50 protein-coding genes, 1 tRNA gene and 4 pseudogenes (1 of these 55 only partly in view) are annotated in these 56,202 nt (G+C 71.9%); 28 read left to right on the top strand and 27 right to left on the bottom strand.

The features are described 5' to 3' along the window. Positions 1-376 precede the first annotated feature (376 nt). The 8 genes and pseudogenes from gvpO to ABZS71_RS26305 all read left to right on the top strand — a co-directional run bounded on the left by gvpO (position 377) and on the right by ABZS71_RS26305 (position 3,962). Positions 377-688: a gas vesicle protein GvpO gene (gvpO, locus tag ABZS71_RS26270; RefSeq protein ID WP_356214063.1), complete on the top strand. Its 312-nt coding sequence runs from the start codon at positions 377-379 to the stop codon at positions 686-688. A gap of 15 nt (positions 689-703) precedes the next feature. Further along, positions 704-1,141 carry a gas vesicle protein GvpJ gene (gene gvpJ, locus ABZS71_RS26275; RefSeq protein WP_355853070.1) on the top strand — a complete coding sequence of 146 codons (438 nt, stop codon included), beginning with the start codon at positions 704-706 and terminating at the stop codon, positions 1,139-1,141. Positions 1,142-1,144: 3 nt separating this feature from the next. Further along, positions 1,145-1,882, top strand: coding sequence for a GvpL/GvpF family gas vesicle protein (locus ABZS71_RS26280; RefSeq protein ID WP_356214065.1), 738 nt, complete (start codon positions 1,145-1,147; stop codon positions 1,880-1,882). Continuing rightward, positions 1,870-2,082: pseudogene (locus ABZS71_RS26285) on the top strand (gas vesicle protein GvpG); the annotation flags it as partial. The gene ABZS71_RS26280 and the pseudogene ABZS71_RS26285, both read left to right, overlap by 13 nt. Before the next feature lie 194 nt (positions 2,083-2,276). Further along, positions 2,277-2,684, top strand: a complete 408-nt coding sequence (locus tag ABZS71_RS26290) for a gas vesicle protein (RefSeq protein WP_355853076.1) — start codon at positions 2,277-2,279, stop codon at positions 2,682-2,684. Further along, positions 2,681-3,466: a GvpL/GvpF family gas vesicle protein gene (locus ABZS71_RS26295; protein ID WP_356214067.1), complete on the top strand. Its 786-nt coding sequence runs from the start codon at positions 2,681-2,683 to the stop codon at positions 3,464-3,466. The genes ABZS71_RS26290 and ABZS71_RS26295 overlap by 4 nt, the downstream gene beginning before the upstream one ends. Then, positions 3,463-3,687: a gas vesicle protein gene (locus tag ABZS71_RS26300; RefSeq protein WP_355853082.1), complete on the top strand. Its 225-nt coding sequence runs from the start codon at positions 3,463-3,465 to the stop codon at positions 3,685-3,687. Before ABZS71_RS26295 ends, ABZS71_RS26300 begins: the two co-directional genes overlap by 4 nt. Continuing rightward, the gene (locus ABZS71_RS26305; protein WP_355853085.1) at positions 3,684-3,962 is read left to right on the top strand and encodes a gas vesicle protein K; all 279 of its coding nucleotides are present in this window, start codon (positions 3,684-3,686) and stop codon (positions 3,960-3,962) included. Before ABZS71_RS26300 ends, ABZS71_RS26305 begins: the two co-directional genes overlap by 4 nt. A gap of 21 nt (positions 3,963-3,983) precedes the next feature. Here ABZS71_RS26305 and ABZS71_RS26310 read toward each other — a convergent pair whose 3' ends face one another. The 3 genes from ABZS71_RS26310 to ABZS71_RS26320 all read right to left on the bottom strand — a co-directional run bounded on the left by ABZS71_RS26310 (position 3,984) and on the right by ABZS71_RS26320 (position 8,117). Continuing rightward, the gene (locus ABZS71_RS26310; protein ID WP_356214069.1) at positions 3,984-4,388 is read right to left on the bottom strand and encodes a VOC family protein; all 405 of its coding nucleotides are present in this window, start codon (positions 4,386-4,388) and stop codon (positions 3,984-3,986) included. A gap of 373 nt (positions 4,389-4,761) precedes the next feature. After that, positions 4,762-7,332 (bottom strand): FtsX-like permease family protein, encoded by a 2,571-nt coding sequence (locus tag ABZS71_RS26315; RefSeq protein ID WP_356214071.1) that lies wholly within the window; start codon positions 7,330-7,332, stop codon positions 4,762-4,764. Then, positions 7,329-8,117, bottom strand: a complete 789-nt coding sequence (locus ABZS71_RS26320) for an ABC transporter ATP-binding protein (protein ID WP_356214073.1) — start codon at positions 8,115-8,117, stop codon at positions 7,329-7,331. The genes ABZS71_RS26315 and ABZS71_RS26320 overlap by 4 nt, the downstream gene beginning before the upstream one ends. Positions 8,118-8,638: 521 nt before the next feature. Between ABZS71_RS26320 and ABZS71_RS26325 the strand changes: the two genes are divergently transcribed. Then, positions 8,639-10,117 carry an MFS transporter gene (locus ABZS71_RS26325; RefSeq protein ID WP_356214148.1) on the top strand — a complete coding sequence of 493 codons (1,479 nt, stop codon included), beginning with the start codon at positions 8,639-8,641 and terminating at the stop codon, positions 10,115-10,117. A gap of 15 nt (positions 10,118-10,132) precedes the next feature. Here ABZS71_RS26325 and ABZS71_RS26330 read toward each other — a convergent pair whose 3' ends face one another. The 3 genes from ABZS71_RS26330 to ABZS71_RS26340 form a co-directional block, all read right to left on the bottom strand. Further along, positions 10,133-11,050, bottom strand: coding sequence for a cellulose-binding protein (locus ABZS71_RS26330; protein ID WP_356214075.1), 918 nt, complete (start codon positions 11,048-11,050; stop codon positions 10,133-10,135). 279 nt (positions 11,051-11,329) lie between these two features. Then, positions 11,330-14,413 (bottom strand): SUKH-4 family immunity protein, encoded by a 3,084-nt coding sequence (locus tag ABZS71_RS26335; RefSeq protein WP_356214077.1) that lies wholly within the window; start codon positions 14,411-14,413, stop codon positions 11,330-11,332. Between the two features lie 5 nt (positions 14,414-14,418). Then, positions 14,419-15,396: an SMI1/KNR4 family protein gene (locus ABZS71_RS26340; protein WP_356214079.1), complete on the bottom strand. Its 978-nt coding sequence runs from the start codon at positions 15,394-15,396 to the stop codon at positions 14,419-14,421. Positions 15,397-15,593: 197 nt separating this feature from the next. On the opposite strand from ABZS71_RS26340, the gene ABZS71_RS26345 reads away from it, so the two are divergent. Next, on the top strand, positions 15,594-16,115 hold the full coding sequence (locus tag ABZS71_RS26345) for a YwqJ-related putative deaminase (protein ID WP_355853106.1): 522 nt from the start codon (positions 15,594-15,596) through the stop codon (positions 16,113-16,115). 44 nt (positions 16,116-16,159) lie between these two features. Next, the gene (locus ABZS71_RS26350) at positions 16,160-16,639 is read left to right on the top strand and encodes an SUKH-3 domain-containing protein (protein WP_355853148.1); all 480 of its coding nucleotides are present in this window, start codon (positions 16,160-16,162) and stop codon (positions 16,637-16,639) included. 53 nt (positions 16,640-16,692) lie between these two features. Here the strand turns inward: ABZS71_RS26350 and ABZS71_RS26355 are convergent, their stop codons facing one another. Next, positions 16,693-18,186, bottom strand: a complete 1,494-nt coding sequence (locus tag ABZS71_RS26355) for a histidine kinase (RefSeq protein WP_356214081.1) — start codon at positions 18,184-18,186, stop codon at positions 16,693-16,695. Between the two features lie 215 nt (positions 18,187-18,401). On the opposite strand from ABZS71_RS26355, the pseudogene ABZS71_RS26360 reads away from it, so the two are divergent. The 7 genes and pseudogenes from ABZS71_RS26360 to ABZS71_RS26390 all read left to right on the top strand — a co-directional run. Continuing rightward, positions 18,402-18,627: pseudogene (locus ABZS71_RS26360) on the top strand (hypothetical protein); the annotation flags it as partial. Positions 18,628-18,656: 29 nt separating this feature from the next. Beyond that, positions 18,657-18,728: transfer RNA gene (locus ABZS71_RS26365), tRNA-Gln, on the top strand. Positions 18,729-18,835: 107 nt separating this feature from the next. Next, complete coding sequence (gene glmU / locus ABZS71_RS26370) at positions 18,836-20,293, top strand: bifunctional UDP-N-acetylglucosamine diphosphorylase/glucosamine-1-phosphate N-acetyltransferase GlmU (protein ID WP_356214083.1); 1,458 nt, start codon at positions 18,836-18,838, stop codon at positions 20,291-20,293. Between the two features lie 71 nt (positions 20,294-20,364). Next, positions 20,365-21,342 carry a ribose-phosphate diphosphokinase gene (locus tag ABZS71_RS26375; RefSeq protein WP_355853115.1) on the top strand — a complete coding sequence of 326 codons (978 nt, stop codon included), beginning with the start codon at positions 20,365-20,367 and terminating at the stop codon, positions 21,340-21,342. Positions 21,343-21,539: 197 nt separating this feature from the next. Beyond that, complete coding sequence (locus tag ABZS71_RS26380; protein ID WP_356214085.1) at positions 21,540-22,139, top strand: 50S ribosomal protein L25/general stress protein Ctc; 600 nt, start codon at positions 21,540-21,542, stop codon at positions 22,137-22,139. A gap of 99 nt (positions 22,140-22,238) precedes the next feature. Beyond that, positions 22,239-22,829, top strand: coding sequence for an aminoacyl-tRNA hydrolase (pth, locus tag ABZS71_RS26385; RefSeq protein WP_355853121.1), 591 nt, complete (start codon positions 22,239-22,241; stop codon positions 22,827-22,829). A 69-nt stretch (positions 22,830-22,898) separates the two neighbouring features. Continuing rightward, entirely contained in the window at positions 22,899-23,417 is a 519-nt protein-coding gene (locus tag ABZS71_RS26390) for a hypothetical protein (RefSeq protein WP_356214087.1), read from the top strand. Positions 23,418-24,335: 918 nt separating this feature from the next. Here ABZS71_RS26390 and ppc read toward each other — a convergent pair. After that, positions 24,336-27,056 (bottom strand): phosphoenolpyruvate carboxylase, encoded by a 2,721-nt coding sequence (ppc, locus tag ABZS71_RS26395; RefSeq protein ID WP_356214089.1) that lies wholly within the window; start codon positions 27,054-27,056, stop codon positions 24,336-24,338. Positions 27,057-27,302: 246 nt separating this feature from the next. On the opposite strand from ppc, the gene ABZS71_RS26400 reads away from it, so the two are divergent. Both ABZS71_RS26400 and ABZS71_RS26405 read left to right on the top strand, forming a co-directional pair. Then, the gene (locus tag ABZS71_RS26400; RefSeq protein ID WP_356214091.1) at positions 27,303-28,283 is read left to right on the top strand and encodes a fatty acid desaturase; all 981 of its coding nucleotides are present in this window, start codon (positions 27,303-27,305) and stop codon (positions 28,281-28,283) included. Further along, positions 28,280-28,990, top strand: coding sequence for a TetR/AcrR family transcriptional regulator (locus ABZS71_RS26405; RefSeq protein ID WP_355858648.1), 711 nt, complete (start codon positions 28,280-28,282; stop codon positions 28,988-28,990). Before ABZS71_RS26400 ends, ABZS71_RS26405 begins: the two co-directional genes overlap by 4 nt. 325 nt (positions 28,991-29,315) lie before the next feature. On the opposite strand, the gene ABZS71_RS26410 is transcribed toward ABZS71_RS26405, so the two are convergent. Both ABZS71_RS26410 and ABZS71_RS26415 read right to left on the bottom strand, forming a co-directional pair. Then, positions 29,316-29,462: a hypothetical protein gene (locus ABZS71_RS26410; RefSeq protein ID WP_356214093.1), complete on the bottom strand. Its 147-nt coding sequence runs from the start codon at positions 29,460-29,462 to the stop codon at positions 29,316-29,318. After that, a complete protein-coding gene (locus ABZS71_RS26415; RefSeq protein WP_356214095.1) occupies positions 29,459-30,283 on the bottom strand; it encodes a trans-aconitate 2-methyltransferase in 825 nt (274 codons plus the stop codon). The genes ABZS71_RS26410 and ABZS71_RS26415 overlap by 4 nt, the downstream gene beginning before the upstream one ends. A 104-nt stretch (positions 30,284-30,387) precedes the next feature. Here ABZS71_RS26415 and ABZS71_RS26420 point away from each other — a divergent pair, with 104 nt between their 5' ends. After that, a complete protein-coding gene (locus tag ABZS71_RS26420) occupies positions 30,388-30,885 on the top strand; it encodes a MarR family transcriptional regulator (RefSeq protein WP_356214097.1) in 498 nt (165 codons plus the stop codon). Here ABZS71_RS26420 and ABZS71_RS26425 read toward each other — a convergent pair. From ABZS71_RS26425 to galT, 4 genes are all read right to left on the bottom strand, one after another. After that, entirely contained in the window at positions 30,844-31,695 is an 852-nt protein-coding gene (locus ABZS71_RS26425) for a response regulator transcription factor (RefSeq protein WP_355858660.1), read from the bottom strand. The genes ABZS71_RS26420 and ABZS71_RS26425 overlap by 42 nt on opposite strands. A 330-nt stretch (positions 31,696-32,025) precedes the next feature. After that, on the bottom strand, positions 32,026-33,231 hold the full coding sequence (galK, locus tag ABZS71_RS26430) for a galactokinase (RefSeq protein WP_356214099.1): 1,206 nt from the start codon (positions 33,229-33,231) through the stop codon (positions 32,026-32,028). Then, positions 33,228-34,205, bottom strand: a complete 978-nt coding sequence (gene galE, locus ABZS71_RS26435; RefSeq protein WP_356214101.1) for a UDP-glucose 4-epimerase GalE — start codon at positions 34,203-34,205, stop codon at positions 33,228-33,230. The genes galK and galE overlap by 4 nt, the downstream gene beginning before the upstream one ends. After that, a complete protein-coding gene (galT, locus tag ABZS71_RS26440) occupies positions 34,202-35,245 on the bottom strand; it encodes a galactose-1-phosphate uridylyltransferase (protein WP_356214103.1) in 1,044 nt (347 codons plus the stop codon). The genes galE and galT overlap by 4 nt, the downstream gene beginning before the upstream one ends. A gap of 176 nt (positions 35,246-35,421) precedes the next feature. On the opposite strand from galT, the gene ABZS71_RS26445 reads away from it, so the two are divergent. Together ABZS71_RS26445 and ABZS71_RS26450 are read left to right on the top strand one after the other, a co-directional pair. Further along, the gene (locus ABZS71_RS26445) at positions 35,422-37,089 is read left to right on the top strand and encodes a sodium:solute symporter family protein (RefSeq protein WP_356214105.1); all 1,668 of its coding nucleotides are present in this window, start codon (positions 35,422-35,424) and stop codon (positions 37,087-37,089) included. Positions 37,090-37,117: 28 nt separating this feature from the next. After that, the gene (locus tag ABZS71_RS26450) at positions 37,118-37,432 is read left to right on the top strand and encodes a hypothetical protein (protein WP_355858674.1); all 315 of its coding nucleotides are present in this window, start codon (positions 37,118-37,120) and stop codon (positions 37,430-37,432) included. A 1-nt stretch (position 37,433) separates the two neighbouring features. On the opposite strand, the gene ABZS71_RS26455 is transcribed toward ABZS71_RS26450, so the two are convergent. The 9 genes from ABZS71_RS26455 to rsmI all read right to left on the bottom strand — a co-directional run bounded on the left by ABZS71_RS26455 (position 37,434) and on the right by rsmI (position 48,272). Then, positions 37,434-38,123: a LuxR C-terminal-related transcriptional regulator gene (locus tag ABZS71_RS26455; RefSeq protein ID WP_355858677.1), complete on the bottom strand. Its 690-nt coding sequence runs from the start codon at positions 38,121-38,123 to the stop codon at positions 37,434-37,436. Positions 38,124-38,288: 165 nt separating this feature from the next. Then, a complete protein-coding gene (locus ABZS71_RS26460; protein ID WP_356214107.1) occupies positions 38,289-40,079 on the bottom strand; it encodes a hypothetical protein in 1,791 nt (596 codons plus the stop codon). A 314-nt stretch (positions 40,080-40,393) separates the two neighbouring features. Next, positions 40,394-42,214 carry an ABC-F family ATP-binding cassette domain-containing protein gene (locus tag ABZS71_RS26465; RefSeq protein WP_355858683.1) on the bottom strand — a complete coding sequence of 607 codons (1,821 nt, stop codon included), beginning with the start codon at positions 42,212-42,214 and terminating at the stop codon, positions 40,394-40,396. Between the two features lie 60 nt (positions 42,215-42,274). Beyond that, positions 42,275-43,201 carry a 4-(cytidine 5'-diphospho)-2-C-methyl-D-erythritol kinase gene (locus tag ABZS71_RS26470; RefSeq protein WP_356214108.1) on the bottom strand — a complete coding sequence of 309 codons (927 nt, stop codon included), beginning with the start codon at positions 43,199-43,201 and terminating at the stop codon, positions 42,275-42,277. A gap of 98 nt (positions 43,202-43,299) precedes the next feature. Continuing rightward, entirely contained in the window at positions 43,300-44,196 is an 897-nt protein-coding gene (rsmA, locus tag ABZS71_RS26475) for a 16S rRNA (adenine(1518)-N(6)/adenine(1519)-N(6))-dimethyltransferase RsmA (protein ID WP_355858689.1), read from the bottom strand. Between the two features lie 309 nt (positions 44,197-44,505). Then, complete coding sequence (locus ABZS71_RS26480) at positions 44,506-45,684, bottom strand: ubiquitin-like domain-containing protein (protein ID WP_355858692.1); 1,179 nt, start codon at positions 45,682-45,684, stop codon at positions 44,506-44,508. 122 nt (positions 45,685-45,806) lie between these two features. After that, positions 45,807-46,727, bottom strand: a complete 921-nt coding sequence (locus ABZS71_RS26485) for a TatD family hydrolase (RefSeq protein ID WP_356214110.1) — start codon at positions 46,725-46,727, stop codon at positions 45,807-45,809. Between the two features lie 50 nt (positions 46,728-46,777). Next, positions 46,778-47,221 (bottom strand): hypothetical protein, encoded by a 444-nt coding sequence (locus ABZS71_RS26490; protein WP_356214112.1) that lies wholly within the window; start codon positions 47,219-47,221, stop codon positions 46,778-46,780. Positions 47,222-47,396: 175 nt separating this feature from the next. After that, a complete protein-coding gene (gene rsmI / locus ABZS71_RS26495) occupies positions 47,397-48,272 on the bottom strand; it encodes a 16S rRNA (cytidine(1402)-2'-O)-methyltransferase (protein WP_356214114.1) in 876 nt (291 codons plus the stop codon). 105 nt (positions 48,273-48,377) lie between these two features. Between rsmI and ABZS71_RS26500 the strand changes: the two genes are divergently transcribed. Together ABZS71_RS26500 and ABZS71_RS26505 are read left to right on the top strand one after the other, a co-directional pair. Next, positions 48,378-50,156, top strand: coding sequence for a phospholipid carrier-dependent glycosyltransferase (locus ABZS71_RS26500; RefSeq protein ID WP_356214116.1), 1,779 nt, complete (start codon positions 48,378-48,380; stop codon positions 50,154-50,156). A 120-nt stretch (positions 50,157-50,276) separates the two neighbouring features. After that, positions 50,277-51,911 (top strand): penicillin-binding transpeptidase domain-containing protein, encoded by a 1,635-nt coding sequence (locus ABZS71_RS26505; RefSeq protein ID WP_356214118.1) that lies wholly within the window; start codon positions 50,277-50,279, stop codon positions 51,909-51,911. 63 nt (positions 51,912-51,974) lie between these two features. Here ABZS71_RS26505 and ABZS71_RS26510 read toward each other — a convergent pair whose 3' ends face one another. Continuing rightward, a complete protein-coding gene (locus ABZS71_RS26510) occupies positions 51,975-52,370 on the bottom strand; it encodes a cupin domain-containing protein (RefSeq protein WP_355858233.1) in 396 nt (131 codons plus the stop codon). 65 nt (positions 52,371-52,435) lie between these two features. Further along, positions 52,436-53,371 carry a TIGR03564 family F420-dependent LLM class oxidoreductase gene (locus ABZS71_RS26515; protein WP_356214120.1) on the bottom strand — a complete coding sequence of 312 codons (936 nt, stop codon included), beginning with the start codon at positions 53,369-53,371 and terminating at the stop codon, positions 52,436-52,438. Positions 53,372-53,509: 138 nt separating this feature from the next. Here ABZS71_RS26515 and ABZS71_RS26520 point away from each other — a divergent pair, with 138 nt between their 5' ends. Together ABZS71_RS26520 and ABZS71_RS26525 are read left to right on the top strand one after the other, a co-directional pair. Further along, positions 53,510-53,998: a YbaK/EbsC family protein gene (locus tag ABZS71_RS26520; protein ID WP_356214122.1), complete on the top strand. Its 489-nt coding sequence runs from the start codon at positions 53,510-53,512 to the stop codon at positions 53,996-53,998. Beyond that, positions 53,995-54,731 (top strand): annotated as a pseudogene (locus ABZS71_RS26525) (EamA family transporter); the annotation flags it as partial. The gene ABZS71_RS26520 and the pseudogene ABZS71_RS26525, both read left to right, overlap by 4 nt. An 80-nt stretch (positions 54,732-54,811) precedes the next feature. Here the strand turns inward: ABZS71_RS26525 and ABZS71_RS26530 are convergent. After that, on the bottom strand, positions 54,812-55,084 hold the full coding sequence (locus tag ABZS71_RS26530; RefSeq protein ID WP_356214124.1) for a hypothetical protein: 273 nt from the start codon (positions 55,082-55,084) through the stop codon (positions 54,812-54,814). Positions 55,085-55,429: 345 nt separating this feature from the next. Here ABZS71_RS26530 and ABZS71_RS26535 point away from each other — a divergent pair. Next, a pseudogene (locus ABZS71_RS26535) lies at positions 55,430-55,732 on the top strand (hypothetical protein); the annotation flags it as partial. 200 nt (positions 55,733-55,932) lie between these two features. Here the strand turns inward: ABZS71_RS26535 and ABZS71_RS26540 are convergent. After that, positions 55,933-56,202 carry the 3' portion of a nuclear transport factor 2 family protein gene (locus tag ABZS71_RS26540; RefSeq protein ID WP_356214126.1) on the bottom strand. The gene runs 204 nt beyond the window's last position, so the window shows 270 of its 474 coding nt (coding positions 205-474); its start codon lies beyond the right edge, outside the window — the gene reads right to left on this strand; the stop codon is at positions 55,933-55,935.

The following is a 56,202-nucleotide window of genomic DNA, read 5'->3' on the forward strand; positions in this document are numbered from 1 at the left end:
GAGCGTGGGCCCGCCCCCCGGACCACACGGGCCCCCACAGGGCGGGCGCCCGCGGGGGGGGGGCCCCGGCGGGGGCCCGCCCACGGGCCCGCCGGCCGCCGGGCGCGGGCCTCGCCCCGCACCTGCGGCGCACGGGCGCACCGGCCGGGCAGCGGGCGAGACACCCCGTCGCCGCCCGCGCGGGCGGCGACGGGGATCCTGCCGTTGCCGCCGGCGCGGATGACGTACCGCGCTTCAGGGCCCTCCGCGCGAGGCCGCCCGAAGAGCCGGGAAGCGAAGAAAGGCGGAGCGAAGGACCTCGCACGGGGTACTGCGGCCCCGCATCTGGCCCAGCTCGGCGCGCGGGCGGGCACTGTCTGTGAACACACTGATGCACATGGCAGAGCGAGAACGCCGCACACCCACCAAACAGGCGCCCCGGCGGCCGCGGGAGTCCCGTCCGGAGGAGGCGGCCAAGCGCGCTTGCGAGCGGCTTGCCGCCCTGATCACTCATCGCCCCGAGGGGGTCTCCGCCGTATGCCGGGTCGAGGACGGCTGGCTGGTCAACGTGGACGTTCTGGAGGTCCAACGCATCCCCGATACGACCAGCCTGCTGGCCACCTATGAAGTGCGGATGGACCAGCAGGGCGAGCTCCAGGAATACCGGAGAGTCCGCCGTTACCGACGCGGCGCGGCCGACGACTGCTGAGAGGACGCTCCGATCATGCCCACCCCCACCACCTACACCGACGAGCTCGTCTGCATTCCGCGGGCGGGCACTCTCTACGACGTCCTGGAGCTGATCCTCGACCGCGGCATGGTGATCGATGTCTTCATCCGGGTCTCGCTGGTCGGCATCGAGATCCTGAAGATCGACGCCCGCATCGTGGTCGCGAGCGTGGACACCTACCTCCGCTTCGCGGAAGCGTGCAACCGCCTCGATCTGGAGTACGACCGCACCAAGACCCTGCCCGAGCTGTTCGGCGGCGGGGGCGGAGGCGGCGTGGTCAAGAAGGCGGTGGCCAAGAAGGCGGGGACCGTGAGGGAGAAGGCCAAGAAGGCCATCGGGGCCGACGACGAGGAAGAGGAGGGCGAGGAGACCCGCCCGCGCCGGCACACCACCGCCCGACCCCGTTCGCGCCGCCTTTCCGAGGAGGACTGATCGATGGCCGCAGCGCCGCAGAGCGTGTACGTGTACGGCGTCGTCCGCGCCGGCCATGTGCTGCCACCCGGCCGCACCGGAGTGGGTGAGCGCCCCGGCCCGGTCCGCCTGCTCCCCGCCGAGGAACTGGCCGCCGTCATCAGCGACGCTCCGGCCGGGCTGCGCGCCAAGCGCCGCGACCTCCTCGCCCACCAGGAGCTCGCGCTGGTCCTCGCGGCGGACGGGCCGGTGCTGCCCATGCGCTTCGGGATGGTCGCGCCCGACGAGGAGGCGGTGCGGCGGCAGCTGATCTCCTCACGGACGGACTGTCTCGACGCGCTGGAGCGCGTGCACGGCCGGGTCGAGATGAACCTCAAGGCCGCCCCGGCCCAGGGCGATCTGGCATCGCTGGTACGCGAGGACGCGGAGGTGAGCCGGGCGCGGGCCGCGGCCCGCAGGGCCCCGGGCTATGACGCCAGCGTCCGGCTCGGCGAGGCCGTGGCCCGGGGGCTGGCCCGCAGAGCCTCCGTCGCGGCGGCCGCGGTGCTGGCCGAACTCTCCGCCGTCGCCGACGCCCGGGTCGCCGGGCCCGAGGTGCCGGGGTGCGTGCTCAACGCCTCCTTCCTCCTCGCCCGGCGCGCGACGGAGCGCTTCAGCTCCGCCGTGGAGCGCCTCGCCGCCGAGCACGGCGGCCAGGTCGAGCTGCGGCTCACCGGGCCGCTGCCCTGCTACAGCTTTGTGGAGGGCGCATGGGCGTCCTGAGCCAGGTCGTGCTGTTCCCGCTGGCGCCCGTGCGGGGCGTGGTGTGGGTCGCGGACCGTCTGATGGACGCCGCGGAGCGGGAGCTGTTCGACCCGTCCGTGGTACGGGCCAGGCTCGCCGCTCTCAACGAGGCCCTGGAGACGGGGTGCATCAGCTTCGAGGAGTTCGATCGGGAAGAGGACCGGCTGCTGGATCTGCTGGAGCGACCACCCGACCAAGGGCACCGACCACCCGACCAAGGGCCTCGGCGAGTGAGCCGAAGGGGCGGGCCGCTGTCGAAAGGGAGAGCGCGCGGAGGCCGGGAGGAAGGAGTGGCCGAGCACGGTCGACCGTCGACAGGGGCTTCAGCGCCCCGGAGGCGAACCGAGCCCCAAAGAAAGAGGAATGAGGCGCCGTGACTGACCGCGACCGCGACCTGTGGTGCACACCTCCCCCGACCACCGGCCCGCCCTCCTCCGACCTGGCCGAGATCCTGGAGCGCGTACTCGACAAGGGCATCGTCATCGCCGGGGACATCAAGATCGACCTGCTGGACATCGAACTGCTCACCATCCGGTTGCGCTTGTTCATCTCCTCCGTCGACACCGCCCGCAAGGCCGGAATCAACTGGTGGGAAACCGACCCCGCCCTCTCCACCCGCGCCCTGCACGACTCCCTCGCCGACGAGAACGCGCAACTGCGGGAACGCCTCCAGGCCCTGGAATCCGGCGGCGCGGCGGACTCCGGTGAGCTGAGCGCGGTCGGCGCGGCCAGGGGCGGAGCGGGCAGGCACAAGGCGGGCAAGGACAGGAGCGACGCATGACCGTGGCCCAGGCCCCCACCCTCACCTACGTCTTCGCCGTCTGCCGGCGGGACGACCCGGCGACCCCGCCAGGGGTCCCGGGGCTCGGCGCGGGAGCCCCCGTCCGCGCGTTGCCGGCGGGCCGGCTGACCGCCGTGGTGCAGGACGTCCCGGCGGCTGACTTCGCGGAAGAGGCCCTGCGGCGGCGGCTGTCCGACCGCGACCGGCTGGAGCGGTGCGCCCGCGCCCACCACGAGGTGATCACGGCGGTGTCGGCCGTGGCGCCGGCCGTACCGCTGCCGCTGGCCACCCTCTACCGCGGCGACGAGCGGGCCCGCGAGGCCCTGGGTGAGAAGGAGGAGTCCTTTCTCGCCGCCCTCGACCGGATCGCGGGCCGTGTCGAGTGGGGGGTGAAGGTCTACGCCCTCGCGGGGCAGCCGGCCGCGCGCGAGGCCACCGCCCCCGGCGGGGCGAGCAGCGGCCTCGCCTATCTGGAGCGCGTCCGCAACCAGCACCAGGGCCGCGAACAGCGCCAGACCGCCGCGCTCCGGGCCGCCGAGCGGGTCGACGCCGTGGTGCGCGGCCTCGCCGTGGCCACGCGCCGCCTGCGCCCGCACGGAGCCGAGGTGACCGGCCCGCACCGCACCCATGTGCTCAACGCGGCGTATCTCCTCGACAGTGGCCGGGAGAGACAGCTGTGGGCCGCCCTCGCCTCCCTGCGCGAGGACGAGACGGCCGTCCAGATCGAGCTGTCCGGCCCCTGGGCCCCTTACTCCTTCGCCGACGGAGGTATGGCGCCATGACCACCGCCGCCTGGGGGTCGGCCCCCGCCGAAGCCCTCGGCCCCATCGGGGTGCCGCTGGTCGACCTCCTCGACCGCGTGCTGGCCGCCGGGGTCGTCGTCAGCGGCGACCTCGTCATCGCCATCGCCGAGGTCCCCCTCGTCCGCCTGTCCCTGCACGCACTCCTCTCCTCGGTCAACGAACGCGTCCCCGCCCCCTGGGCCGACAGCGGCCCCCTGTGACCGGCACCCGGGTCGACATCGACCGCGACGCGCTGGGCCGCGACCTCGTGGCCCTCGTCCTGACGATCGTCGAACTCCTCCGCCAGCTGATGGAACGCCAGGCGCTGCGCCGGATCGACGCCGGCGGACTCACCGACGACCAGGTCGAACGCATCGGCACCACGCTGATGCTCCTGGACCAGCGGATGTCCGAGCTGCGCGAACAACACGGTCTGAAGCCCGAAGACCTCAACCTCGACCTGGGCCCCCTGGGCACCCTGCTCCCCCGCGACTGATCCGCAGGGGCCGCCGCGGCCTCACCCCTCGGCGTTCTCCACGATCATGATGCCGTTGCCGTCGGGGTCGCGGAATCCGAACATCGGCGGGACGGGGGCGCCCCAGCGCATGACCTCCGGGTCGGTGTCCACTCCGCGGGCGCGGAGGGTCGCGTGGTCGGCGTCGATGTCCTCGCTCACCAGGATGATCCCGGTCTCGGCGCCGCCCGCGGACTGACCCTCCCGCGGCAGAACGAGCGCGATCGCCGCCGCGCCGCCCGTGGGCGCCACCTCGATCCAGCGGTGCCCGTCGCCGAAGGGGACGTCCGCGCGCTTCTCGAAGCCGAGCGTGCCGACGTAGAAATCGAGCGCCCGGTCCTGATCGGTGACCGTGACGGCCACCCTGCCCAGCTCGGTGATACGGGTGCCCTGCGCGGTCTCGGTCATGGTGGCCTCCTGGTACGGGGTTGTCCTACGGTCCCTTCTCCTCCTCGGACCGCCGGACCCCGCGAAACTCATCGCTCCCCGAGGCGCTTTTTCCCGCTCGGGGATCCGGGCTGCGGCGCCCTCGCCGCACCCAAGGACAGCCCGGTGCGCTCGGAGACTTGGGCGATCGTGAGCGTCGGCGCCCGGTGCGGGAGGCGTTTCCGCAGGTCATAAAAGACCATAGAACCTGGAGCGCGCTCCAGGTCAAGCAGTTCGCCGGGCGGCCGGCCCGCCGTTCAACGGCAGGCGGCCGGCCCGGTGCGCACCCCCGTCGCGCACCGGGCCGGCCGTGCTGCCCCTCACCCCCAAGGAGGGGGCAACGGTCTTGTCCGCGCTACTCCGTCGCGATCGCGTTCAGCACATTCATCCGGGCCGCCCGGAAGGCCGGGATCAGCGCCGCGACCAGGCCCACCACGGCGGAGCCGATGAAGACCGTGATGATCGTGGGCCAGGGGATCTCCAGGGTCTTCAGACCCTCCAGCGCCAGCAGCTTCTGCGCGGTGGCGCCCCAGCCCATGCCGAGCCCCAGGCCGAGCAGCGCGCCGAAGAGCGCGATGACGACGGACTCCAGGCGGATCATGCGGCGCATCTGGCGGCGGGAGAGGCCGATGGCGCGCATCAGGCCGATCTCACGGGTCCGCTCGACGACCGACAGGGCGAGGGTGTTCACCACGCCGAGGATGGCGACGATGATGGCGAGCGCCAGCAGGCCGTAGACCAGGTTGAGCAGCTGGCCGATCTGGTTCTTCATCTCCTTCTTGTAGTCGGTCTGGTCGCGGACCTGGACCGACGGATAGTGGTGCATCTTCGCCTTGAGGGACTGGTACGCCACGTCCTCCTGGCCGTCCTTGGCCTGCGCGAGCATCATCACGTCCGTCGGAATCAGCGCGGCCGGGACATAGCGCTGGACGGTGGAGATGTTGAGGTACAGCGCGCCCTTGTCGAAGGAGACGTCGTCGGAGGTGATCGCGGCGACGGTGAGCCTGGCCGTCCTGCCTCCGTCGAAGGCGACGGTCAGGGTGTCGCCCTTCTTCACCTTGTGGTCCTTGGCGAAGCTCTCGGGAACCGACATGGCGTCCTTGCCGTAGGCGTCGGAGAGCGTGCCCTCGACGACCGGGGTGCGCAGATCCTCGGCGTACGTCGGGTCGGCGGCGGACAAATCCTTGGTGACCGTCGTGCCGTCCGCCAGGGTGAGCTTGGCCTTCTGGATGTCCTTCGCGTCGCTGACGTGCTTCAGGCCCTTGGCCGAGTGGACCGCGTCCTCGATCGCCTTGGTGATCGGCTTGCCCCCGTCGGACTGGATGATGAAGTCCGCGCCGACCGACTTGTCGAGCTCGTCGCTGGCCGAGGCCACCATCGAGGACCCGACCACCGACAGGCAGGCGACCAGTGCGAGGCCGATCATCAGCGCGGCGCCGGTGGCGCCCGTACGCCGCGGGTTGCGCAGCGCGTTGCGCTCGGCCATCCGGCCCACGGGGCCGAACATCCGCAGGACGAACGGGGCGAGCATCCGGATCACCAGGCCGGCCAGCAGCGGGCCGATGACGATGAAGCCGATGAGGCTCAGCACCACGCCGAGGCCGAGGAAGAGCGAGCCGTCGACCGCCTTGTCCGCGTTCCCGGCGACGATCAGGGCGGCGGCCCCACCCGCCGTGAGCAGCAGACCGATCGCGGCCCGGATCCGTCCGGCCCTGGCGTCCGCGGGGGTGCCCGCGTCGCGCAGGGCCGCCATCGGGGAGATCTTCCCGGCCCGGCGGGCGGGGATGTACGCGGCGATGACGGTGACGACGATGCCGATCGTGAGGCCGACGATGGGCGTGGTGGCCTTCACCGTCAGCTGGTCGGTGCTCAGATGCAGGCCCATGTTGCCCATGAGCTTCATCAGGCCGACCGCGAGCCCGACGCCGCCGAGGACGCCGAGGACCGAGCCGACGATGCCGAGCAGCAGCGCCTCGATGAGCACCGACCGGTTGATCTGCTTGCGGCTCGACCCGATGGCGCGCATCAGGCCGATCTCGCGGGTGCGCTGGGCGACCAGCATCGAGAAGGTGTTGACGATGAGGAAGATGCCGACGAGGACGGCGATCCCGGCGAAGCCGAGCATCGCGTACTTCATGATGTCGAGGAAGGAGCCGATGTCGTCCTGGGCTTCCTTGCTGGCCTCGTCCTTCGTCTGCACCTTGAATCCGGCGCCCAGGTCGGCGACGACGTTCTTCTTCAGCTGCTCGTTGCTGACGCCGGGCTGTGCGGTGAGCGCGAAGCTCGTGTACACGCCGGGGGCGCCGAGCAGCTTGCGCTGCGCGGTCGCGTCGTCCGTGTAGACGATCGCGGCACCGGGGTTGGTCACCTGGAAGGTGGCGATGCCGACTATCTTCGCGCGGAACTCGCCGGGCACGGCGATGATCCGCAGCTCGTCCCCGATCTTCAGCTTCTTGTTCTTGGCGGTGTCGGCGTCGAGCATCACCTCGGTGGGGCCGCGCGGCGCGTGCCCGGAGGTGAGCTTGACCGAGCGGTGCTCGGTCGTGTCCCAGTTGGTGCCGATGGTCGGGGCGCCGGACTTTGGGCCGATGTTGTTGTCGTGGGTGTCGGCGACCGTGATCGACTGGCTGGACGCGTCGCCGAGCACCGACTTGACGCCGCTGACCTTCCGCAGCCGGTCCCTCTCCGAGGCGGGCAGCGTCCGGATCCTGCCCTGCCGTACGTCGCTGTCGCCGGCACCCTTCGGGCTGACGGTGACGTCGGACGCGGTGGCCGCGAAGAGCTTGTCGAAGGTGGCGTTGGTCGTGTCGGTGAAGACGAGCGTGCCGGACACGAACGCCACCGACAGCAGGACGGCGATGGCGGACAGGGCCATCCGCCCCTTGTGCGCGACGAAGTTGCGCAGTGAGGTCTTGAGGACGGTCATGACACCCGCCCGCGCGCGTCGAAATGCTTCATGCGCTCAAGGACCAGATCGGCGGTCGGGTCGTGCATCTCGTCCACGATCCGGCCGTCGGCCAGGTAGAGCACCCGGTTGGCGTAGGAGGCGGCGACCGGGTCATGGGTGACCATCACGATGGTCTGGCCCAGCTCGTCCACCGAGCGCCGCAGGAAGCCCAGCACCTCGGCACCGGCCCGCGAGTCCAGGTTGCCGGTCGGCTCGTCACCGAAGATGATCTCGGGGCGGGCGACGAGGGCGCGCGCGACGGCGACCCGCTGCTGCTGACCGCCCGAGAGCTGGTTCGGCCGGTGCTTGAGGCGGTCGGCCAGACCGACGGTCTCCACCACCCGGTCCAGCCAGGCGCGCTCGGGCTTACGGCCCGCGATGTCCATCGGCAGCGTGATGTTCTCGACCGCGCTGAGCGTCGGCAGCAGATTGAACGCCTGGAAGATGAAGCCGATGCGGTCCCGGCGCAGCTTGGTCAGCTTCTTGTCCTTGAGGCCGGTGACCTCGGTCTCGTCGATGAAGATCTGCCCCGAGGAGACGGTGTCCAGACCGGCGAGGCAGTGCATCAGCGTCGACTTGCCGGAGCCGGACGGGCCCATGATCGCGGTGAACTGCCCGCGGGCGATGTCCACGTCCACATGGTCGAGCGCGACGACCCGGGTCTCGCCCGAGCCGTACGCCTTGACGACCTGTCGTGCACGGGCGGCAACAGCCGTATGTCCTCCGCTGCCCCCGGTCCTGGGAATCGATACGGCCGTTGTCACGGTGACTCTCCTCATGGTGATGGATGAGCGATGTCGGTTCCCGATCGCACGTCTCAGCCTGCCGGGATCCGGGAACCCCCGCGATGGGGTATGACTCCCTCTTCGCGGTGGGGCTAGCCCCACCCCCTCGGTCGCGCTGCCCGTAGCAACACTATGGAGCCGGGGCGGCCGGCTCCTCCTCCGCCGGGACGAACCACGAGTAGGAGGAAAGGGTGGACGTCCCCTAGGGGTGTAAGCCTTCAGGTGGAGCCGGGCTCGGGGTCGATCGTGCACCCTTCCGCAGCGTCAGGCTCAAGTCGCCGGGCTGGGCGGCCCTGATGCGTCCTTCCCCTGCCCTGAGCCGGCATGGAATGGTGGGTCGTACAAGGATTCGGGCGAGAGCCGGTGCGGACCGGCGGAGGGAGAGCGCCACGGTGGGCGGCACCGCACGGCCTACGGACGCGGACCCCGTACCCCCCGCACCCGAGGCAGACCTCTCACCGCCAACCCCCCGCGACCGCCGTCCCGTCGCCGCCGCCCTGATGCTCGGCATGGCGCTGGCCGCCCTCGACGCGACCATCATCTCGACCGCCGTTCCGCAGATCGTCGGCGATCTCGGCGGCTTCTCCGTCTTCTCCTGGCTCTTCTCCGGCTATCTGCTCGCCGTCACGGTCACACTGCCGGTGTACGGAAAGCTCTCCGACACCTTCGGCCGCAAACCCGTCCTCCTCGCCGGCATCGTGGTCTTCCTCGTCGGCTCGCTGCTGTGCGCCGGCGCGTGGAACATGGCCTCGCTCATCGCCTTCCGCATCGTCCAGGGGCTGGGCGGCGGGGCGCTCCAGGGCACGATCCAGGTGATCGCCGCCGATCTCTATCCGCTCAAGGAGCGCCCCAAGATCCAGGCCAGGCTCTCCTCGGTCTGGGCGCTGTCCTCCGTGGCCGGCCCGGCGATCGGCGGGGTGCTCGCCGGCTACGCCGACTGGCGCTGGATCTTCCTGATCAATCTGCCGGTCGGGGCGCTGGCGCTGACGCTGATCGTCCGTCATCTGCGGGAACCGGTGCGGCGCCACGAGAGCCGGCCCCGGATCGACTGGGCGGGCGCGCTCGCCGTCTTCGCGTGCGGCGGGCTGCTGCTGACCGCGCTGGTGCAGGGCGGGGTGGCCTGGGGCTGGCTGTCCCCGCCGTCGCTGGCGCTGCTCGCGGGCAGCGCGGTATGCGCCGCGGGAACCGTATGGATCGAACGGCGCGCCGCCGAACCGATCATTCCGGGCTGGGTGTGGCGCCGCCGTACGATCTCGGCGGTCAATCTCGCGCTCGGCGCGCTCGGACTGCTGATGATCGCCCCGACCGTCTTTCTGCCCACCTACGCCCAGTCGGTGCTGGGGCTCGGACCGATAGCGGCCGGATTCGTGCTCTCCATGATGACGCTCAGCTGGCCGATCTCGGCCGCGCTCAGCAGCCAGGTGTACAACCGCATCGGCTTCCGGCGCTGCGCGATCATCGGCATCGGGGCCGCCGCGCTGATCCTCGCCGCCTTCCCGTTCCTCCCCTACCCCGGCGCCGCCTGGCAGCCCGCGCTGATCATGCTGCTGCTCGGGGCGGCCCTCGGCCTCTTCCAACTGCCCCTGATCATCGGAGTGCAGTCGTCCGTCGGCTGGGCCGAGCGCGGCACCGCGACCGCCTCGATCCTCTTCTGCCGTCTGGTCGGGCAGTGCGTAGGCGCGGCGCTCTTCGGCGCCGTCGCCAACGCGACCCTGGCCTCCCGGCTCGCCGACGCCCCGCCCGGCATCCGGACAGGGCTGCCCGACGACCTCGACACGGTCTCGCACGCCCTGGAACACCCCGGCGCCCTCACCGACCAGGCCGCCGACTATCTGCGACGGGCCGTGGACACCGCCGTCGACCATGTCTATATGGGCTCGGCGGCGGCCGCGGTGCTGGCGCTGCTGGTCCTGCTGCTCCTCGCCCCGCGCCGCTTCCCCGCACCTCCCGAACCGGAGCCCGCCGACGCCGAAACCTGACGGCAGGACCGGCGGTCAGGCCTCGGGGCGCGGCGCGGCCCCGGCGTCCTCCGCGACCGGCTTGCCGGTCAGCGCCGCCAGACTGCCGCGGACATGCTCCAGATGCGCCTTGAGCTCCTCACGCCGCTCGACATGCTCGCGCAGCGTACGCTCCGTCTCCCGCGCCAGGCGCTCCTCCCGGGCCCGCGCCTGTGCGATGATCTCCGCCGCCTGCGCCTGCGCGTCCTCCTGGCGCAGCCGCGCGGCCTGTTCGGCCATCGCGTACTGGCGCTTGGCGTCGGCGAGTTTGGCCTGCGTGTACTCCTCGAGCTGGGCGATCCGGGCGGTCATCGCGGTCTCGCGCCCGGCCAGTTCATGGCCGGCCGCCTCCCACCGATCCGCATGCTCCCGCTCCTGTTCGGCGAGGACCGCGGCGGTGCGCTGCCGCATCTCTTTGAGCGCCTCCAGCGCCTCGGTCCGCCACTCCTTGGCGTCCTGGCGTGAGGCGGCGCGCAACTCGTCCACCTCCGCCTGGGCCGACTCCAGGACGGAGCGCGCGGCCGCCTCGGCGGCCTCGCGCACCCGCTCGGCCTCGTCCCGGGCGGCGTCCCGGACCGTACGGGCCTCGGCCTGCGCGACCTCCCACTGCTCCTGCGCCGACGCCTCGGCCGCCGCCCGCAGACACCCGACCTCCTCCTCGGCCGCCATGAGGATCAGCTGGGCGCGATCGCCCAGCGATTCATACGTCTGGGGGGCCAACTGGGCGATCACCTCGCGCAGCCGCTCCGCCTCGGCGGCCAGTTCATTGGCGAGAACGGTCAGCCGCGCGGCACGCTCCCACGCCGCGTCGCGCGCCTCGGACAGCTCCGCCGCATAGCGGTCGACCTGCGCGGGACGATAGCCGCGGCCCCGTCCGCCGATGGTGAAGCCCTGACGTGACACCGATGCGCCCATCCTTGGAACCCCTTTAGTCCGGCATGCAACGCGCTCCGGCGCACATCTTCATGGATGGCGTCACATCACCCATAACGCGACACTCCGTCCATATTTCCCGTCAGGGTCGCCGGGGCCGCACTCGTTGATGCCCCGTGCGGTGTCCTCTGCCGGAATCCGGTGACAACAACGACGAGGCGCCCGCCCCCGTCACGGGGGTCGGGCGCCTCGATCGGTGCGCGAGCGGTGCGAGCTACGTCAGAGCGGGCCGTTCAGAGCGGGCCTTTCAGAGCAGGCCCTTCAGAGCAGGCCGTCCCACATCTGCTCCAGCAGCACCGCCCACCAGTTGTCCGGGGCGGCCAACGCCGCCGGGTCCAGGGCGGCGAGCTGCCCCTGGAAGTCGACCGTCCAGCGGGCCGCCTGATCCGGCGTCAGCCCGTAGCGCAGCCGCCACATCCGGCCCAGCAGCGCCATGCACCGTACGAACTCCGGCAGTCCGGTGTTGACGAACTGCGCAGGCGCCGGCGGAGCGCCCGGCACCGCCTCCAGCGGTACCGCCACGATGTGCGCCGTGCCGTACTGCACACACAGCTGACGGCCGAAGTCATTGCCCATGACGAGGTACGAACCCGCGTCCGGCGCGGACTGCACGCCCCGCTCCGCCGCCAGCTCGGCCAGCGTCGGCACCGGACGGCCCGGCTGGGCCTGGGCCCAGAAGAACGGCCCGAAGTCCACCGGCAGCCCCGCCCAGACCAGCGTCTGCGCGACCACGTCCGGCACGCCCATCCGCGACACCGCGCGCTGGTCGAAGCGGAGGATGCCCTGCGGTCCGAACGCCTGGCCCAGCTCCTGCGCCAGTCCCTCCGGCGGGACGGGCGGGATCGGCTGCACCTGGCTGGGGTGCGGCAGCGGCACCCGGTTCGGCGCCGGACGCGCCGGGCCGTCCGCCACCTGATGCAGCTCACCCTGATGCTCAAGGAGATGACGTACGCCCTGCCGGCGGGTGGCGTGATCGCGCCCGTACGGAGCCGTATGGCTGATCCGCACCTGCGGCCAGGTCTCCCGGATCATCCGCGCGCAATAACCGCCCGGCAGATCGCAGGACTCCAGCTCGGTGTGGAGCTCCAGCACCTGCTGCGGCGGCACGTTCATCGAGCGCAGCTCATGCAGGATCTGCCACTCGGGGTGCGGCGTGCCGGGCGCGGAACGGCGGATGAGCTGCTGCTCGGAGCCGTCCTGCGCACGGTAGCGGAGGACCGCCATATAGCCGGGCCCAACGGTCGGCTGACCGGGGGGCGGAGGCGGATACGCGTACCCGGGCGGCGGCGCCATACCTGGCCCGGCGGCGCCGGGCGGCGGCGCCATGCCCGGGGCGGGCGCGCCGCCGGGCGGGGCCATGCCGGGCGGGGCCATGCCGGGCGGGGCCATGCCGGGCGGAGGCATACCGGGGACGCCGGGACCGCCCGGGGCGCCCGGACCGCCGGCCAGCATCGTCGCGGCGGCGTGCACACCGCCCGGACCGGGCGGGGGCGGCGGGGTCTGCGGACCACCCGTACCGGGGACACCGGGAGGGCCGGGCGGCTGCGGGCCGTTCGGGGCAGCCTGGCCGGGAACGCCCGGAGCACCGGGCGGCGGCGGGAAGCCGGGGGCGCCCTGGCCGGCCCCGGGCGGGGTGCCCGGACCACCGGCGAGCATCGTCGCGGCGGCATGGACACCGCCACCGGGCGCACCGGGCACGTTCGGCGGCGGCTGCTGGCCGCCGGGGGCACCGGGCGGCTGCGGACCGGACGGCGGGGTGTGGCCAGGAGCGCCGGGACCGCCCGGGGCGCCCGGACCGCCGGCCAGCATCGTCGCGGCGGCGTGCACACCGCCACCGGGCGTACCGGGGGCGCCGGGCGCGCCCGGGGCGTTCGGCGTCGGCGGGGTGTGCGGACCGCCGCCGGGTACGCCCGGGGCGCCGCCGAGGCTCTCGGGGTCGAGCTGCGAGACCAGTTGCGTCGGTACGTACCCGCCGGCCGGAGCGCCCGGGGCGCCCGGCCCCGACGGCGGAGGCGGCGGGGCCGGGGTATGCGATCCCGCGCCCGGCCGGGCGCCGGGCGTGCCCGGGGCGCCGGGCGGCGGCGGGAGCGTCGGACCGCCGGGCGCCGCCTTACGGGTGGCGGCGTCCGCGATATCGCCCGCGCCAAGAGCACCGCCGGGAGCGGCACCCGGCGGCGGGGCCGCGGCGGGGCCGCCCGACGGCCCCGGGAGGTCGAAGGACGGGGCGATGGCCGTGGGCGGCAGCACGCTGCCCGCGGACATCAACTTGGTCTTGGCATCGGGCCGCGCGCCCGGCACCGGGGTGTCCTCGTCGTCGGAGCCCGCCAGCGGCGGGGCGAAAACGGTGGCGGGCGGCGCGACCGAGCGGTCGTCGCCGTCGTCGCCCCCGACGTTGGTGTCGGCCCCGGCCCATGGCGTGCCACCGCTGGGCGTGGCCGGCGGTGCCGGGCGCTCGGCGGAGTCGCCCGGGGCGGGCGGGGCCCACGGGCTGCCGCCCCCGGGCACAGGCGGCGGCGCAGCGTTCCGCCACCCCTGATCCGCGGCCGGAGCGGCCGAACCACCCGGAGCGGGAGCGGCCGGAACACCCGGCGCCGGCGGAGCAGGTGGCGCGTCCTGCGGTTCGTCGTCCGCGGCGCCGCGCGCGCCACGCGCCGCGGCGTCCGACGGCCAGTCGTCCTCGACCACGGCCCCGCGGGACGACAGACCGGATCCGGCGCCCCCGGACGCGTACGAGCCGGGCGCGGAGCCCGCACCCGCGCCCGGGGCGCCGCTCGACGGCCAGTCGTCGACGGGCGCGGCAGGAGCCGCATCCGCGACGCCGCCCGACGGCCAGTCGTCCGCGGACGCGACAAGTGCCGGATCCGCGGCGGCGGGAGCGTCAGGGGCCGGTTCCCCGGCGGGCGGTGCGTCGGAGGGGCCCTCGTCCGACCGCTGCTCGGGGAGGTCCAGCCGCTGGTCCGGGAGGCTCATCGCGTCCGCCGCCTCCTGCAGCCACTCCGGCGGAGTCAGCAGGAAGGACGTCACGTTCAGATCGATGCGCTGCTGGCGCCCGCCGGTGCTCTCCTCGACGCCCTCGTCGATCGCGCCGTACCGCTCCTCGTACCGGCGGATCACCTCGCCCACCGGCAGCGCCGGCCACAGCGTGGTGTCCCCGCTGTCGCGGGCGATGACCAGCCGCGCGCCCTCGGACCGCGCGTCCGGGACCGGTCCGTCCGGGCGGTCCTCGGCCCAGACCACAAAGCCGAGTTCGAACTCCCGGACCCGCACCTCGCGCTGCTGATAGGCGGGCACATCGCCGTTGATCCAGAGTTCCGCGCGCTCCTGCGCCTGTGCGAAGGTCACCATCGCGCTCACCCCTCCACCGGGACAGCGTGAGCGAATCCGCCGTCCACCATCAGGTTCGCCACGGTCTCCAGCTCCGGCGGATTGCCGGCCAGCCGCAGCAGAAAGGCGTCGAAGTCCTCACCGCACGGCCGCGTCAGCCGCTCCACCCGCTCCTGGACCGTCCAGCCGTCGCGGTCCCGCGCGTCGTCGTACGCGCAGAACCACACCGAACCGATCGCGTCCCCCTTCACCTTGACCGCGATCACGCCGCCCTGGACGAAGCCGACGCCCAGATAGTCCTTGGTGAAGTGGTCCCGCAGACACTTGTTGACATACACGAGGTCATTGACCGCCGCCTCGTCGCGCACCGTGAAGAAGGGCTGGTCGATCAGCAGCCCCAGCTCCGGGTCGAGCGCCGCCCCGACCGGTGCGCAGCCGCCCGCCGCCTTGAGGAAGGCGCGGTAGGACTCGGGCAGCCGGTAGCCGAGGTCCTCCTCGGCCCCCAGCACCTGCTCCTCGGTGACCGCCAGGCCCCGGACCGGCAGCCCGAAGTGGACCGGCCGGGTCTCCTGCAGCGGGCGGGTGCCGCGCTTGTCCTGGTCGACGAGGGTGGTGGCGAGCCCGCCGTGGTGCCGCAGCAGCGCCTTGACCTCGGCCGGGATCAGCTCCATACGGCGGGTGCCGGCGACGTGGTGCCAGGCCCAGCCGTGCGGGGTGGCCACCGACGACGAGTCGTTCCACAGCTCGTGACCGGAGGCGTACAGCGCCGCGTTCGCCGAGACGAAGTCGGTCAGCCGCAGCTCGTCGATGCCGAACCCCTCCGGGGGCTCGGCGATTTCGGCGGCCGCGCGGGCATACGGCGAGAAGTCCGGAAAGCCGTTTTCGTCCATCCGGACGCCCTTGGGGTGGCGAGCGGCCCGGACCGGGTCCGGGAAGTGCACGACCTGCCCGGCGTAGGCCGTATTCGGTGGCGCGGCGTGCTGCCCGAGCCGACCTGTCGTCATGGCGGTTGCCCCCTGCTGATGCTGGCTACTGCGCACAGCCTATGCGGTGGCGCAACCGGCGGACCCGGTCGGCCACCCCCGCCGCGGAACGCCCCCCATCCCGCCGCGGTAGTTCAGCCCCGGACTACCGCAGCGGCCACCGCATTTGGCAGTCTGATCATCGCAACCGGGGGATTGCACAGGGAGGGATCCACCACATGCACATCACGCAGAGCAACGGGAGCGGCGACGGCGCCACCCCCGCGGCGAGCGACCCCCGGCTGAGATGGAGCAGCGTCGACCCCGACGCCGGCCCGCCTTCGCTCCGCCACCGCCGCGACGGCATCCTGCCCGCCGTCGCGGCCGCGCTGTCCGTCCGCGGCACGACGCTGACCTGCACCGGAGGCAAGGCCGACCAGCCGCCCGCACTCCATCCACTGGTCCAGGACTTCCTCGACGCGCTCGCCAGCGGCCAGCGGGAACGATTCACCGGCCGCTGCCCCGAGGCGATCCTCCTCTCCCGCCATCTGTCCAACGCCGAGGCCGGCCGCTCCAAGCGCGCCGCCCGCAAACCGCTCACCCAGGGTGAGGCCCGCCGCTCCCTCAAGCAGGCGAAGCTCACCACCCGCCGGATCCGGGAGGCGGGCGACCCGCGGCACGGCAGCTACGCCCCGCCGTGCCTGTCCTGCGCCGCGCTGCTGGCCCACTTCGGCGTACGGGTGGTGGGTGAGGCCGAGTGAAACAGGCACGACAGACAGGACAGGCCCGACAGGTGACCGACCGCATGGACGTCACCCGCTTCCCCATCGCCGTCGACGCCGCGCTGCGCGAAGCCGGCTGGCAGCCCGGCCGCTGGGACATCCAGCGCGCCGAGGTCTGGGCGGACACCCTGCGCGCCCACACCTCACCCGCCGGCCACCGGCACGCGGTCTTCCCGGCGGCCGTCGAGGCATGGGCGGAGTTCGGCGGCCTGCACATCCAGCCGCCCGGAGCGGGCCGGGAAATCGCCCCGACCCCCTTCCGCATCGACCCGCTGCACGGCCTCCACCTGGCCCGCACCCTCGGCGACCTGGGGCGGTCGCTGGAGACGGAGGTCTGCCCGCTGGGCGAAGAGGCGGACGGCCAGGCGCTGCTGACGATCGACGCGGAGGGGCGGGTGTACAGCCTCGACCACACCGGGGACTGGTACCTGGGCGCGACCGTGGACGCGGCGCTGGCGACACTGGTCACCGGCGCGCTCCCGGCACGGCTGACCCGGGCGTAGCGGGGCACAGCGGGGGCGGAGCCCCGGCGGGGACCGAGAGCCGGGGCCGAGCGCTACGCGCTCTTCGCTCGCTGCACGTCCTCGCTGCGCACCGGCTCGGCGCGCTCGACGGCCGTTCGGTCCGTACGGTCCGTCCCGTCCGTTCGGTCCGTACGTTCCGTACGTTCCGTTCGATCCGTTCGATCCGGTATGACGGCCGAGACGCGGAAGCCGCCCGCTTCCGTCGCCCCCGAGACAAAGCCTCCACCGAGCGTCGAGACCCGCTCCCGCATGCCGATCAGCCCGTTCCCGCCGCTCGGCAGGCCCACGTCGGCCGCACCCCGCTCCGAGGGGCCGTTCTCCACCAGGACCGCGATCTCGGCGGTGCGGTGGGCGACCCGTACGCGCGTACTCGCTCCCGGGGCGTGCTTGTGGACGTTGGTCAGCGCCTCCTGGACCACCCGGTACGCGGTCTGCTCCACCCGGGGCGCGTACCGCCGCGCCTCGCCCTCCACCGACAGCTCCACGACCATCCCGGCCGCCCGGGACTGCCCGACCAGCGCCTCCAGCTCCGCCAGACACGGCCCGCCCAGGACCTCCTCGTCCCGCGCGGCCGCCCCCGCGGCCTGGGCCGCGGCCGTCGCGGCCACCGCGACGGCCGCCAGCGGCACCGGCGTCCCCTCAGCGGCGGCAGCGGCGGCGGAAGAGGCCGCCGAAGAGGCCACGCCCCGCTTGCCGTCCTCGGACCGCAGCACCCCCAGCATCTGCCGCAGCTCGGTCAGCGCCTGCCGCCCCATGTCCCCCACCAGCGCCGCGTTCTTCGACGCCTTCTCCGGGTCCTTGAGCGCCACCGCCTGGAGGGCCGCCGCGTGCACCACCATCAGGCTCACCCGGTGCGCCACCACGTCGTGCATCTCCCGCGCGATCCGGGTGCGCTCCTCGTTACGGGCCCACTCGGCCCGCTCCTCCGCCCGCTCCGCGAGCAGCGACAGCTCCCGCTCCAGCCCGTCGGCCCGCTCCCGCAGGCTCTCCACGAGCCGCCGCCGGGCCCGGACGTACAGCCCGAACAGCACGGGCGGGGCGATCAGCGCCAGGGTGATCACCAGCGAGAAGAGCGGGGCCTCCCACAGGGACGTGCCCCAGCCGCTCTGGTGGTGGTCCTGCCGGAAGCGGATCAACGTGACGAGGAAGGTCCCGGCGCCGGACATCCCGGCCAGCACCGCCGGGATCCGGCGCGGCACCTCGGACGCGGTGAGGGTGTAGAGCCCGACGACGCTGAGCAGCAGCCCCATCTCGGCGGGGGTGACGGCGATGGATATCAGCACGACCGCGATCGCCCAGCGCCGCCGCAGCACCAGCGTCGCGCCGACGAGCAGCCCGAGCGCGATCCCCAGCCCCACCGGAATCCGGGCGTCGTGCGCGAACCCGACGCCCTCCACCGCGCACTCGACCGCCGACGCGACGCCGAGCGTCACATCGAGCACCATGCTCCGCCGCCGTGCCCACCACCACGGCCCAGCGGGCGCGCCCCGCGCGCCCGCCGCCTCGACTGCCCCCGTCGCACTCATAGCGACCAGACTACGGCCGGGCGCCAGCGCTTTTCCGGGGACACGGCGGCACACAAGGGACTCGAACAGAGGGCAAAGTCACGCCTTTCCCTCGAACGACCGAATCGCCCACGTTTTCGACACCCGCGTCCGCATAGCGAACAACCCTGTGGCCATGAGCGAACCACGACGCCGCGACGGCGACAGCGTGGGCGGCCTGCGGGACGGGTCGCGAGATGACGGACCGGGAGCCGTTCCTGATCGGCGTGGGGCTCTACTGGTCCGAAGGCACGAAGAGCAAGCCTCACCGCCGCAGCGAAACGGTCACGTTCCGTTCGGAAGAACGTCGGCGAGCGCTACAGGGGATGTCTTGTGGTCCGCGTCCTCAAAGGTGCCGACCTGTACCGTCGCATTGAAGGCTGGTGGTACGGCATAGTGGTGGGGGCCAAGACAACGATCTAGACGATTGTCCGATTTGGCGGCATTTGCTATCCCCTGTGGTGTAATGGGCAACACGTGGCACTTTGAATGCTTTGTTCCAGGTTCGAGTCCTGGCAGGGGAGCCTAGCGTTCGGGTCCTGACCCCCTCCGCCAGGACCCTCCATCCTTTCCGCCCGGAAACCTCTCGGTATCCTGCGGGTGTCCACCCCCGAAGCCGAAGGGCACACCCGTGAGCGCCAACCGCCCGGCAGCCGTCGTCATCCTCGCAGCGGGTGAGGGCACCCGCATGAAGTCGGCGACCCCCAAGGTGCTGCACGCCATCTGCGGCCGTTCCCTCGTCGGGCATGTCGTCGCCGCCTCCCGCGAGCTCTCCCCCGAGCATCTCGTGGTCGTCGTCGGCCATGCCCGGGAGCAGGTCTCCGCGCATCTGGCCGAGATCGACGCCGAGGCCCGCACCGCCGTCCAGCATGAGCAGAACGGCACCGGGCACGCCGTCCGGATGGGCCTGGAAGAGCTCTCCGACAGCGGCGTCGCCCTCGACGGCACCGTGATCGTCGTCTGTGGTGACACGCCGCTGCTGACCGGCGAGACGCTGCGGCAGCTCGCGGCCGTCCATGACGCCGACGGCAATGCCGTGACCGTGCTGACCGCCGAGGTGCCCGACGCGACCGGCTACGGCCGGATCGTGCGGGACGCGGCGACCGGTGCCGTCACCGCGATCGTCGAGCACAAGGACGCGACCGACGCCCAGCGGGCGATCCGCGAGATCAACTCCGGGGTCTTCGCCTTCGACGCGCAGCTGCTCACCGACGCGCTGGGCAAGGTGCGGACCGACAACAGCCAGGGTGAGGAATACCTCACCGATGTGCTCGGCATTCTGCGCGAGGCCGGTCACCGCGTCGGTGCGTCCATCGCGGCCGACCACCGCGAGATCGTCGGCATCAACAACCGCGTGCAGCTCTCCGAGGCCCGCCGGCTGCTCAACGACCGGCTGCTGGAGCGCGCCATGCTCAGCGGGGTGACCGTCATCGACCCGGCCACCACCTGGATCGATGTGACGGCCACCTTCGAGCCGGACAGCGTGGTCCACCCCGGCACCCAGCTGCTGGGCGCCACTCATCTGGCCGCGCACGCCGAGGTCGGCCCGAACTCCCGGCTGACCGACACCACGGTGGGCCAGGGCGCGGTCGCGAGCTTCACCGTCGCCGAGGGTGCCTCGATCGGCGCCGGCGCGAGCGTCGGGCCGTACGCGTATCTGCGCCCCGGCACCCGGCTCGGCACCAAGGCCAAGGCCGGGACGTATGTGGAGATGAAGAACGCCTCGATCGGCGAGGGCACCAAGGTGCCGCATCTGTCCTATGTGGGCGACGCGACGATCGGCGAGTACACCAACATCGGCGCCGCGAGTGTCTTCGTGAACTACGACGGCGTGAACAAGCACCACACCACCATCGGCAGCCACTGCCGGACCGGAGCCGACAACATGCTTGTGGCTCCCGTCACGATCGGGGACGGCGCCTACACCGCCGCCGGCTCGGTCATCACCAAGGATGTGCCCCCCGGCTCCCTCGCCGTCGCTCGCGGACAGCAGCGGAATATCGAGGGTTGGGTGGACCGCAAGCGCCCCGGAAGCGCCGCGGCGCGGGCCGCCGAGGCCGCTCGTCGGGAGGACGAGGGCCAGCAGTGACATGTGCACGGTACGCCGTGCGGGGGCGTAACGTGATAAGCGCACCAAAGTGACATCCAAGGAGATTTGCTGTGACCGGGATCAAGACGACCGGCGAGAAGAAACTGATGCTCTTTTCCGGCCGCGCCCACCCCGAGCTGGCCGAGGAGGTCGCCCACGAGTTGGGCGTCAGCTTGGTCCCGACCAAGGCATTCGACTTCGCCAACGGCGAGATCTACGTCCGCTTCCAGGAGTCCGCGCGCGGTGCCGACTGCTTCCTGATCCAGAGCCACACGGCTCCGATCAATAAGTGGATCATGGAGCAGCTCATCATGCTCGATGCGCTGAAGCGGGCCTCCGCGCGCTCCATCACGGTGATCGTGCCCTTCTACGGCTACGCCCGCCAGGACAAGAAGCACCGCGGCCGTGAGCCGATCTCGGCCCGGCTGATCGCCGATGTGTTCAAGACCGCGGGCGCCGACCGCATCCTCACGGTCGATCTGCACACCGACCAGATCCAGGGCTTCTTCGACGGCCCGGTCGATCACCTCTTCGCGCTGCCGCTCCTCGCGGACTACGTGGGCGCCAAGGTCGACCGCGCCAAGCTCACCGTGGTCTCGCCGGACGCCGGCCGGGTGCGGGTCGCCGACCGCTGGTGCGACCGGCTCGGCGCGCCGCTGGCCATCGTGCACAAGCGGCGTGACCCGGATGTGGCCAACCGGGTCACCGTCCACGAGGTGGTCGGCGATGTCCGGGGCCGGGTGTGTGTGCTGGTCGACGACATGATCGACACCGGTGGCACCATCTGCGCCGCGGCGGACGCGCTGTTCGCCAACGGGGCGGAGGATGTGATCGTGACGGCCACCCACGGTGTGCTGTCCGGTCCGGCCGCCGACCGGCTGAAGAACTCCAAGGTCAGCGAGTTCGTCTTCACCAACACCCTGCCGACCCCGGGCGAGGTCGAGCTGGACAAGGTCACCGTGCTGTCGATGGCGCCCACCATCGCCCGCGCCGTCCAGGAGGTCTTCGAGGACGGCTCCGTGACCAGCCTCTTCGAGGAGCAGGTCTGATGGGCTTAGCCCCTGACCGCCGCAGCTGAGGCCACTCCCGTCAGGGGGTGGCCTCAGCCATTGGTAGACTTGGGGGGTTGCTCGGCGAGGGAGGCTGTGTTTCACACGGCTGTCCGTTATCGACGCGCTCTTCGTAGCAGGTCTGTCGTGGGCCGGGTGACGCCCACACACCGCACATGAACTACGAGGAGTGCCCCATGGCCGAGGTCAAGATCCCCGCACAGCCCCGCACCGAGTTCGGCAAGGGTGCCGCCCGCCGCACCCGGGCCGCGGGCCGCGTCCCCGGCGTTGTCTACGGTCACGGCGTCGACCCGCTGCATGTCACCCTTCCGGGCCACGCCCTGCTGATGGCGCTCAAGACCTCGAACGTCCTGATCCGTCTGGACGTCGAGGGCGGCAAGGACGAGCTGGTCATCCCCAAGGCCGTGCAGCGCCACCCCATCAAGATCGGTGTCATCGAGCACATCGACCTGCTGCTGGTGCGGAGGGGCGAGAAGGTCACCGTCGAGATCCCGATCCAGACCGAGGGCGAGCTGGCCCCCGGCGGCAACCTGCTTGAGCACGTGCTGAACGCGCTGCCGGTCGAGGCCGAGGCGACCCACATCCCGGAGTCGGTCACCGTCTCCATCGACGGTCTGGACGCCGGTCACTCCATCCTCGCCAAGGACATCACCCTCCCGGCCGGCACCACCCTGGCCGTCGAGGAGGACGCGGTCGTCCTCCAGGTCGTCGCGGCGCAGGCCGAGGCTCCGGCCGAGGAGGCCGCCGAGGGCGTGGCCGAGGGCGCCGAGGCGTAAGCTCCGGCTCGCCTTTCCTCTTCTCCGGCCGCCGTCCCGCCCCTGTCGCCGTTCCCGGCCAGGCGGTGGGGCGGCGGCCGTCCTCAAGGAGATACGCAGATGACGGACGACGCGAGCCCCTGGCTCGTCGTGGGCCTCGGCAACCCCGGAGCCGAGTACGCCGCCAACCGCCACAACGTCGGCTTCATGGTGGCCGATCTGCTGGCCGAGCGCATGGGTGCCCGTTTCAAGGCGCACAAGGCCCGCGCCCAGGTCGTCGAGGGGCGTATCGGCCCGCCCGGTCCGGCGAGCCGCCGGGTCATCGTCGCCAAGCCGATGTCCTTCATGAACCTCTCGGGCGGACCGACCACCGCGCTGCGTGACTTCTACAAGGTGCCGGTCGATCATGTCGTGGCGATCCACGACGAATTGGACATCGACTACGGCATGCTGCGGCTGAAGTTCGGCGGTGGTGACAATGGCCACAACGGCCTGAAGTCGATCACCAAGTCGCTGGGCGCGGACTACCTCCGGGTGCGCTTCGGGATCGGGCGTCCGCCCGGCCGGATGGATGTCGCGGCGTTCGTGCTGAAGGACTTCTCCGCCGCGGAGCGCAGGGAGTTGGACTATTTCGTGGACCGCGCGGCGGACGCCGTCGAGACGTTGCTCATCGACGGACTCGAGCGCGCCCAGGGCACGTACAACTCCTGAAAAGCGGCCTTCGCCCGTTTGTTCGGCCGGAGGTTGACCCGGGACCCGGCGATGGCCAGGATCGCCGCCATGGCTTCCCCCGGCACCACCAAGCGCAGCCGTACGCGACGGGCGAGCGAGAGCGCGTTCGGGCTTCTGCTGCTCGCGAAGAACGTGACGATGGCGCTTGTGGCGCTGCTCATTCTGGTCGCCGGGGTGTGGTCCTCCTGGGCCGACGCCAAGCCGGCGATGCTCACCAAGGGGCTTGAGCGCGGCACGGTCACGGTGGCCGGCTGCGGCAACGACTGGTGCACCGGCTCCTTCGCCCCCGCCCGGGCCGGCGGCGATTCCCACCGCCGGGTACGGGTCGACGAGACGGTCACCGACGGGGTGGGCGACCGGGTGCCGGTGGTCGTCAAACCCGGTACGGACGAGGTCGTCCGCACCGGCGCGGGGGGCGTCCTCCACGCCTGGGTGCCCTTCGGCGGCGCGCTGCTGCTGGGCGCGCTGGTCGTCGCCGGCGGCCTCGGCATGCGCCGCACGGCCTGGGCACTGGGCTTCCTGGGCGCGGCCCTCCTGGGCGCCACGTTCGCGACCTTGACGGTGTAACGCGGCGCCCCCGCGTGCGGGCTTGCGCATCGTCCGCGCTCCCCCGCCGCGTCACGACCGATCGGATGGCCCCGGCCGGTCAGGCACCGCCGGACCGCACCACACGGGCCCTCGCCACCGCGGCGGCAGGACGCCCCGCATCCCCGGACGACCGGCCCGGGCCGGTTTCGGTACCGCTGGGCGGCTGTCGGCCGATCCGGGAACTACCCCGCCGCCGCGAACGGCCTCGGCAGCTGCACCCAGGGCCAGGAGCCGCAGCCCGCCCCCACCGCCGCAGGCGAATTCGGCGGCGGCAACACAGTTGCCCCAAGGCCAGGAGGCACCACCCGACACCCACACCGCAAACGGCTTCGGCAGCGGCGACGCAGTGGCCTCAGGGCCAGGAGCCGCGACCCGACCCTCCCACCGCCGCAGACGGTAACGGCAACGGCAACGCAGCGGCCCCCACAGCCGGGAGGCGAGCCAAGCCTCACCCCGCCGCTCCCGGCTCGGCAGCGGCGAAGCCTGCCGCCACCGGGGCCATCCCCAACCGCCGCAGGCGGACTCGGCAGCGGCGACGCAGCGGCCCCCAGGGCCAGGAGCCGCGACCCGACCCTCCCACCGCCGCAGACGGTAACGGCAACGGCGACGCAGCGGCCCCCACGGCCGGGAGGCGAGCCGAGCCTCACGCCGCCGCTCCCGGCTCGGCAGCGGCGAAGCCTGCTGCCACCGGGGTCATCCCAACCGCCGCAGGCGGACTCGGCAGCGGCGAAGCCTGCTGCCACCGGGGCCAGGAGATCCCCAACCGCCGCAGGCGGATTCGGCAGCGGCGAAGCCTGCTGCCCGGCGGGGCCGGGGGCGGAGCCCCCGGGTGCCACGCCACAGCAACGGGCGGCGGCCCGCTCCGCCAGGAGCGGGCCGCCGCCCGTTCGCGCCGATTCAGCCGGTGTTGCGCAGACCGGCGGCGACGCCGTTGACCGTGAGGAGCAGGGCGCGGGCGAGCAGGGGGTCCGGCTCTTCGCCGCGCTCGCGGGCGGTGCGCTGGCGGTGCAGCAGGCTGACCTGGAGGTAGGAGATCGGGTCGAGGTAGGCGTCCCGGACGTGGAAGGTCTGCCGCAGCACCGGGTTGGAGTCGAGGAGTTCCCGCTCGCCCGTGATGCGCAGCACTTCCCGCACGGTCAGCTCGTGCTCCGCCTGGATGACATCGAAGACGTGCTTCAGCTCGTCCGGCACCAGGGTGTCGACGTAGTGCCGGGCGATCCGCAGGTCCGTCTTGGCGAGGGTCATCTCGACGTTGGACAGGAAGTTGCGGAAGAAGTGCCAGTGCTGGTGCATCTCGTCGAGGACGCCGTCGAGCCCGGCCTCGCGCGCGGCCTTGAGGCCCGAGCCGACGCCGAACCATCCGGGGACGATCTGCCGCGACTGGGTCCAGCCGAAGACCCACGGGATGGCCCGCAGGCCGTCCAGGCCGGCGCCGGAGTCGGGCCGGCGCGACGGCCGGGAGCCCAGGTGGAGTTCGGCGAGCTGGTCCACCGGTGTGGAGGCGAAGAAGTAGGCGGGCAGGTCGGGGTCCTCGACCAGCGCGCGGTAGGCGCTGTGGGCGGCGTCGGAGACGGTGTCCATCGCCGAGTCCCAGCGGGCGAGCGCCTGGTCCGACTGGCGCGGGGCGGTGTGGAGGGCCGACGCCTGGAGGGTGGCCGCGACCGTCAGCTCCAGGTTCTCCCGGGCCAGCGACGGTACGAGGTACTTGTCGGAGATGACCTCGCCCTGCTCGGTCACCTTGATCTCGCCTTCGAGGGTGCCCCAGGGCTGGGCGAGGATCGCGTCGTGGGTGGGGCCGCCGCCGCGGCCGACGGTGCCGCCGCGGCCGTGGAAGAGGCGCAGCCGTACGCCGTGCCGGTGGGCGACGTCGCGCAGTAGCCGCTGGGCGCGGTGGATCTCCCACTGGGAGGTGGTGATGCCGCCGAACTTGGAGGAGTCGGAGTAGCCGAGCATGACCTCCTGGACGTCGCCGCGCAGGGCGACGAGCCGCCGGTAGGAGGGGTCGGCGAGCATCTCGTCGAGGAGCTGGTCGGCGATCTTGAGCTCTTCGGTGGTCTCCAGCAGCGGGACGATGCCGATCTTCGCCCAGCCGGCGTGCAGATCGATCAGGCCGGCTTCGCGGGCGAGGACGGCGGCGGCGAGGACGTCGTCCGAGCCCGCGCACATGGAGATGATGTAGGACTCGACGATCTCGGGGCCGAACCGCTCGAAGGATTCGCGGATGGTCTGGAAGACGCCGAGGGTCTTGGCGCCGGCGGCGTCCAGCGGCGCCGGGGACGGGGCGAGCGGGCGGCGGGAGCGCAGCTCCTTGGCGAGGAGCTTGCGGCGGTAGTCGCGCGGCATGTCGGCGTACCGCCAGGACTCCTCGCCGAGCCGGTCGAAGAGCTGGCCGAGCGCGTGGTGGTGGGCGTCGGCGTGTTCGCGTACGTCCATCGTGGCGAGCTGGAGGCCGAAGGCGGCGAGCGTGCGGATCGCGCGCTCCAGCCGGCCGTCGGCGATCAGCTGGCCGCGGTGGGCGCGCAGCGAGTCCTGGATGAGGTGGAGGTCGGCGAGCATCTCGGTGGTGCCGAGGTAGTCGCGGCCGGGCTGGTGCGGGGTGTCGGCGGCGAGCCGTTCGCGGGTGTTGACGAGCTTCTGCCGCATGCAGGTGGCCTTGAGCCGGTAGGGCTCCTCGGCGTTGAGCCGCTTGTAGCGGGGGCTGATCTCCGGCAGCAGCTCCAGGTCGCGCTGGAGGGAGGCGAGCAGTTCCTCGGAGGCGTCGGAGTTGCGGATGGAGCTGGAGAGGGCGGCGCGCAGATCGTCGATGATCTGCAGCGCGTCGGTGATGCCGTGCTCGTGCTGGAGGATCAGCACCTCTCGGGTCACCTCGGGGGTGACGTTGGGGTTGCCGTCGCGGTCGCCGCCGATCCAGGTGCCGAAGGTGAGGGGGCGGGTGGTGGCGGGCAGCTCGACGCCGACGCGCTCCAGCTCGGCGGTGAGGTCCTCGAGGACGTCGCCGACGGCGCCCGCGTGCAGCTCGTCGAGGTAGTAGATGGCGTTGCGGGCCTCGTCGGCGGGCTCGGGGCGGGCGACCCGCAGCTCGTCGGTCTGCCACAGCAGGTCGATGTTCTCGGCGAGCCGCAGATCGGCGCGGCGCGCCTCGCCGCCGACGGCGAGGGTGTCGAGCAGTTCGGCGATCCGGCGCAGCTTGTTGAGGACGGTGCGGCGGGCGGCCTCGGTGGGGTGCGCGGTGAAGACGGGGCGAACGTTGAGGTGCTGGACGGTCTGCCGCAGATGGTCGGGGTCGGCGTCCTTGAGCTGGTCGGCGGTGCGGGCGAGGATGCCGCCCTCGGCGTCGCGGCGGGCGCGCAGCTCTCGGCCGCGGTGCACCTGCTCGGTGACGTTCGCCAGATGGAAGTAGGTGGAGAACGCGCGTACGAGCTTGGCCGCGGTCTGTAGATCGGTGGAACCGAGCAGCTCGGCGGCGGCCTCGCCGTCACTGCGAGTGAGGGCGCGGACGCGCTCGACGAGGTCGAGGAGGTCGGGGCCCTCCTGCCGGACGAGGGTTTCGCCGAGAATGTCGCCCAGACGGCGGATATCGGCGCGCAGGGCGGCGTTGGTGTTGTCGGCACTGCTCACAGGTGCGGGCTCCTTGCAGTGAACGGGGTTCGAAGCAGGGGCGGAGCGCTTGCGCGACTTGCGCCGCCGGCCCCGGACCCGGTGCTTTCGGCCATGTGCGGACCGCGCTGTCCGACGCCACCCAGGATAGGCGGCACGAGCCTGGGCGAGACCAGAGCCCTATTGCCCCGCTTCCTGGCCCTGCCATACTTACGTCGCCGTAGGTTACGGATCCGTAGCCCAGCCCCGAGCCCCACGAGGGATCCCATGACTGCAAGCCCCGACGTGGTCCATGACGCGCCGCAGGCCCAGGAGCCCCCGCTTCCCTCCGCCACGCTCGGCGGGGACAGCAAGCGTTCCATCGAACAGATCACCCTCCTCCTGTTCATCACCCTCCCGTTCGTCGCGCTGGTCGCAGCCGTTCCCCTGGCCTGGGGCTGGGGCGTGAGCTGGCTGGATCTGGCGCTGATGGTGGCCATGTACTACATCGGCTGCCATGGCATCACCATCGGCTTCCACCGCTACTTCACCCATGGCTCGTTCAAGGCCAAGCGGCCGCTGCGGATCGCGCTGGCGATCGCCGGGTCGCTGGCGGTGGAGGGGCCGCTGGTCCGCTGGGTCGCCGACCACCGCAGGCACCACAAGTTCTCCGACGCGGAGGGTGACCCGCACTCTCCGTGGCGGTACGGCGACACAGTTCCGGCCCTGATGAAGGGGTTGTGGTGGGCCCATATCGGCTGGATGTTCGACGAGGAGCAGACGCCTCAGTACAAGTACGCACCGGACCTGATCAAGGACGACGCGATCCGTCGTGTCAGCCGGCAGTTCGTGACCTGGACGCTCGTCTCGCTGCTGCTGCCCGCGCTGATCGGCGGACTGGTGACCTGGTCCTGGCAGGGCGCGCTGACCGCCTTCTTCTGGGGGTCTCTCGTCCGGGTGGCGTTGTTGCACCATGTGACCTGGTCGATCAACTCGATCTGCCACGCGGTCGGCAAGCGTCCGTTCAAGTCGCGTGACCGGTCCGGCAATGTGTGGTGGCTCGCGGTGCTCTCGTGCGGCGAGTCCTGGCACAACCTGCACCACGCGGACCCGACCTGTGCGCGCCACGGGGTAATGAAGGGCCAGCTGGACTCCAGCGCCCGGATCATCCGCTGGTTCGAGAAGGCGGGCTGGGCGTATGACGTCCGGTGGCCGAACGAGGCCCGTATCGACTCCCGCCGTCAGACGGAATCCGCCAAAGCGGCATGATAGAGGGCGTGGCGACCGACAGTAATACCAGTGGTAACAAGGACCGGCCCGTCAGGGCCGTCCGGCCCTCCGGATCCGGGGCACGCCGGCCCCGCCGGGTCCGGATGACCGGCAAGGAGCGCCGGGAGCAGCTGCTGGACATCGGTCGCGCGCTCTTCGCCGAGCGCGGCTTCGAGGGCACCTCGGTGGAGGAGATCGCGGCGAAGGCCGGGGTCTCCAAGCCGGTGGTGTACGAGCACTTCGGCGGCAAGGAGGGGCTGTACGCGGTCGTGGTGGACCGTGAGATGCGGCGGATGCTGGACATGGTGACCACCTCCCTGACCGCCGGCCATCCGCGTGAGCTGTGCGAACAGGCCACGTTCGCCCTTCTGGACTACATCGAGGAGTACACGGACGGCTTCCGCATCCTCGTCCGTGACTCCCCCGTCGCCCAGTCGACGGGCACCTTCGCCTCGCTGATCAGCGATATCGCCACCCAGGTGGAGGACATCCTGGGGCTGGAGTTCAAGGCCCGCGGCTTCGACGCCAAGCTCGCCCCGCTCTACGCACAGGCCCTGGTCGGCATGGTCGCCCTGACCGGCCAGTGGTGGCTCGACGTCCGTAAGCCCAAGAAGGCCGAGGTCGCGGCCCATCTGGTCAATCTGGCCTGGCACGGCCTGGACGGTCTGGAGCCGAAGCCGCGGCTGATAGGCCACCGCAAGTCCTGAAGGCGCCGAGTCGTCCCTCCCCAGCTCACCGGCTGCCGGGCCGAGCCCGCGTACACCGTGGCGTACGCCTACACGCGGCTCGACGACCTCGGCCAGGGCACCCCCGCCAGAGGCCGGACCTCGCCCACGCGGCCCGCCGCCACCGCCTGCCTTCGCGCCTTCGTCCACGGCAGGGCACGGCTCCTGTACGAGAGCGGTCATCGTGAAGCACCTCCTCCATCAGGGTGGGCGCCGACGCCACTGCGGCACAAGCGACACCGTGACGCCAAGCGGCCGCTCGACGCGCCGGACCGGAAACCCGGGCCGATCATCCGGTCGGGTGAGCTCACCCGACCGGTTCCAGGAATTCCAGCCGGTTGCCGGCCGGGTCCTCGGAGTAGTCATGCCGGGCACCTCGCCGTAGTAGGCGCGCAGCGCGGGCCCGGGTGCCGGGTGGGGCCGCGAGCTGGGCATGGTCGAGCGCTGTGATCACCGCCCCCCCTTCCGTGCGACGACGAAGATGCGGCGGAAGGGGAAGGCTGTGCCGTAGGAGCCCGAGGGGTAGGCCTCGCGGAGGAGGGCGGCGTATGCGGCCAAGAACTCCTCGCGGGCCGTCGGGTCGTCGGCGAGGGCCGTGAGGACGGGGCGCAGGGCGGTGCCCTTGACCCAGTCGAGGACCGGGTCGGGGCCGGTGAGGATCTGGAGGTAGGTGGTCTCCCAGGCGTCGACCTCGCAGCCGAGGGCGGTGAGGCGGTCCAGGTAGGCGATCGGCTCCAGGACCGAGGCGGGGTCGCGGAGGCGGTCGGCGAGGCGGGGGTGCCAGCGGGGGGAGGCGCACAGGTCGCGGAGGAGGGTGTGGCTGGGGGAGGTGAAGTTGCCGGGGACCTGGAAGGCGAGGGTGCCGCCGGGGCGGAGGGCGGCGAGCCAGGTCGCGAAGGCGTCGGCGTGGCCGGGCACCCACTGCAGGGCGGCGTTGGAGACGATCAGGTCGTACGGCTCTTCCGGGGCCCAGTGCAGGACGTCGGCGGAGCGGAAGTCGAGGTGGCCGCCGCCGGTGGTGGGGCCGGCGAGGGGGCGGGCCTCGGCGAGCATCTCGGCGGAGTTGTCGAGGCCGGTGACATGGGCGCCGGGCCAGCGGTCGAAGAGCAGGACGGTGACGTTGCCGGGGCCGCAGCCGAGGTCGGCGATCCGCACGGGCCGGCCGGGGGCGGCCGGCGGTTCGGGGACATGGGCCAGCAGATCGCGGAAGGGGCGGGTCCGGTGCTGGGCGTGGCGCAGATACTGGCGCGGATCCCAGTGGGGTGAGGTGGTCATGGTCGGTCCCCCTGCGGGTACGGTCGTTGGCGCCCTTACCGTGCTCCACAATGTCTCTTGATGTCAAGAGACTTCATGTCGACAGACCTATTAGACTGATCGCCATGGAGGACGAGGTCGATCGGCTGGTCGCGGCATGGCAGCGGGAACGCCCCGACCTGGACGTGGAACCACTCGAAGTGCTCAGCCGGGTCAGCCGGCTGGCCCGGCATCTCGACCGGGCGCGGCGGATCGCCTTCTCCGAGCACAACCTGGAGCCGTGGGAGTTCGACGTCCTGACCTCGCTGCGCCGGGCCGGGGCCCCGTATCAGCTCTCCCCGGGGCAGCTGCTGACCCAGACCCTGGTCACCTCGGGCACCATGACCAACCGCATCGACCGGCTGGCCAAGAAGGGCCTGGTCGAGCGGCGGCCCGATCCCAGCGACCGGCGCGGGGTGCTGGTCCGGCTGACCGCCGAGGGGCGTGACCGCGCCGACCAGGCGCTCTCCGAGCTGCTGGACCAGGAGCGCGCCCTTCTCGCCGAGCTCTCCACGGCCCAGCGGGCCGAACTGGCGGCGCTGCTACGCCAGCTGACCGCCCCGTTCGACAATCTCCCCGGCTAGGTCGACCGGGCCGACCCCGGCCCGCCGGGCCAGCGCCACGGCCGCCAGCGTGGAGTGCACCCCCAGCTTGCCCAGCACATTCTGCATATGGGTGCGCACGGTGTGCGGGGAGAGGAAGAGCCGCTCGGCGACGGCCTTGCGGCCGAGCCCGGCCACCATGCAGCGCAGCACCTCACGCTCACGCGGCGTCAGCGACTCGACCAGCCGCTCGCTCTCCGTGCGGTGCTTACGGGCGGCCGTCAACTCCCGCAGAACGCCGGTGAGCAGCGCGGGCGGCAGATGCGTCTCATCGCGGAGCACGCCCCGGATGACCGCGAGCAGCCGGACCAGCGAGCAGTCCTTGGCGACCCAGCCGCACGCCCCGGCCTGCAGTGCCGCCGCCGCGCGGCGCGGATCGTCGCGCTCGGCCAGCACCACGGTGCGCACGCCCGGCTGTGCGGTGCGGACGCCGCCGACCAGCGATATGCCGTCCGCCGCTCGCCCGTTCACCGCGCGGCCGGGCGGGGCGCCGGGCCCGCTGCCGGGCGGTGCGCCCAGGGCCCCGCCGCGCGCCCCGCCGTAGGCCGCTTCGGCCGGCGCCGGCAGCGGCGGCGGGGCCGCGGCGTCGGTGGCCGCCGTGCCCAGATCGGCGTCGACCAGCAGCACATCGAAGCGGCGACCCTCGGCCGCTCCGCGCTCCAGACAGCGCAGCGCCGCCGGGCCGCTTCCGGCCGCCGCCACGTCCACGTCCTGCTCCGCCGCGAGGGCGGCGGCCAGTGACTCGGCGAAAATACGATGGTCGTCGACCACGAGAACCCGAATACGTGCCACGGACACCCCCCACGTCGCCGGATGAACCCCGGATACACCGAGAAGCAGTGCAAGTACGGCGCCCGGCGAGAGGTCATCGCAACCCGCACGGCCGCCGCCGTGCTGTGATTGCTACCCCGCCCCGGGCGTCGTACCTGACTGTCTCGCCCCCTGATAGGCGTCGGCCCCCACCGACGCTGTACTCAGAGTAAGGCCGGGGTCCGACATCTGAAGGGAATTATCGAAACTGACTGTCCTCGCCTGTTCACTGTGTGCTTTGTGTTCACTCTTGAGGAGTAAGTGTCCCTAGAAGGGCGAAATTTGACCGAGGAACGGCCGACGCCGCCGGCACTACAGCCGCCGCGCCCCCGCGCTCGGCACCGCCGGGAAGATCCGCGGCGCCCGGTATCCGGCCCCGCCGAAGGCCTCGGTCACCGCCTTGGCCACCGCCTCCGCATCCGCCTCCGCGACCAGCACGATCGCCGAACCGCCGAAGCCGCCGCCGGTCATCCGCGCCCCGAGCGCCCCCGCCTCGTTCGCCGACTCCACGACGAGATCGAGCTCGGCGCACGAGACCTCGAAGTCGTCCCGGCACGACGCGTGCCCGGCGGTCAGGAGCGGCCCGATGGAGCAGGTGTCCCCCGCGTCGAGCCGCTCGATGACCTGCTCGACCCGGCGGTCCTCGGTCACCACATGGCGGACCCGCCGCACCACCGTATCGCCCTCACCCGCCCGCGCGAGCCGGGCGAGCGCCGCGTCCAGCCCCTCGAACGGCACATCGCGCAGCGCCCGTACCCCGAGCGTCCGCGCGGCCGACTCGCACGCGGCGCGCCGGTCGGCGTACGCGCCGTCCCCCAGCGCATGCTTGACCCGGGTGTCCACGACCAGCAGCCGCAGCCCCTCCGCCGCCAGATCGAACGGCACCTGGCGCTGGGTGAGGTCGCGGGCGTCGAGGAAGAGCGCATGGCCCTCGGCGCAGCACGCCGACGCCATCTGGTCCATGATCCCGCAGGGGACGCCCACGAAGACGTTCTCCGCGCGCTGGCACAGCTGGGCGATGCGCTGGGGGTCGAGCCCGAGCGCGTACAGATCGTTCAGCGCGGTGGCCGTGACCACCTCCAGCGCGGCGGACGAGGAGAGCCCGGCGCCCGTGGGCACGGTGGACTCGTAGTGCAGATCCGCCCCGCCGGCCGCGGCCCCGGGCAGCAGCCCCGCCTCGCGCAGCGCCCATACGACGCCCGCCGGGTAGGCCGCCCAGCCGCCGCGGTCGCCGCCCGTGCCCACCCCGGCGACCGGGGCCAGCTCCGCCACGCGCAGCTCGACGACCCCGCCGGGGGCGTCGGCGGAGTGGAGCCGCAGCACCCCGTCCGTGCGCGGGGCGACGGCGGCCAGGCAGGTGTGCGGCAGTGCGAGCGGCATGACGAAGCCGTCGTTGTAGTCGGTGTGCTCGCCGATCAGATTGACCCGGCCCGGCGCCGCCCATACGCCCTCGGGCTCGGCCCCGTAGACCTCACGGAACCCCGCCGCCGCCCGCCGTGGGCCATGCCCGTCCGTCACTGGCTCTCCCTCCGCTGCGCGAACTCCCATGCGTCCGCGACGATTGCGGCCAGGTCGGTGCGGGTCGGGCGCCAGCCCAGGCGCTCCTTGGCCCGCTCGGCGGAGGCCACCAGCACCGCCGGGTCGCCGCCCCGGCGCGGCGCGGCGATCTCCGGGATCGGGTGGCCGGTGACCTGGCGCACCGTCTCGATGACCTCGCGGACCGAGAAGCCGTTGCCGTTGCCGAGGTTGCAGATCAGATGCTCGCCGGAGGTCGCGGCCCCCAGTGCCAGCAGATGGGCGTCGGCCAGGTCCGCGACATGGATGTAGTCGCGCACACAGGTGCCGTCGGGGGTCGGGTAGTCGTCGCCGTAGACGGAGATCGCCTCGCGCTTGCCCTGCGCGACCTGGAGCACCAGCGGGATCAGATGCGACTCGGGGTCATGGCGCTCGCCGTACGCCCCGTAGGCGCCCGCGACGTTGAAGTAGCGCAGCGAGACCGCGGCCAGGCCGTGCGCGGCGCACTCGCCGCTGATCATGTGGTCGACGGCGAGCTTGGAGGCGCCGTACGGATTGGTGGGCGCGGTCGCGGCATCCTCGGTGATCGGGACCTGGTCCGGCTCGCCGTAGGTGGCGGCGGTGGAGGAGAAGACGAGGGTGCGCACCCCCGCGTCCCGCATCGCCGCGAGCAGCTCGGTCGTGCCGCCGACGTTGTTGACCCAGTACTTCTCGGGGTGGAGGACGGACTCGCCGACCTGCGAGAAGGCCGCGAAGTGCAGCACCCCGTCGTACGAGGGGTCGAGCCACTTGGCCGCGTCCTGGATCCGGCCCTCGATGAACTCCGCGCCCTCGGGCACCCCCTCCCGGTGCCCGGTGGACAGATCGTCCAGGACGGTCACCTGGTGACCGGCCTCCAGCAGATGCGCCGCGACGACGCTGCCGACATAGCCGGCACCGCCGGTGACCAGGTACTTCTTCTGCTGCGCATTGCTCACTTGCTCGCTACCTCTCGCAGTCGCTCGGCCGCGGCCTCCGGCGGCACATCGTTGATGAACACATTCATGCCGGATTCGGAACCCGCGAGAAACTTCAGCTTGCCGGAAGTGCGGCGGATGGTGAAAAGCTCGAGGTGCAGTGCGAATTCTCCCCGGTCCGCGAGGCGATACGGCGCCTGGTGCCAGCCGGCGACGTACGGCGTCGGCGGCTCCCCCTCCCCGAAGATCCGGTCGAAGCGCTTCAAGAGTTCCAGATAGATCTGTGGAAACTCTGTGCGCGCCGCCTCGTCGAGCGCGGGCAGGTCCGGGACCCGCCGCTTCGGGTAGAGGTGCACCTCGTACGGCCAGTGGGCGGCGTAGGGGACGAAGGCGGTCCAGTGCTCGCCGTCGAGCACGACGCGCCGCCCGTCGGCCAGCTCATCGGCGACCACATCGTCGAACAGATTCCGGCCGGTGCGCTCGCGGTGCCCGGCGAGCGAGCGCAGCATCAGCCGGGTGCGCGGGGTCACGAAGGGATACCCGTAGATCTGGCCGTGCGGATGGCCGAGCGTGACGCCGATCTCCTTGCCGCGGTTCTCGAAGCAGAAGACCTGTTCGACGGAGGGGTGGTGGGCCAGCTCGGCGGTGCGGTCGGTCCAGGCGTCGAGCACCAGGCCGGCCTGGTCGGCGGTGAGATCGGCGAAGGAGGCGTCGTGGTCGGAGGTGAAGCAGACGACCTCGCATCGGCCGGAGTCCCCGGCGAGCGACGGGAAGCGGTTTTCGAAGACGACGACGTCGTAGTCGGGGGCGGGGATCTCGCTGGGCCGCCCGGGGCGGGAGGGGCACAGCGGGCACTGGTCGGCGGGCGGGTGGTAGGTGCGCGCCTGGCGGTGGGAGGCGATGGCCACATCGTCGCCGAGCAGACGGTCGTGCCGGATCTCCGAGCGGGTGGCGATGGGGTCCAGGGGCCGCGGGTCGACGGCGTCGCGCACCGCGTCGTCGCGCGCGTCGTAGTAGATCAGCTCGCGTCCGTCCGCGAGCCGCGTCGCCGTCTTCTTCACTCCGCCGCTCCTGTCATCATCCCCACCCAACCACTCAACACAACTAAACATAATGAACCACAAGCCAACAGTGGCGTCAATGTGCGGGGAAGGCGCACGGACATAGCCGGATAATTCGGATACCTTCACCGCACGTTTCCCGGTGCAGTCCGTTCACGCAATGAAGCGAGTCATCCATGCGCTATCTGGCCGAAGGGCTCCGGCTCCCCACCAACGCGCTCGACTACACGATCCTGATCCTCTACTTCGTCGTCGTCCTCGGCGTCGGCTTCGCCGCCAGACGTAGCGTGAAGACCAGCCTCGACTTCTTCCTCTCCGGCCGGTCGCTGCCCGCGTGGGTCACCGGTCTCGCCTTCATCGCCGCCAATCTCGGTGCCCTGGAGATCCTGGGCATGGCGGCCAACGGCGCGCAGTACGGGGTGTACACCGTGCACTGGTACTGGGTCGGCGCCATCCCGGCCATGGTCTTCCTCGGCCTGGTGATGATGCCGTTCTACTACGGGTCCAAGGTCAGGTCGGTCCCCGAGTTCCTGCTGCACCGCTACGGGCCGTCCTCGCATCTGCTCAGCTCGATCATCTTCTCCGTGGCGTCCATGCTGATCGCGGGCGTCAACCTCTACGCGCTGGCGATCGTCGTCGAGGCGCTGCTGGGCTGGCCGCAGTGGGTGGCCATCTTCATCGCCGGACTCTTCGTCCTCCTGTACATCACCCTGGGCGGGCTCTCCTCGGCGATCTACAACGAGGTGCTGCAGTTCTTCGTCATCCTCGCCGCCCTCATCCCGCTCACCGTCGTCGGCCTCAAACGGGTCGGCGGCTGGGGCGGGCTCAAGGATTCACTCGTCCACACCCACGGCCCCCACTTCGTCACCGCGTGGGGCGGTACGGGCATCGGCTCCCCCAACCCGCTGGGGGCCAACTGGCTGACCATCGTGCTCGGCCTCGGCTTCTGTCTGAGCTTCGGCTACTGGACGACCAACTTCGCCGAGGTGCAGCGCGCGCTGTCCGCCCAGAACCTCTCGGCCGCCCAGCGCACCCCGCTGATCGCCGCGTTCCCGAAGATGTTCATCCCGCTGATCGTGGTGGTCCCCGGGCTGATCTCCCTCGCCATCGCGCCGGACCTCGGCAAGAAGGGCGGTCCTCAGTACAACGACGCGATCCCGCTCCTGATGAGCGACCTGCTCCCCAACGGTGTGCTGGGCCTGGCGGTGACCGGCCTGCTCGCCGCCTTCATGGCGGGCATGGCGGCCAATGTGTCGTCCCTCAACACGGTCTTCACCAATGACATCTGGGGTGCGTACATCAGAAAGGGCCGGCCGGACGCGTACTACGTGCTGACCGGACGGGTGGTGACGGCGGTCGGCGTGGGGATCGGCATGGGGACGGCCTTCATCGCCTCCTCGTTCAGCAACATCATGAACTATCTGCAGACCCTGTTCTCGTTCTTCAACGTGCCCCTGTTCTGCGTCTTCATCATCGGCATGTTCTGGAAGCGGGCCACCGCCGCGGCCGGGTTCTGGGGGCTGCTGACCGGCACCGTGGCCGCAATGATCAACTACTTCTGGCTCTACAAGAACGGGGTCGTCTCCATCCCCAGCGACCAGGGCGCCAACTTCGTCTCGGCCATCGTGGCGTTCGTGGTCGGCGGCGTGGTGATGGTCGGGGTCTCGCTGTTCACCAAGCCCAAGCCGGTGGAGACGCTGGCCGGCCTGGTCTACGGGACCACCGCCCCCGGGGTGGCCGAGCCCGCCGCCGCGGGCGACGAGGCCTGGTACCGCAGACCCGCCGTGCTGGGCTTGGCCGCGATCATCCTCGCGGCCCTGTGCTACATCCCGTTCTCCCTGTGATCCTCCGGCCGGAAAGGAGCCCCGCGCCATGAGCGACGAATACGACTACCAGCACCAGGTCGAGGAGCTCGAGAAGAAGTCGGCGACCGCGGCCCGGCTCTTCGATGTGCGGCGCATCATCGGCGGCCTGTTCGTGACCTACGGGATCATCGTCACGATCGCCGGGATCACCGTCTCCGACACGGGCCTGAAGAAGGCCCAGAACATCAACATCAACCTCTGGACCGGCCTGTGCATGCTCGCTCTCGGGCTGTTCTTCCTGCTCTGGATGAAGCTCAGGCCGCTGGCCGCCCCGCACCCCGCCCCGGAGCCGGAGGCCCGGGGCGGGGACGAACAGGGCTGAGCTACTGCGGCGGCGGCGACGCCCGGCGCGACGCCGCCCGGTCCAGCAGCCCGGTGCGCGCGGCCAGCGCCGCCGCCTCCAGCCGCGACCCCACGCCGAGCTTCATCAGCACCCGCTGCACATGGGTGCGGGCCGTGCTGGGCGCGATCCCCATCCCCGCCGCGATCAGCCGGGTGTCCTCGCCCTCGGCGACCCGCACCAGCACCTCGACCTCGCGCGGGGTGAGCATGCGCAGCAGCCGGGCGCCCTCGTCATCGGGCTGGGCGGCGGGGTTGAGCAGCTCCGCGAACGCCCCCTGCAGCAGCTGCGGCGCCACGGCCGCCTCTCCCGCCCGCGCCTTCATCATGGCGCGCTCGACGCCCTCGATCCGCTCGTCGTGGCGCACATAGCCGGACGCCCCGGACGCGAACGCGGCGGCGATGCCGCGCGGGCTCGGCACCGGGCCGAGCACCACGACCGCGACCTGCGGCCGCTCCTTCTTTATCCGCACGACCGGTTCGAACACTCCGGGCTCGGCGGGTGCCGCCGTGCCCAGCAGACACACCTCCGGCGCCCGGCTCACCACCAGCTCCGCCGCGCCCGCGCTCGGCGCCGCCGCCGCGAGCACCCGGTGCCCGCGCAGCTTCAACGCCGAGGCGAGCGCCTCCGCGAGCAGACGGTGATCGTCGACCACCATGAGTCGCACGCCCATGAGCTCCCCCCATTCGCTCAGGGGGGAAAGCTACACGCTTGTTCGACGTTCCGCGCCCCTTACCGGGGAGAAGCCCCCCGGAATATCGAAATCCCGGCCATTCGTGCCTACTTGACATCTGGTTGACGTCCAAAACAGACCGATGTGGCCGGGATCCCGTCCCGGTCAGTCCGAGCCGAAGATGACGGCGAGCGGATCGTCCTGGTCGTAGGTACCCGAGGGCTTGGTGGCGTAGACGTCGCTCATGAACAGCCGCTGCCCGGAGTAGATGATCTCCGCGTAGTCGGCGCTGAACTTCGACTCCATGTCATGGCCGGCGGCCGAGTTCTGCAGCAGCTTCGCCTTCGCGTACGACTTGGGGTCGATCCGCCAGACCGCGCCGCCCGCCTCGTAGGTGCTCTCCTGGTAGGCGAGCACGGAGCCGTCCTTGTCGAGCCCGAGCAGGGTGAGCGCGGCGCCCTTGACCCCGTCCGTCTTCCCGATCGGCTTGCCGGTCGCCAGGCTGAAGGCGACGATCTCGTTGGCCGTGCCCTCGCTGACGCCGGAGCGCTCCTCAGACCCGAGGAACAGCGTGTCCGCCGACTTGCTGACGGCGATCTTCCGGCAGCCCTCGACATTGGTCGGCTCGCACTTGGGGACGTACTTGCCGCTCTCGGTCCCGATCTTCCCGCGCACCTTGCCGGTCTTGCCGCTGTCGTCGATCGCCAGGAAGTCGGAGACCCCGGCGCCGGTCGAGTCGCCCGCGTCGAGCCCGATGACCAGCGGGTCGGTGGACGCCACGTGGACGTAGTCGATGCCCTGCGAGACCTTGTAGGCCGACTTCACCTGGCCCGTCTTCGGGTTCAGCGTCTGGACCTGGATCTGCGGGTCGGAGTAGTCACCGCAGCGGCGCACCGCGACCAGCTTGTCCTCGCTGCCCGCGTAGCCGTCGTCCTGGCACTGCTCGCCCGACTGTGGCTTCCACAGTGGCTTGCCCTCGGTCGACCAGGCGGCGCCGCCGCTGGTGCCGCCCGCGGCCACCGTGCCACCGCCGATGGTCACCTCGTCGAAGGAGATCTTCGAATCGCCCTCGCTGACGTCCCGGTGCCAGAGCATCTTGCCCTTGGTGAGGTCGAGCAGCCCGATCTCGGTGCAGCTCGGGTACTTGTCCTCCTTGGAGGGCTTGGCCTCCTGGTAGAGGACCGTGGTCAGACCGTACTTGGTGACGTGGTCCGAGGACCAGCACACCGCGCCGTCCAGCGGTATCTCCCACTTAGCGGTGCCGCCGCCCAGCGGATAGCCGACGACCTTGTAGACGTCGGCCTTCACGAAGGTGTCGTCGGTCGCCCACATGCCCTGGACCGTGACCTGGTCGGAGACCTTCGGCATGGGGATCTTGCTGAGCAGCCGGGCGTTGACCGTGTCGGGCGCGGGCTGGTCCTTGGTGCCGCCCGTGGTCCCGCCGTTCGAACTGCCCTGGCTGGTCTGCTTGTCCTTGTCCTTGGCCTCGGTGCCGCCGCCGTCGTCCTTGGCCGCGAACCATATGCCGCCACTGATGATCAGCGCGACCGCGACCCCCGCGCCGACGATGATCGCCGTGCGCTGCTTGTTCCGGCCGCCGCCGGGACCGCCGGGGACGCCCGGACCCGGGCCGCCGGGGTACTGGGGCTGGGGCGGGTAGCCGTAGTGCTGCTGGCCGGAATGGTACGGCGACGGCATGTCCACCTGGGTGGGCTGCGCATGCGCCGGCTGCCCCGGGTAGCCATAGCCGCCCGCGCCCTGCGGGGGCGGCTGGGGCGGTCCGGGCGGCGGCGGGGGCGGGCCCTGCGGCGGCTGGCCCGGCGCCTGCGGATAGCCGTAACCCGGCTGTCCCGGGGGCGGGGTGGGCGGCTGCTGCGGATAGCCGTAACTGGGATCCTGCGGCGCGCCAAAGCCGCCCTGCGGCGGCTGGTTGGGCGGCGGAGGCGGCTGTGACATGCGAATTCCTTCTAGCGCGAGACCCATTGACCGACCGGCCTCCCCCGCGATCCCGGAGGGTCAAAACCCTGCGGGAAGGAGCGAATCGGACATGGGGCCCGCCAGTCAACGGCAGGCGAGCGGGAGTTCTTTGTATCACCCGACAGGGCCGTGACAGAGCCCGTCTCCGCCTCATCGAAGAGCTGAGACCGGCCCGTGACGCGACTGTTGCGGGTGTACGCCGTCTCGCGCGCCGCCTTCACACGACGCTTTCACGCCACAACGGGAGCGCGTTGTTCCGCGCGCTCGTTCCCGCGCCTCGCCCCTCGCCGTCCCTACGCGTCCTCGGCGAGCTCCAGCCAGCGGGTCTCCAACTCGTCCCGCTCCCCCGTCAGCTCGCGCAGCTTGGCGTCCAGTTCGGCGACCCGGGTGAAGTCCGTGGCGTCCTCGGCGATCTGGGCGTGCAGCGTCGACTCCTGCTCGCTGATGCGGTCCAGCCGCCGCTCGATCCGCTGGAGCTCCTTCTTCGCGGCGCGCAGCTCGGCCTGCGACCGCTGCCCGCCGGCCTGCTGCTCCGCGGCCTTCTGCTTGGCGGGCGCCGCCGCCGGGGCCGCCGCGGCCAACGCGCGCTGCCGCCGCTCCAGGTACTCGTCCACCCCGCGCGGCAGCATGCGCAGCGTGGCGTCGCCCAGCAGCGCGAGAACCCGGTCGGTGGTGCGCTCGAGGAAATACCGGTCGTGGCTGATGACCACGAGCGAACCGGGCCAGCCGTCGAGCAGATCCTCCAGCTGGGTCAGCGTCTCGATGTCCAGGTCGTTGGTCGGCTCGTCCAGGAAGAGCACATTGGGCTCGTCCATCAGCAGCCGCAGGATCTGGAGCCGGCGCCGCTCACCGCCGGACAGATCGCCGACCGGCGTCCACTGCTTCTCCTTGGTGAAGCCGAACTTCTCGCACAGCTGCGAGGCGGTCATCTCGCGGCCCTTGCCGAGGTCGACGCGCTGCCGCACCTGCTCGACGGCCTCCAGGACCCGCAGGTTCGGGTCGAGCTCGGCGACCTCCTGCGAGAGATACGCGAGCTTGACCGTCTTGCCGACCGCGATCCGGCCGGCGGCCGGCTGCCGGTCGCCCTCGGTACGGGCCGCCTCGGCCAGCGCGCACAGCAGCGAGGTCTTACCCGCGCCGTTCACCCCCACCAGGCCGATCCGGTCGCCGGGCCCCAGCTGCCAGGTCAGATGCTTCAACAGCACCTTGGGCCCGGCGGTGACGGTCACGTCCTCCAGGTCGAAGACGGTCTTGCCGAGCCGCGAGTTGGCGAACTTCATCAGCTCGGCGCTGTCGCGCGGCGGCGGCACATCGGCGATCAGCGCGTTTGCCGCCTCGATCCGGAAGCGCGGCTTGCTGGTGCGGGCCGGGGCGCCGCGGCGCAGCCAGGCGAGCTCCTTGCGCATCATGTTCTGCCGCTTGGTCTCCTCGGTGGCGGCGATGCGCTCCCGCTCGGCCCGAGCGAAGACGTAGTCGCTGTAGCCGCCCTCGTACTCGTGCACCGCGCCGCGCTGCACATCCCACATCCGGGTGCAGACCTGGTCGAGGAACCAGCGGTCGTGGGTGACCACCACCAGGGCCGAGCGCCGCGCCCGCAGATGGCCGGCCAGCCAGGAGATGCCCTCGACGTCCAGGTGGTTCGTCGGCTCGTCGAGGACGATCAGGCCCGGCTCGGCGATCAGCAGCTTGGCGAGCGCGATCCGGCGGCGCTCACCGCCGGACAGCGGGCCGATGACGGTGTCGAGGCCCTGCGGGAAGGCGGGCAGGTCGAGCCCGCCGAAGAGCCCGGTGAGCACATCGCGGATCTTGGCGTTCCCCGCCCACTCGTGGTCGGCGAGATCGCCGATCACCTCGTGCCGGACGGTGGCCTCGGGGTCGAGCGAGTCGTGCTGGGTGAGCACCCCGAGCCGCAGGTCGCCGGCGTGGGTGACCCGGCCGTCGTCGGCGGGCTCCAGCTTGGCGAGGATCCGGATGAGAGTGGTCTTGCCGTCCCCGTTGCGTCCGACGACGCCGATCCGGTCGCCCTCGTTCACCCCGAGGGAAATGCCGTCCAGCAGCGCACGCGTGCCGTACACCTTGGCTACGGATTCAACATTGACCAGATTGGTGGCCATCACACTCCATTACGCGGATCGATCGACGTCCCAGGGTAGTCGCCGCGGACGGCCGGTCGCTCAGTCGTCCAGAACCGTCGCCCCGGCCGCCGGGCCGGACGCCACCCGTACCGTGCGGCAGGTGCCGGAGGCCGCGAGCGAGGCCGCCACGTCACGCGCCGCCTCGGCGTCCTTGACCAGGAACGCGCAGGTCGGGCCCGAGCCGGAGACCAGCGAGGCGAGCGCGCCCGCGTCCGCGCCTGCGCGCAGGGTCTCGGCGAGGGCGGGGCGCAGGGACAGGGCGGCGGGCTGCAGATCGTTGGTCACGGCGGCGGCCAGCGCGGTCGCGTCGCCCGTCCGCAGGGCATCCAGCAGCGCCTCGGACGGCTCGGGGGCGGGGACGTCGGCGACGGTCGCCCCCGCCCCGGACTCCTCCCGCAGCCGGTCGCATTCGCGGTAGACGGCGGGCGTGGACAGCCCGCCGTCCGCCACGGCGAACACCCAGTGGAACGTGCCGCCGGTCTCCAGCGGCGTCAGCAGCTCGCCCCGGCCACGGCCGAGGGCCGCCCCGCCGACGAGGCCGAACGGGACGTCGCTGCCCAAGTCCGCGCAGAGGGCGAGGAGTTCGGTGCGGCTCGTCCGCGTACCCCACAGCGCGTCGCACGCCAGCAGCGCCCCGGCGGCGTCCGCGCTGCCGCCCGCCATGCCGCCCGCGACGGGGATGTCCTTGGCGATGTGGAGGTGGACGTCCGGCGCGATGCCGTGCCGCTCGGCGAGCGCGAGGGCGGCGCGGGCGGCGAGGTTGGTGGGGTCGAGGGGGACGTGGTGGGCGTCGGCGCCCTCGACGGTGATGCGCAGGGTGTCGGCGGGGGTGGCCGTGACCTCGTCGTAGAGCCCGACGGCGAGGAAGACATTGGCCAGGTCATGGAAGCCGTCGGGGCGCAGTCCGCCGACCGCGAGCTGAACATTGACCTTCGCGGGCACGCGGGCGGTCACGGGGTGCGTCACGGTCGGGGGCTCCTTGTCGTCCGGGCTGCGGGGTCTGCGCGACCGCACCCATTGTCGCGCCTCGCCCGCCGGGGCTCCGCCCCGGACCCCGCTCCCCGCTACCGCTGGGAGGTGCCCCCTGAGGGGCTGGTTTTCGCGGGCCCGTGTTCGGCGATGGCGGCGAAGTCCTCGACCGTGAGCGACTCGCCCCGGGCCTGGGGGGATATGCCCGCCGCCGTCAGGGCCGCCTCCGCCCCGGCGGCGGAGCCCGCCCAGCCGGCGAGGGCCGCGCGGAGGGTCTTGCGGCGTTGGGCGAAGGCCGCGTCGACGACCGCGAAGACCTCCTCGCGGGAGGCCGTGGTGCGGGGCGGTTCGGGGCGGCGGACGAGGGAGACGAGGCCGGAGTCGACGTTGGGGGCGGGCCAGAAGACATTGCGGCCGATGGCGCCCGCGCGCTTGACCTGGGCGTACCAGGCGGCCTTCACGGAGGGGACCCCGTAGACCTTGGAGCCGGGGGCCGCGGCGAGCCGGTCGGCGACCTCCGACTGGACCATGACCAGCGTGCGCTCGATCGTGGGGAAGCGCGCGAGCATATGGAGCAGGACGGGCACAGCGACGTTGTAGGGAAGGTTGGCGACCAGGGCGGTCGGGGCGGGCCCCGGCAGTTCGATGACCCGCAGCGCGTCGCCGTGCACCAGCGCGAAGCGGTCGGCGCGCTCCGGCAGCCGGGCCGCGACCGTGGCGGGGAGGGCGGCGGCGAGGACGTCGTCGATCTCGACGGCGGTGACCCGGTCGGCGGCCTCCAGCAGCGCCAGGGTCAGCGAACCGAGCCCGGGGCCGATCTCGACGACCACATCGTCGGGCCGCACATCGGCGGTCCGGACGATCCGGCGGACCGTATTGGCGTCGATGACGAAATTCTGGCCGCGCTGCTTGGTGGGGCGTACGCCGAGCCGGGCCGCGAGGTCGCGGATGTCGGCGGGGCCCAGCAGGGCGCCGTGGTCGATGGAGCTCACCGGAAAAGCTTACGGGGCTTTTTTCGGGGCTCGGTTCGCCTCCGGGGCGCCTTAGCCTCCCCCAGCCTTCGGCCGGGGGTGCCCCCTGTCGGCGGTCGGCCGTGCTCGGCCACTCGCGCGGCGGTAGCCGCATATCGATCGCAGCCCTCGCGGCCTCCGCGCGCTCTCCCTTTCGACAGCGGCGCGCCCCTTCGGCTCGCCCCAGCTACCGCTGGGAGGTGCCCCCGGCCGGAACACCGGCGCGGGGTCGAACGCACGGCCCGCCCCCAGCTACCACTCGGAGGTGCCCCCGGCCGTGGGCCGCCCTGCTCACTGGTGCAGCTTGCGGCCGCAGTGCGGCCAGGGACTGGCGCCGCGCTGCACATACAGCTTCTTGGCCCGGTAGGTCTGCTCGGCGGGGGGCGCGTCCTGGGGGCGGCCGTGGCCGCCGAGGGAGCGCCAGGTGCCGCCGTCGAGCTGGTAGAGCCCGCCGTAGCGGCCGGAGCCGTCGACGGCGTCCGCCCGTCCGCCGGATTCGCACGCCGCCATGGCGTGCCAGTTGAGCCCGTCGGCCCCGCCGCCGACGGTGGTGGGCGGGACCATGGTGCCGACCCGGACGATCCGGGCCACGGGCGCCCTGACGACCTCGCTCCGTACCTTCTTCGGCCGCTGCCGGACGCCGTTGACGCTGCGCACCCGGTAGGTGATGCGCACGGCGCCCGGCTCGCCCGGCCGCGCGACGACCTCGGTGCCTTTCGGCAGGGTGGGGTCGGCGTGCCGGACGGTCGCGAAGGCGAGCGGCTCGTCGTGGGCCTCCTTGCCGCCTGTGATCCGCATCACGGTCACGGTCTGGCCGTCGCGCGGAAAGCTCTCCCGGGGGACGGAGGTGGTGTCCTGGCCGCGCAGGGTGAGCCCGGCGGCGGCGAGCGCCTCGCCGACGGTCGCCGCGTTCGTACGGATGGTGTGCTCGCGCCCGTCGGCCATGAAGGTGACGGTGCGCTCGGTGCGGACGTCCAGGGCGAGCCCGCGCCGTGAGATGGCGGCGGAGCGCGAGGCGGACAGATACGCGCCCTCGGCCCGTACGCCCAGTTGGCGCAGTGCGCCGTCAACCGTGTGCGCGGTGGTCCACACGCGGCGCCGCTCGCCGTCGAGGGTGAGGGTGACCGGACGGCCGTAGCGGACGGCGACCTCGTCGCCGCTGGCGAGTCGCTCGCCGGGCGCGGGGGCCACGATGTCGTGGTCGCCGACCCCGACGTCCTCGTCGGCGAGCAGTTCGCCCACGTCGTCGGCGTAGGTGTGCAGGGTGCGCGCGTCCCCGTCGACGCTGAGCCGCACCGCCTTGTCCTGGGCCACGAAGGCGGACGTGCCGCCGGCCAGGGCGGCGACCACGATCGCCTGCGGCAGCAGCCGGCGCATCGGGTCGGTGCGGCCGGCGGCGCGCCCGCGCCGGGCGGCTCGGCGGGCGGCGGCGCGGCCGCCCGAGACGCGGTGGCTGCCCGTCGGGCTCACGACAACACTCCGGTAACACTCCACAAGTCCACTGGTCAGGGCGTTGGATGGGGGACTGTAGCGGAGTGGCGGTCACTCTCCAAAGTGAGCTCGTTACGCTGCGTCGTCATCTCGTCCCGGCCTCAATACCCGAAGGCACGCGCGGTATTGGCCGCTACGGCGGTCGCCAGGGTGTCTTCGGGGACGCCCTTGACCTCGGCCATGGCCCGCAGGGTGAGCGGAATCAGATACGGAGCGTTAGGCCGTCCGCGGTAGGGGACCGGGGTCAGGAAGGGCGCGTCGGTCTCCACGAGGACGAGGTCGAGCGGGGCGACGGCGAGGGCGTCGCGCAGCGGCTGGGCGTTCTTGAAGGTGACGTTGCCCGCGAAGGACATGTAGTAGCCGTGCTCGGCGCAGATCTTGGCCATGGCGGCGTCGCCGGAGTAGCAGTGGAAGACGACGGTGTCGGGCGCGCCCTCCTCGGTGAGCACGCGCAGCACGTCGTCGTGGGCGTCGCGGTCGTGGATGACCAGCGCCTTGCCGTGTTCCTTGGCGATGCCGATATGGCGGCGGAAGGAGCGCTCCTGGGCGGCCATGCCCTCCGGTCCGGTGCGGAGGTAGTCGAGGCCGGTCTCGCCGACGCCGCGCACCTGCGGCAGGGCCGCGAGGGCCGCTATCCCGTCGAGGGCCGCGTCCAGGGCGCGGTCGCCGCCGGGCTCGCGGGCGCCCTGCCGGGACCAGCCGTCGGGGTCCCCGAGGACGATGCGGGGCGCCTCGTTGGGGTGCAGGGCCACGGTGGCCCAGACGTTCTCGTGTGCGGCGGCGGTCTCGGCCGCCCACCGGGACCCGGCGAGATCGCACCCCACCTGGACGACGGTCGTCACGCCGACCGACGCGGCCTTGGCCAGGGCCTCGTCGACCGTGCCGGGCTGCATGTCCAGGTGGGTGTGCGAATCGGCGACCGGCACCCTCAGTGGTTCGGGGAGGGGCGGCGGATGGTCCTTTTCCTTTTTCCCGCCGCTCGCCATGCCACTGCCGCCGGGGGTCGATGCTGTTTTCGCCATAACGGCGATTCTATGAATACCGCGCCCGGCTCATTTGACCGGAGCCGGGCTCATTTGCGGTGATGCTGAAAGGGGTGCAGCAGATCCGAGAGATGCCAATGGTGTCCACGGCGCCGCGCGGGGCCCTCGGTGTCGGCCGGCCCGCCCTCCGCCGCCGCCCGCGGCGCGGTGCCGCGCCCTGTGCGCCGCGCGCTCTCCAGGACCGAGGAGACCTGGCCCGAGCGCATGATGCGCACCAGGTGCGCACCGCAGTTGACGCAATCGGGGCTCGTCAGTGGGGACCGGACGCGCAGGCCGTCGGTGAAGTAGACGACGAAGGCGCGGCCCTCGCCGTCCACATGGTGCTCGATGTCGTACGACTGCTCCCAGCCGTGTCCGCACTTCATGCAGGCGAAGGCGTACGCCTCATGGGCTACCTCGCCGGCCGCCGGGCCGGAAGGGGTGGGGGCGGCTATCGGGTGGACACCGCTCGAGGTTCCCGCTATATCGCTCATGGCAGCTCCTCTTGTCACGCAGGACAAGTCTTCCGGGATGGGGTCGCCCCAGGTCTTCCTCACCCAGTGGACGCCTTTCCCGGCGCCACCGCATCAGCTCTTCCCTGTCTTTGAGCCAGATTTGGCGGCGGGCTTGTCGAAACTGCCCGGTTACTAACCGAAGCTTTGCCTTTCGCTACGGTGCTTTACCTTCGCGTGGCGCGGTTCCTGTCGCGTTCTTTGCCGCCACGACGGCGTCGAAGACCTGCCGTTTGGGCACCCCGGCCGCCTGGGCGACCGCCGCGATCGCCTCCTTGCGGCGCTCCCCCGCCTCCTCGCGCACCGCGACCCGGCGGGCCAGCTCGGCGGGGTCCGCGTCCTCGGGGCCGGGTGCGGCGGCGCCCTCGACGACGATGGTGATCTCGCCCCGTACGCCCTCGGCGGCCCAGGCGGCCAGCTCCTTCAGCGGGCCGCGCCGGATCTCCTCGTACGTCTTGGTCAGCTCCCGGCACACGGCCCCCCGGCGGTCCGCGCCGAACACCTCGGCCATGGCGGCCAGGGTGTCGTCCAGCCGGTGCGGGGCCTCGAAGTACACCAGCGTGCGGCGCTCCCCCGCGACCTCCCGCAGCCGCCCCAGCCGCTCCCCCGCCTTGCGCGGCAGGAAGCCCTCGAAGCAGAAGCGGTCCACCGGCAGCCCGGAGACGGCCAGCGCGGTCAGCACGGCGGACGGGCCGGGCACGGCGGTGACCGTGATCCCGCGCTCGACGGCGGCGGCCACCAGCCGGTAGCCGGGGTCGGAGACCGACGGCATGCCCGCGTCGGTGACCAGCAGCACCCGGGCGCCACCGGCCAGCGCCTGGACCAGCTCGGGGGTGCGGGCCGACTCATTGCCCTCGAAGTAGGACACCACCCGGCCGCCCGGGGTCACGTCCAGGGCCTGGGTGAGGCGGCGCAGCCGCCGGGTGTCCTCGGCGGCCACCACATCGGCCGCCGCGAGCTCGGCGGCCAGCCGCGGGGGCGCGTCCGCGGTGTCGCCGATGGGGGTCCCTGCCAGTACGAGCGTTCCAGTCACGGAACCATCCTCGCAGCCGTTCGCGCCCCGCCGCGGCGAGGATGAATCCCCCGGCCCGCCGCCTTCGCTCACCACACTCACAGAGCGCTTCCCTACGATGGGCCGGTGAGCAGTGACACCGCGACCCATGCCCAGCCGGGCAACGCCGCCGGCCAGCACGCGCCGGCCTGGCAGCGCCGGCTGCGCCGTTTCGGATACGCGGGCCAGGCCAGGCCCGGTGTACGGGAGCGGCTGGTCCCCCCGTACCGGGAGCCGGGCACCCGGCTCTGGGAGACCCTCGGCGCTCCCCCCTCGGCCGCGGCCAGAATCGCCCGCTGGAGCGGCTGGGGCGGGCCGCTGCTCGTCGCGCTCTGCGCCGGGCTGACCCGTTTCTGGCGGCTGGGCAGCCCGGACAACGTGATATTCGACGAGACGTACTACGCCAAGGACGCCTGGTCGGTGTGGAAGTTCGGCTACGAGGGCACGTGGCCGAAGAGCGCCAACGACCAGATCCTTCAGACGCCGCAGCACATCCCGCTCAGCGAGGCGCCCTCGTATGTGGTCCACCCGCCGGTCGGCAAGTGGGTCATCGGGCTCGGCGAGCAGTTCTTCGGGCTGCATCCGTACGGCTGGCGCTTCATGGTCGCCCTGCTCGGCACCCTCTCGGTGCTCATGCTGTGCCGGATCGGACGGCGGCTGTTCCGGTCGACGTTCCTCGGCTGTCTGGCGGGCGCGCTGCTGGCCGTGGACGGTCTGCACTTCGTGATGAGCCGCACCGCGCTGCTCGACCTGGTGCTGATGTTCTTCGTGCTGGCCGCCTTCGGCGCGCTGCTCATCGACCGGGACCGGGCGCGGGCCCGGCTGGCGGCGGCGCTGCCGGCCGGCGAGGACGGCACGGCCCGGCCGGACCCGGCGGTCGCCCGGAGCCTGAAGCTGGGCCGGCGGCCGTGGCGGATCGCCGCCGGGGTCTTCCTGGGCCTGGCCATCGGCACCAAGTGGAACGGGCTGTACATCCTGGCGGCCTTCGGGCTGATGGCCGTCCTGTGGGACGTGGGAGCGCGCCGCACCGCGGGCGCCCAGCGCCCCTACCGGGCGGTGCTCCGCCGCGATCTGGGGTGGGCGTTCCTGTCGACGGTGCCCGTGGCGATCGTCACATACATCGCCTCCTGGTCGGGCTGGTTCGCCGCCAGTGGCACGTTCGACCGCCTGCACGCCTGGCGGGACAGCGGCTACTTCCGCCACTGGGCCGAGTCGGAGCAGCCGGACGGCGGCGGCTACGGCACCGGCGGCACCTTCGACTGGCTGCTCAACCCGCTGCGCAGCCTGTGGCACTACGAGACGGAGGTCTACAAGTTCCATGTGGGCCTCGACTCGCCGCACATCTACCAGTCCAACCCCTGGAGCTGGCTGGTCCAGTCCCGCCCGGTCTCGTACTTCTACCAATCGCCCAGGGCGGGCGATTCGGGCTGCCCCAAGGACGCCGCCGAGAAGTGCGCCCGCGAGGTGCTGGCCATCGGCACCCCGCTGCTGTGGTGGGCGGCCTGCTTCGCGCTGGTGTACCTGCTGTTCCGGTGGGCGCTGCGGCGCGACTGGCGGGCGGGCGCGATCCTGTGCGGGGTCGCGGCGGGATATCTGCCGTGGTTCCTCTACCAGGACCGCACGATCTTCTCCTTCTACGCCGTCGTCTTCGTGCCCTTCGTGTGTCTGGCGGTGGCGATGATGATCGGCGCCCTGCTGGGGCCGTCGGGGTCGACGGAGACCCGGCGGGTGGTCGGCGCGGTCGGCGCGGGCGCGCTCGTCCTGCTCATCTTCTGGAACTTCATCTACTTCTTCCCGCTGTTTACGGGGCAGACGATGCCGATGGATGCCTGGCGGGCCCGCATGTGGCTGGACACCTGGATCTGAGCCTCGCGTCATACCCCGGAGCCGAGGGCACGGGGCCGCGCGGGATGCCGGTAGAGTGCCGGGCACCGCGGCCTCCATCGACTGGTGGGGGGAATCTAGGAACACTGTGGGGGTTCTGCAATGCGGAGTGGCGCGAGAGCCGCGATCGTCGGTGCGGTGTTCGCCGCCATGGTCGGTGTGGCCGGTTGCGGCGGCAGCCAGGACGACGCGTCGGGCCAGAAGGACGGCGCGAACAACGCGGCGGGCGACGACAAGCCCGCCCTGAAGCATGTGAAGACCGGCCCGCCCAGCGCGGCCGAGGTCAAGACCACCGCCGCCGCGTTCCTCGCTGCCTGGTCGCAGGGTGAGACGGCGAAGGCCGCGGCCCTGACGGACGACAGCGAAGCGGCCACCGCCGCGCTGACCGGCTACCGCAAGCAGGCCCATGTCGACAAGGTCTCGCTGAACGCGGGCCAGCCGAGCGGCCGGTCCGTGCCGTTCTCGGTCAGCGCTGAGATCTCCTACGGCAGTCAGCACGTCCCCTGGACGTATGAATCCTCGCTGACCGTCGCGCGCGACAAGGCGACGGGCAAGGCGGTCGTCGGCTGGAAGCCGTCGGTCGTGCACCCGAAGCTTGGCGCGGGCGACACGCTGAAGACCGGCGAGTCCGAGGCGCCGCCGATCAAGGCAGTGGACCGGGACGGCGCGGAGCTGACCGCCGCCGACCACCCGACGCTGAAGACCGTCCTGGCCGGGCTGCGCGAGCGGTACGGCAAGAAGGCGGGCGGCACGGCGGGCGTGGAGACCTGGATCGCCCGTGCGAAGGGCTCCAAGTCGCCCGACGAGACGCTGAAGGTGCTCTCCAAGGGCACCCCCGGCACGCTCCGTACGACGATCGACGGGAAGCTCCAGCGCACCGCCGAGCAGCAGGTGAGCAAGCGCACCAAGGCGTCGGTGGTGGCCGTCAAGCCCAGCACCGGAGAGATCCTCGCGCTGGCCAACTCCCCCGCGAACGGCTTCAACTCGGCCCTCCAGGGCTCGTACGCGCCCGGCTCGACCATGAAGGTCATCACCTCGGCGACGCTGATCGAAAAGGGCCTCGCGGCGTACGGCAAGCCGCACCCGTGCCCCAAGTACTTCACGTACGGCGGGTGGAAGTTCCAGAACGACAAGAAGTTCGAGATCAAGAACGGCACCTTCGAGCAGAGCTTCGCCCGCTCCTGCAATACGGCCTTCATCAGCCAGGCGCCGAAGCTGAAGGACGACGACCTGGCCAAGGAGGCCCGGGACGTCTTCGGTATCGGCCTCAACTGGCAGACCGGCGTGCCCTCCTTTGACGGCTCGGTGCCGGTGCAGTCCGCAGCTTCCAAGGCGGCCTCGCTGATCGGCCAGGGCTCGGTGCGGATGAACCCGCTCAACATGGCGTCGGTCGCGGCCACCGCCAGCACCGGCACCTTCCGCCAGCCGTACCTCGTCTCGCCGTCCCTGGACAACCGGACGCTGGCCAAGGCCACCAAGACGATGAAGCCGAGCACCCATCAGCAGCTGCGCCAGCTCATGCATCTGACAGCCACCTCGGGCACCGCCGCCCAGGCGATGTCCGGGATGACCGGTGACTTCGGCGCGAAGACCGGTTCGGCGGAGGTCGACAACCAGGAGAAGCCCAACGGCTGGTTCACCGCGTACCACGGCGACCTCGCGGCCGCCGGTGTGGTGCCGGAGGGCGGCCACGGCGGCGACACGGCGGGCCCGATCGTGGCGGCGCTGCTGCGCTGAGCCACCCGGACCTGGCACAAGGAGCCGGGCGGGCGCGGGAACCCCGCGCCCGCCCGGCTCTTTTCAGCTGAGCGTGCGGCCCGTGGTGCTGTCCACGTGGTCCGGGATCTCGCCCTCGTGGCGGTCCCCGGTCGTCTTCGTCCCCGAGGGCTCGAACATCAGGATCGAGCCGCCCGGCGACGACGGCTTGTGCTCGGTGCCCTGGGGGACGACGAAGGTGTCGCCCTTGTGCAGCTCGACCGTGGTCTCGGTGCCGTCGGCGTTCTTCAGGGCGATGTCGAACCGGCCGTCGAGGACCAGGAAGAACTCATCGGTGTCGTCGTGGACGTGCCAGACGTGCTCCCCGAGGGTGTGGGCGATCCGGACGTCGTAGTCGTTCATCCGGGCGACGATCCGGGGGCTGTAGACGTCGTCGAAAGAGGCCAGCGCCTCGGGGAGGTTGACGGGTGCCGTATCCATGCCCCCATTCTGGCGCGACCCGCCGCGGGCCGTCTTGAACGCTGGTGTGGGCGCACATCGCAGGATTACGCCTGCGCGGACAGCTCGCCCAGCAGCCGCCAGGTGCGCAGCCGGTCCTCCTCGCTGCCCATACCGGACTGGGAGACGATGAGGTCGGTCGCGCCCGCTTCGGTGTAGCGGCGGAGCTCCGCGGCGACCGTCTCCTCATCGCCGAGCGCCATGACGTCCCCGGCGTGCTCGACGCCCCCGCGGTCCAGGATGTCGCGGTAGGACGGGATCCGCTCGTAGAAGGCGAACTGCTCGCGCGCCCGCCGCCGCAGCGCCTCCGCGTCCGCGGTGACCAGGGCGGGGACCATGGCCACGACGCGCGGCGCGGGCCGCCCCGCCGCCTCGGCCGCGGCCCCGATCGTCGGGACGACGTACTCGGCGAGGGCCCTGGAGGTGGCGAGGAAGGGCAGCGTGCCGTCGGCGAGTTCGCCGGTCACGCGCAGCGCCTGGGGGCCCATGGCGGCGACCAGGACGGGGGCCGGCTCGGCGCCCGGGACCACGGCCGGGCCGAAGATGGTACGGGCCCGCAGCGTCTCGCCGTCGAAGTCCACCGTGCCCTCGGTCAGCAGGGTGCGCAGGACCGTGAGGTATTCGCGCAGATGCCGGATCGGCCGCTCGAACGGCACCCCATAGCTCTCCTCGACCATCGCCTTGCTGGACAGCCCGAGCCCCAGCTGGAAGCGCCCGCCGGAGGCCGCCTGGGCGGTGCGCGCCTGCGCGGCGAGGATGATCGGGTGGCGGGGGTAGATCGGTACGACGCTGGTGCCGGTCCCGATCCCCGGCACCGCCTGGCCCGCGAGCGCGGCCAGCGTCACCGCGTCGACATGCTGTTGCTGCGAGAACCAGACCGAGCCGATCCCGGCGTCGGCGGCCTGACGGACCTGGTCGATCAGCTCGGTCACCAGATTGCCGGTGTGCTCGTCACCGGCCGGCAGAGCGATACCCCACGACATCCGCGTCTCCTCCTCGTCGCGGCCCGCCCCCGGGGACGGGCTCTTCGACCCTCCGTAACCGGCAGGGAGCGGACCGCATTCCGGCACGGGCGCAAATGCCCTCGCCTGGCTCATACGGCTCCGGGTAGCGTCGCCCCCATGGCCACCCCGGAGACCGCAGCCCACCCCCGCTTCGCCGACGCCCTGCGCGAACTCGGTCTGGACGTCGAGGTACGCCGCTTCCCCGGCACCACCCGCACCGCCGCCGAGGCCGCGGCCGCGATCGGCTGTGAGCTGAGCCAGATCGTCAAGTCCCTCGTCTTCGAGGCGGACGGGCAGCCGGTACTGGTGCTGATGGACGGCGCCTCCCGGGTCGACGTCGAGCTGGTACGGCGCGAACTGGGCGCCGAGGCCGTCCGGCGGGCCAACGCGGCGCTGGTACGGGAGACCACCGGCTACGCCATCGGCGGGGTGCCGCCCTTCGGCCACCGCGTCCGCACCCGGGTCCTCGCCGACCGAGGGCTGCTCGCCCACAAGACCGTCTGGGCCGCGGCCGGCACCCCGCACGCCGTCTTCCCGCTCGCCCCCAAGGCGCTCATCGCGCATGCCGAGGGCACCCTGGTGGATGTGCGCGAGCAGAGCGCGTGACACCGCTCGTCGCGGTCGCGGTGCTCATCGCGGCCGTCACCCACGCGAGCTGGAACGCGATCGCGTATGGCATCCGGGATCAGCTCCTCGCCTTCACGCTGGTGGGCGGCGGCGGAGCGGTGTGCGGGCTGGCGCTGGCCCCGTTCACCTCCGTACCGGCGGCGGGCGCCTGGCCGTATCTGCCGGCCTCGGCGGTCGTCCACGTCGTCTACTGCATCCTGCTGATGCGCTCGTTCCACCTCGGCGACTTCGGCCAGATGTATCCGATCGCGCGCGGCACCGCGCCGCTGGTGGTGACCGTGCTCGGCGCGGTCTTCGTCGGAGAGAGGCCGGACCGCTGGCAGGCGGCGGGGATCGCGCTGGCCTCGGCAGGGCTCCTCGGCGTGGCGCTGTGGGGCGTCCGGGGCTCCCGCAGGACACGGGACGGGTCGGCCCCCTCCGGTAGGCCGCGGGACGGGTCGCAGGCCACCGGCGGACCGCCCTGGCTCGCCCTCACCGCCGCCGTCGCCACCGGCCTGTCCATCGCCGCGTACACCGTCGTGGACGGCCTGGGCGTCCGCGCCTCCGGCACCCCCTCGGCTATATCGCCTGGCTGGTGATCCTGGAAGGCTTCGCCGTCCCCGCCTACGCCCTCGCCACCCGCCGTCGCGCCCTCATCGCCCAACTCCGCCCGACCGCACGGCGCGGGCTGCTCGGCGGGGTGCTGTCGGTCTTCGCGTACGGCCTCGTCCTTGCCGTCCTCATCACGGTGTACGCGCAGTCCCGCCGGAGTGGCCTCGATCTGCCACTCAGACTGAGCGCGCCGGTCCTGATTCATCCGCATGCCCCATTCGCTTGAACCGGTCCGTCGTCCTCGTCCGCGTGGGGAACGGGGAGAGGCCCACCGCGACTCTCCGCGACCCGGAGCGCATCGCGTAGCGCCTCGATCAGACGGTTGGAGAGGAAGCGAAGCTCTTCGACGTCCACCTTGGGGTCGCCGAGCAGTACGCGGGCATGGTCGAGGAGTTCAACGCCCATTCGGAGCTGAACCGCTTCCATCTCGTCAGCGAGCTTCGACACATGCCCCGTACCCTCCTCACCGGTCACCAGATAGCACGGTTGACCAGCCATTCCGTTCCACGGCAGCAGTCGCGGTTGCGTACTCACCGGACGACCACCATCCCGTGCGGAGCACACACCAACTCCACGCGAGGGAGACCGTCCGGACGCCGCACCTGCCGCCTCTCATGGGCCACGAGATACGGCCGGACAAGGTCGACATCCTCACCGCGCGGCACCGGCCGAACCGATACCTGAGGTACGTGGGGAAGTCGCAGCGTCGGAGCATCGCCGCAACTCACCGCGAGGCTTGTCTTGACTGTCCGATGCCGACCCGGGCCGGGCCGTACCGCCTTCGTCACCCGTTCGAAGATCCTGCCAATACAGTTCCGCATGTCGACCTGCTTTCACAGCGCCGCCGCCAAGGAAGTCCTCTTCCGGCTCCGCCTGATGCACCCCGAGATCACCATCGTCTGGGCCGACTCCGCCAAGATGCTGCAGCTCCTGCGATTCGGCTGCTCCTACCAGGTGATCGGCGACACGACCTGCTCAGCCACCACGATCCGCAACCGTCGCGACGAGTGGATCCGGCTCGGCGTCTTCGCCAAGTTCAAGCAGATCGCGCAGGAGTCCTACGACGGGATCGTCGGCCTCGTCCTCGACCAGATAGCCATCGACGGCTCCATCACCAAAGCGCGGCGATCCTCCAGACCGCCGCCGACGTCTCGCCGTTCGGGCAGTCGCGGCGTCCAACGGTCACTCGCGGCCATTCCGCCGCTCCGTATCCGCCGAATTCCGCGCCATTCGGTACGGATATGGCACGGAGTCTCCGAAGAGGTCCAGACAACAAATAAGCCCCAGGTCCTCGACCTGTGGCTTTTCTCGCCGGCGAAGATCTACCGCTGTGCGGCAACTTGGCGCAGATGACGACTTACATCGCCGACGAGGTTGATGCGGACGCGTCGCTCCACGAAGCGCCACTGCCCGTTACGGCGCTCGAAGCGATCATGGTACCGACCACTGGCGATGGGTTGCAGCGGCAGGTCGGGCAGCGCCTGCAACACGGTGACGTACGAACGCGAGACCGCCGTGCTCGCCTGTTCGTCGACCTCGATCGCAATATTGGTCGTGACGTGCTGGGTTCGCGGCGTGCCGTCGGCGTAGAC

It is taken from the genome of Streptomyces sp. NPDC005393 (assembly GCF_040606675.1).
Classification (GTDB): domain Bacteria; phylum Actinomycetota; class Actinomycetes; order Streptomycetales; family Streptomycetaceae; genus Streptomyces.

Coding starts and splice junctions, on each gene's coding strand:
- gvpJ (WP_355853070.1), top strand. CDS start 704: ATGCCCACCCCCACCACCTACACCGACGAGCTCGTCTGCATTCCGCGG.
- ABZS71_RS26390 (WP_356214087.1), top strand. CDS start 22,899: ATGGCTTCCCCCGGCACCACCAAGCGCAGCCGTACGCGACGGGCGAGC.
- ABZS71_RS26510 (WP_355858233.1), bottom strand. CDS start 52,370: ATGGATACGGCACCCGTCAACCTCCCCGAGGCGCTGGCCTCTTTCGAC.
- ABZS71_RS26350 (WP_355853148.1), top strand. CDS start 16,160: ATGGACGTCACCCGCTTCCCCATCGCCGTCGACGCCGCGCTGCGCGAA.
- ABZS71_RS26490 (WP_356214112.1), bottom strand. CDS start 47,221: ATGAGCGATATAGCGGGAACCTCGAGCGGTGTCCACCCGATAGCCGCC.
- ABZS71_RS26315 (WP_356214071.1), bottom strand. CDS start 7,332: ATGACCGTCCTCAAGACCTCACTGCGCAACTTCGTCGCGCACAAGGGG.
- ABZS71_RS26465 (WP_355858683.1), bottom strand. CDS start 42,214: ATGGCCACCAATCTGGTCAATGTTGAATCCGTAGCCAAGGTGTACGGC.
- ABZS71_RS26355 (WP_356214081.1), bottom strand. CDS start 18,186: ATGAGTGCGACGGGGGCAGTCGAGGCGGCGGGCGCGCGGGGCGCGCCC.
- ABZS71_RS26295 (WP_356214067.1), top strand. CDS start 2,681: ATGACCGTGGCCCAGGCCCCCACCCTCACCTACGTCTTCGCCGTCTGC.
- gvpO (WP_356214063.1), top strand. CDS start 377: ATGGCAGAGCGAGAACGCCGCACACCCACCAAACAGGCGCCCCGGCGG.
- ABZS71_RS26330 (WP_356214075.1), bottom strand. CDS start 11,050: ATGGGCGCATCGGTGTCACGTCAGGGCTTCACCATCGGCGGACGGGGC.
- ABZS71_RS26515 (WP_356214120.1), bottom strand. CDS start 53,371: ATGTCGTGGGGTATCGCTCTGCCGGCCGGTGACGAGCACACCGGCAAT.
- ABZS71_RS26400 (WP_356214091.1), top strand. CDS start 27,303: ATGACTGCAAGCCCCGACGTGGTCCATGACGCGCCGCAGGCCCAGGAG.
- ABZS71_RS26345 (WP_355853106.1), top strand. CDS start 15,594: ATGCACATCACGCAGAGCAACGGGAGCGGCGACGGCGCCACCCCCGCG.
- ABZS71_RS26340 (WP_356214079.1), bottom strand. CDS start 15,396: ATGACGACAGGTCGGCTCGGGCAGCACGCCGCGCCACCGAATACGGCC.
- ABZS71_RS26325 (WP_356214148.1), top strand. CDS start 8,639: ATGCTCGGCATGGCGCTGGCCGCCCTCGACGCGACCATCATCTCGACC.
- ABZS71_RS26310 (WP_356214069.1), bottom strand. CDS start 4,388: ATGACCGAGACCGCGCAGGGCACCCGTATCACCGAGCTGGGCAGGGTG.
- ABZS71_RS26455 (WP_355858677.1), bottom strand. CDS start 38,123: ATGGGCGTGCGACTCATGGTGGTCGACGATCACCGTCTGCTCGCGGAG.
- ABZS71_RS26450 (WP_355858674.1), top strand. CDS start 37,118: ATGAGCGACGAATACGACTACCAGCACCAGGTCGAGGAGCTCGAGAAG.
- ABZS71_RS26300 (WP_355853082.1), top strand. CDS start 3,463: ATGACCACCGCCGCCTGGGGGTCGGCCCCCGCCGAAGCCCTCGGCCCC.
- ABZS71_RS26405 (WP_355858648.1), top strand. CDS start 28,280: ATGATAGAGGGCGTGGCGACCGACAGTAATACCAGTGGTAACAAGGAC.
- ABZS71_RS26445 (WP_356214105.1), top strand. CDS start 35,422: ATGCGCTATCTGGCCGAAGGGCTCCGGCTCCCCACCAACGCGCTCGAC.
- ABZS71_RS26485 (WP_356214110.1), bottom strand. CDS start 46,727: ATGGCGAAAACAGCATCGACCCCCGGCGGCAGTGGCATGGCGAGCGGC.
- ABZS71_RS26415 (WP_356214095.1), bottom strand. CDS start 30,283: ATGACCACCTCACCCCACTGGGATCCGCGCCAGTATCTGCGCCACGCC.
- ABZS71_RS26520 (WP_356214122.1), top strand. CDS start 53,510: ATGGCCACCCCGGAGACCGCAGCCCACCCCCGCTTCGCCGACGCCCTG.
- ABZS71_RS26460 (WP_356214107.1), bottom strand. CDS start 40,079: ATGTCACAGCCGCCTCCGCCGCCCAACCAGCCGCCGCAGGGCGGCTTT.
- ABZS71_RS26335 (WP_356214077.1), bottom strand. CDS start 14,413: ATGGTGACCTTCGCACAGGCGCAGGAGCGCGCGGAACTCTGGATCAAC.
- ABZS71_RS26280 (WP_356214065.1), top strand. CDS start 1,145: ATGGCCGCAGCGCCGCAGAGCGTGTACGTGTACGGCGTCGTCCGCGCC.
- ABZS71_RS26505 (WP_356214118.1), top strand. CDS start 50,277: ATGCGGAGTGGCGCGAGAGCCGCGATCGTCGGTGCGGTGTTCGCCGCC.
- ABZS71_RS26420 (WP_356214097.1), top strand. CDS start 30,388: ATGGAGGACGAGGTCGATCGGCTGGTCGCGGCATGGCAGCGGGAACGC.
- pth (WP_355853121.1), top strand. CDS start 22,239: ATGACGGACGACGCGAGCCCCTGGCTCGTCGTGGGCCTCGGCAACCCC.
- ABZS71_RS26380 (WP_356214085.1), top strand. CDS start 21,540: ATGGCCGAGGTCAAGATCCCCGCACAGCCCCGCACCGAGTTCGGCAAG.